Raw genomic sequence first — 56,438 nt, forward strand, 5'->3', positions numbered from 1 at the left:
AAGACGATCCGCGCAATCCGGCCACTATTGCCGACAATGTCGGGGATAATGTCGGCGACTGTGCCGGCATGGCGGCCGACCTATTCGAGACCTATGCGGTGACCACGGTCGCCACCATGGTGCTGGCGGCCATCTTCTTCGGAGAAACCCCCTATGTCGGCATGATGATGCTGTTGCCGCTGGTCATCTGCGGCGTGTGTATCCTCACCTCGATCATCGGCACCTACTTTGTCCGCCTGGGCAAGGATAACCACATCATGAACGCCCTCTACAAGGGGCTGATCGCTACCGGTCTGCTGTCCATTGTGGCGCTGGCCGCCGTGATCAAGTATCTGCCCGGCCTCGGCTTCGACACCGCCTTTGAATATGTCTCGGCCGGCACCACCTTCCACTTTACCGGCATGACGCTCTTTTACTGCGGCCTGGTCGGTCTGGCGGTGACAGCGGGCTTTATCGTGGTGACGGAATACTATACCGGCACAGGTAAGCGGCCGGTCGTTTCCATCGCCCAGGCCTCGGTCACCGGACACGGCACCAATGTCATCCAGGGGCTGGCGGTCTCGATGGAATCCACCGCCGTACCGGCCCTGATCATCGTGGCCGGAATCATCGGCTGTTACCTGCTGGCGGGCCTGTTCGGCATCGCCATCGCCACCACCACCATGCTGGCCCTGGCGGGTATGATCGTGGCGCTCGATGCCTTCGGTCCGGTGACGGATAACGCGGGTGGTATCGCTGAAATGGCCGGTCTGCCGCCGGAAGTGCGTCACACCACCGATGCGCTCGATGCCGTGGGGAATACCACCAAGGCCGTCACCAAGGGCTATGCCATCGGCTCGGCCGGTCTGGGGGCGCTGGTCCTGTTTGCCGCCTATACCTCGGACCTGAAATACTTCGCCGGACTTCAAGATGCACCGGCACTTTTCAAGGGACTGGGTAACCTGACCTTCTCGCTGTCGTCGCCCTGGGTGGTGATCGGCCTGCTGATCGGCGGGCTGTTGCCCTACCTGTTCGGCGGTATGGGCATGACGGCGGTTGGCCGTGCGGCACAGGCCGTGGTCGAAGAGGTGCGCAAGCAGTTCCGCGAGGATTCGGGCATCATGGCCGGCACATCGCGTCCCAACTATGGCCGCGCGGTCGACATGCTGACCAAGGCGGCCATCCGGGAAATGGTGATTCCCTCCCTGCTGCCGGTGCTGTCGCCGATCGTGCTGTTCGGTATCGTCTATGCCATCGGTGGGGCGGTGCCGGCCTTCGAGGCCCTGGGCGCCATGCTGCTCGGCGTTATCGTCACCGGCATCTTTGTCGCCATTTCGATGACCTCTGGCGGTGGCGCCTGGGACAATGCCAAGAAATCCTTTGAGGACGGTTTTGTTGACAAGGACGGTGTGAAGCATCTTAAGGGCTCAGAAGCCCATAAGGCTTCGGTGACTGGCGATACGGTCGGTGATCCCTACAAGGATACGGCCGGTCCGGCGGTCAACCCGATGATCAAGATCACCAATATCGTGGCCTTGATCATGCTGGCGGTACTGGCCCACGGCGCCTGAGTGAAATAGCCCCCGCCAACTCAGGCGGGGGTAATTCCCAAAACAAAAGCCCGCCGGAGAATACCGGCGGGCTTTTTAAATGGCTTTTCGAAGCGATCAGTCGCGGCGGCGGTTGTTGCCAGGGTTGGTGTCCTGGCTGGTGTCGAGGCGCTGGTGGCCAACGGTTCCGAGAACCTGCTCAAGCGCGGTGAGCGAACGGCCGCGGGTCGGGGTCTTGTTCGGGTTCGGTGTCAGCACGCGGCCATCGGCCAGGGAAAGGGTCTTCACGGCGGCGACGGTCTGGGTGGTAGTGTCGAAATTGACGACTGTGACCGAGCGCGCGGTGACGCGCGGCTGCTTGTAGGTCATCTTCATCGAGGTCTGGTCGATGTAATACCATTCCGACGGATTGTAGATCGAGGTCTGAGACGGAGCGCCGATCTTGTCGAGCACGGTGGCCTCGGTATCGCCGACCTTGATGTCGACGGACGGCTTGGCTTCATGCGCCAGGTAGCCATGGTGCGTCATGGTGGGGGCGCACGCCGAGGCCATCACGGCCAGGGCAGAGGCGGCGACCAGGGCAAGGCTTGTCTTTAAGGCTGGCAGACGCATGAATATCCTGTTTGAAAAGCGAAACGCATTTGACCTATAGGGAAATTAGGCTTACGGCAAGCTTAAGGCCTAAACATGGCTAAGAACAGTAAAATTTTCCGCCGGCCGGTCATCGAAACGACACAGGACCGGAGGATTTTGGGGCCTCGCGAAAACAGCCATGCCGCCTTTCCTGAACAGTCTGAAATCCCTGCTGAAGCCCCGCACGGCAAAGCGTACGGGCGACAGCCTTTACCTGGCTTGCGTCATGCAAGCGCGCCTGCCGGTCTTCTATCTCGATTATGGCGTGGAAGACGCAATAGGCGCGCGCTTCGAGCTCCTGACCTTCCATGTCGGGCTCGTTGTGACGCGACTGAAATCTTTGCCGGCGGAGGACCCGCGCCATGATCAGGCGCAGGAAACCGCCCAGGCCCTGTTCGATTCCTTCCTGCTGGCGCTTGATTCGACGTTGCGTGAACAGGGAGTCGGCGATCTCAGCGTGCCGAAGAAGATGAAAAAGCTCGGCCAGGTCATCTATACGCGCATGAAACGCTGGGATGATATCTGGCGCGCTGACAGCGATCTGTCCGAAGCCGCCGACTATACCGCCCGCACGATCATGGCCGGCGCCGGTTATGACAACGAAGACGATGAGGCGGATGCCGGCGCGCCGGTGACGGCCGCGGTTCTTGAACGCGCTCAGGCTTTCGCTATCTATGCGTTGCAAGCGTATGATGGCTTTACAATGGATTCGGCCCTGGACGGGCGGCTGGCGTTTCCACAGCCGGCAGATTTGACTACGGAGAGTAAGGTATGAGCGATCAGTCGCAGGATGAAGGCCTCTGGACGCATGAGGTCCGTTTTGATCAGGCCCTGAAAGGCCTGACGCTCGACCTGACCGCCGACGAGGCGCAGCGCGCGTCTATTGCGCAGGCCTTCGGTATGATCGAACTGAAGGCACTGACGGCCCACATCGTTACCGGCGCCGCCACCGGCGTCAAACCGATCGTGAGGGTCCGCCTGAAGCTGGATGGTGAAGTCACTCAGGAATGCGGCGTGACGCTTGAGCCTTTCACGCACACGATTTCGGCCGATCTCGAGATCGAGTGCATCGAAAAGGCGCGCATCACCGACGAAGTCTCCGAGGTCGGGGCGCGTGAGTTCTCGCTCGATGATCTGGACGAACCGGACGTGATCACCAATGGCCAGATCGATCTGGGCCAGTATGTGATCGAGGCGCTGGGTGAGGCCTATGATCCATTTGCTCGCAAGCCGGGCGCGGTTTTCGAGGCGCCGGAGTCCGAAAAAGAGCCGTCGCCCTTCGCGGTGCTGGCCAAGCTGAAAAAGGATGAGTAAGGCATTGCCTCACAGGCATCTGGACGATAGGGCTTGCATAGTTGCAAAGTCCCGCTATCGTCCGCGACTTGTTTCCGCCGTGCAATTGCGCGGCCCACATGTGTATATATTCCTGAGTGAGAGAAGTAGATAGGTCCGTGTCGGAAACAACAGAACCTCTGTCAAAAGCGGCTGCGCCGCAAGGCTCTATTGTCCTGGCCATCGATGCGATGGGCGGCGATCATGGGCCTGCCGTCACGGTACCCGGTGCTGCCCTTCTGCTCGATGAACAGCCGGATGCCTTCTTCCAGCTACACGGCGATGAGGCGCGAATCAATGCCGAGCTGGCGAAGCTGCCGAAGCTGAAAAGCCGCTCGATCGTCGTGCATACCGACCAGTGCGTGGCCATGGATGAAAAGCCGGCCCAGGCAATCCGCCGCCGCAATACCAGCCTGGCCAATGCCATCCATGCGGTGAAATCGGGTGAAGCGCGGGCGGTGATTTCCGCCGGCAATACCGGTGCCTTGATGGCGCTCTCCAAGATGATCCTCAAGATGATGACAGATGATCTGGAACGTCCGGCCATTGGCTGCTCGTGGCCCAATAAAAAAGGCTATGGCACAGTGCTGGATGTCGGTGCCAATGTCACTTCCGATGCTCACCAACTGATCGAATTCGCTCTTATGGGCGCGGCCTTCCATCGCGCCGTGCGCGGGGTCGAGCGCCCATCCATCGGCCTGCTGAACGTCGGTTCGGAGGATGTGAAGGGCCATGAGGAGGTGCGCGAGGCGCACAAGCTGCTCAAGGAAAACACCCTGGGCCTGAACTATTACGGCTTTGTCGAGGGCACGGACCTGTGCGCCGGCACGGTCGATGTCACCGTCACGGACGGCTTTACCGGCAATGTGGCGCTGAAAACCGCCGAAGGTACCGCGCGTTTCATCAAGGATCTGATGAAAGATGCCTTCAAATCCGGACCGCTGGCCATGCTGGGCGCGCTCCTGGCCGCGCCGGCGCTGAAGGCCATGGCCAAGCGGGTCGATCCGGGCGCCAGCAATGGCGGTCCGCTGCTCGGCCTCAAGGGCATTGTCATCAAGAGCCATGGCGGCGCCGATGCGCAATCCTTCGCCAATGCCATCCGCGTCGGCCTTTCGCTCGCGGCCAGCAATTATGAGCGCGATATCACGGCGTCTCTGGCCGAACTGTCGCAGAGCATGGCAGGGCTTGCCGAAAGCGATTCAAAAGCCGATATTCAGAACAAGCCAGCCGAAGAGAGTCTGGCCGTAAAGGGCGATAAGGTTAGTTAGGACATGAGTGTGTTAAGGTCGGCGGTTACGGGGGTTGGCGGTTTTCTGCCCCAGCAGGTGATCACCAATGATGATCTCGCCCGGATAGTCGATACATCGGATGCCTGGATCGTGGAGCGGACCGGTATCCGTCAGCGCCACAAGATTTCAGATGGCATGAAGACCTCAGACCTGGCGGTCGAGGCCGCGAAGGTGGCTCTGGCGGCGGCCGGCAAGGCGCCCGAGGATGTCGATCTGATCATCGTGGCCACCACGACGCCCGACATGCCGTTTCCTTCCACCGCCTCAATCGTGCAGAACAAGCTCGGCGCGCCGACCTGTCCAGCCTTTGACGTCCAGGCGGTCTGTTCCGGCTTTGTCTACGCCCTGAGCGTAGCCGATGGCTTTGTAGCGCGCGGTCTTTCCAAGTGCGTGCTTGTTATCGGCGCCGAGGCCATGAGCCAGTTGCTCGATTACAGTGATCGTGGCACCTGCATCCTGTTCGGCGATGGCGCCGGTGCCGTCGTGGTCGAGCCGGCTGAAGGTGAGGGGACCAAGGCCGATCGCGGCATTCTGGGATTCGACCTGCGCTGCGACGGCTCCAAGGTCGATCTGCTCTATGTCGATGGCGGCACCTTCGAGACCGAAACCCGTATCGGCAAGATTCGCATGCAGGGAAATCAGGTCTTCAAGCATGCGGTTCACAAGATTTCGCAAGCGGTTGAGGCCGCCGTCGAAAAGGCTCAGCTCGAAATCGCCGATATCGACTGGTTTATTCCGCACCAGGCCAATCAGCGCATCCTCAATGGCGTGGCCGAACGGCTGGGCCTGGATGAGGACAAGGTCATCTCGACCGTGGCGCAGCACGCCAATACCTCGGCGGCCAGCATTCCGCTGGCCTGGTATGTCGGAGTTCAGGATGGCCGCGTGAAGCCCGGCGATCTCGTGCTGATCGAGGCGCTGGGCGGCGGTCTGACCTGGGGCGCGGCGGCTATCCGGCTTTAGGCCAGCTTTGCGACCGCAAGGTTATCCACAGATTACGCAAATTGCATGGATCAAGAGGGCATTCGTGCCTTCTGCCATCGGAGCTGCAACCCTGCCGTTAAGCGGCTGAAAAGTTTGTGCAATCTGCGTAATCTGCACTTCAGCTTTCTTTTTCGCCCCATTTCTCGCGGATTCACGCTTTTAATCACAAATTCGCTATAAGCCTTTGACGGATAGCGATAATTGCGGCATTGTAAGGCCTTGCCGTGGTTAAAACCATTCATGCAGGGGCGCTGAAGACCATGAAATCGCAAACCTTGACGCGAGCCGAACTTTTCGAAGACGTCCACAATGAGCTGGGCCTGCCGCGGCAGGAATGTGCCGCCATTGTAGAACGCACGCTTGACCTCGTGGTCGAGGCGCTGGAGCGTGGCGACACGGTGAAGCTGTCGGGTTTCGGCGTCTTCCAGGTGCGCGAAAAAAATGCTCGCGTTGGCCGCAATCCCAAGACCGGCAAGCCGGCCGCCATCGATCCGCGCAAGGTGATTTCCTTCCGCGCGTCGCAGATTGTCAAGGCGCGTGTCGACGCCGGCACGCACGAGTAACGAGGTAGTTCACCGGTGAACAAGGGGCCGCTCGCCTTACGGACCATTTCCGAGACCGCCGATGCTCTGGGCGTGCCGCAGCATGTGCTGCGTTTCTGGGAAACCAAGTTTACCTTTATCCGCCCGACCAAGCGCGCCGGTGGCCGCCGTTTCTACCGTCCGCAGGATATCGACCTGCTGTTGGGGGTGAAGACCCTGCTGTATGATCGCGGCTATACCATCCGGGGCGTGCAGAAGCTGTTCAAGGACGAGGGACAGAAGGCGATTCTCAATCCTTCCGGCGAGCGGTATACCGGTCCGGTCGATGAGACTGTGGCGACTGAGCAGGGGCTCGTGTCGCAGGACGAGATCGCGGCTGAGGATGCCGCGGGCGTGCGGCAGCCGGTCTTTGGGGGGGCGTCCGTTCCGCCGGCCGCGATGTCGGCCGAGATGCGTGACAGCTTTCTGAATATTGCCAAAGCTCTGGAAGAGGCGCAGGCCAGTCTGAGCCGTCATATAGGCAAGACGAAGCGCGAGACTTAAGCGACTTAAATTCCGGTGGAATTTGCCGGAAATCTGATTTTTGGGGATTGCCGGAGGCGATGTTCGTCTCTATAAGCCGCCTCTCTTAGGGGCGACAGAGCTTGTTTCCCTTATGTTTTGGCGGAGCGTGGCGCAGCCTGGTAGCGCACTTGACTGGGGGTCAAGGGGTCGCAGGTTCGAATCCTGTCGCTCCGACCATTTAAAAAATTAAAGGCGGCTCCTCGCGGGTCGCCTTTAATTTTTTAAACGCTCTGATCAACAGGATTTCGAACCGTAAGAGGTTCGGCGAGACCCGAAAGGGCGAGCGACGCCGAAGGCGCCCCGAAGGGTTAAGCATCGTTAAAACGATGCGCATCAATCCTGTCGCTCCAACGAATAAAGCGTCGCGTAGCGACACCACCTTGTCTTTGTCACCCGTCATCAAAATCGCCTGACCGCTGGATCAGACGGTCCCAGCAACGCCTCGATCTCCGCATCACTCAGCTGCCCACCACGCAACGCCTTATCAGTTTCCATAAGCGCCCTGGCCTGGCGCTCGATTTCCAGATAAGGCGAGGGCCCTGACGCCTTTCGCGGCTGTGGTTCCGATTTCACCACAGGCACTTCCTCTCCTGCCAAGGCAATCGCTTTCCCGATGGAGATCAGCGCCTTTGCGGCGCGATCGGCCTCGGCAAAGGTCGTGGGCAATTCAATCGCTTCATAGGCATCGAGAAGGCGGGCGGAGAGGGCGCGCAGGCGCCGGTTCAGGTCTGTGTTTTCCATGACACAAGCATAGGCCGACCGGGCCGCGCGGGGATAAGTGTCACCGAAGTGTCATGGACAATTGATACTATTTCCTTGCCGGAAACCGGCATATGACAACAGAAACAGGAGAGTAAATGGTAACTGACACGGCCCTTTGGCAGGCCATAAACGCCTACGAACTGGACAATGCCGATGCGGCGTTTCCTTTCGGCCGCCGCCTGGCGCGGGACAACGGATGGTCCCACGGCCGCGCGCTTTCGGCTATTGCCGAATACAAGCGGTTTATCTACCTGATCATGACGCAAGCCGGCACGGTGCTTACGCCCTCGGAAGACGTCGATGAGGTCTGGCACCTCCATCTCATCTATACGCAGGATTACTGGCATCGCTTCTGCGGGCAGACTCTCGGCCGCTCTATACATCATGGACCGACGCAGGGCGGACTGGCGGAAGATAGCCGCTATATGGACTGTTACCGCCGCACGCTGGAGATCTATGAGCGGGAATTCGGCCCGCCACCTCCCGATGTCTGGCCCGATCCGGTCAGCCGGTTCAAGCCAAACGCCATGCGGCGCATCGATCTGTCAGAGACCTTTCTCCTGCCAAAACGGCAGGTTTTTTTATGCCTGACCGCTGCCGCGCCGCTCGCCCTGGCTGGATGCGGACTGACCACGGGGCTTGTTACCGAGGCGGTGAAGATAAGGAGCCTGATCTGGGGCGGTTTCGCCTTGATTGGCCTGGTATGCCTGCTGGTCAATCTGGCGAAAATTCGCAAGCGCGGCCTGATAGGCTTTTTAATAGTCGGGTCGTTTTTCACCCTTATGTCCGCCCTGTGGCTGGGCATGATTCTCAACGATATACTGCGAGACCTGATCCATAGCCCCGTGAATGAGGCGATTGGGCAGGGAGCGGCCGGTCTGGTCGGTTATCTGTTTGCCATGACCCTCTGCCTGGCTGAAAAGCGGGGTAAGGGGGGAGGCAGCGGGTGCGGCAGCGGCTGCTCAAGCTGGAGCGGCTGCAGCAGTGACAGCGGCGGGCACTCCGGGGGTAGCGGGTCCGGATGCGGCGGGTCTGGCTGTGGCGGTGGGTGTGGAGGCGGCGGGGATTAGTGCTCGATCCGCCGGTCGGGCACCAGCCAGATCAGAGCTACGATCACATAACAGGCGATGCCGGCGAAGCTGTTCCAGAAGGTCAGGGCAATCCCGGCGATATAGATGGCCGTGGAGATGTGCCCTTTCAGATCGCTGCCGATGGCGCGGCCCACCGCGCTGTCCTTGCCGTTCACCGTGACCAGTACGCGCACCAATATGGCATAGGCGATGGAGGGCATGAGCAGCGAAAGCCCGTAGGCGGCAGTGGGGATGGTGGCGAATTCGCTTTCGCCCATCCAGCGCGTGGTGAAGGGGACCAGCGACAGCCAGAACAGCAGGTGCAGGTTGGCCCACAGGGCGCCGCCGTTTACTTTATGAACGGCGTGCAGCAGGTGGTGATGATTGTTCCAGTAGATGCCGACATAGATGAAGCTCAGGGCATAGAGCAGGAAGGTGTGGCCGACCGCGAGCAGGGCATGCAGATCCACGCCTTCGGGCGTATGCAGTTCCAGCACCATGATGGTGATGATGATGGCGATGACGCCGTCGCTGAAGGCTTCCAGACGGCCCTTGCCGATAACGGGCAGAACCGATTTGTTCGTCTCTTCGCTCATTTTGCCTTCTTCTTGCCTTTGTAGTTTTCTGACCAGGAGATCAGGGGAATGATCGGAACGCCCCACAGGGTGCCGGCCAGGGCGTAGAAGATCAGGGCCGTGATCTGGCCGCCATGCAGAAAGCCCGCCAGCGCCGCCACCACGCAGACATAGAAACCGAGCCAGACCAGGATACCGAGGCAGGTGATGGCGCGGCGTTGCGGCAAGGACAGGTTCAGGTTCAGGTTCAGGCGGTCGAGCGGGTTTGGCATCAACGGCGCTCGATCATGCGGGTGAGGTGGAACAGGCCAAGCAATACCGAACTGCCGGCAAACGATACCAGCAGGATCGAGAAAAAGTGATCGCCGAGCATCTCACTGCTCTGGATGAAAAAGTTGAGCAGGATGGCGCCGAAAATGGCGACAAAGACATTGATGGGAAAGCTGAAACGGCTTTTGCTCATGGCATTGGCGATCCAGCCGACGACGAAACCGGCCAGGGTGGCGAGGATGTAGTTCTCTGCCGTCATGGCTGAGGGCTCCTTGTCTTGGCCATTCTTCGGCCTTTTTCGTGCGCGAAGCGCTTGAATTGAGATGCCCTCTATGGGCAAAATCAAAGCATCGCCATAGCTTTGTTACAATCTCTTCAGCCAGACGGCAAGGATTTGAAACAGGGGTGGCGGGTGAAAAATGACCAGTACGGAAACCGGTACGAAAAGTTGGATATCTGAATGAAGCGTATGGTGCGACTTCCCCTCAAGTCACCCCTTGTGGCGGCCTGGCTGTTCCTGGCAGCCTTCGCGGTCCTGGCCCTGGTCTGCGTCGGCGGGGCCACCCGCCTGACCGAATCCGGGCTTTCGATCACCGAATGGAAGCCGGTAACCGGCGTGTTGCCGCCGATGAGCGAGACCGACTGGCAGGCGGCCTTCGAGGGCTACCAGAAGATACCGCAATACCGCATCATGAACGCCCATATGAACCTGGAACAGTTCAAGGGCATCTACTGGTGGGAATGGGCGCACCGCCTGCTGGCGCGCCTGCTGGGGATGATCTACCTGCTGGGCTTTATCGGTCTGCTGCTGGCGAAGGCAATACCGGGACGGCTGATCTGGCGCTGTGGTGTGCTCGTCGGGCTGATCGCGGTGCAAGGCTTTGTCGGCTGGTGGATGGTCTATTCCGGTTTGCAATACCGCACCGAGGTGGCGCCCGAGCGCCTGATGACGCATCTGTCGCTGGCGCTCATTCTGATGTGCGGCTCGATCTGGACCGGGTTCGAGGCGCTGGAGGGCCAGACGCGCGGCCGCGGCGCGCCCGATGGCTGGAAGCTGGCGACCTGGCTTCTGTTGCTGGTCGTGTTCCTGCAATGCATGCTGGGCGCTCTGGTGGCGGGCAATCGTGCCGGTATGGTCTATAATGACTGGCCGCTGATGAACGGGCACATCTTCCCGCCGGTCGATTGGAGCAAGGGGATAGGCTATAGCTTCCTGCACGACCTGGGCCTGGTGCAGTTCATGCACCGCATGAATGCCTACCTGCTGCTGATCTTCGCCACAGCCTACGCTCTGGTGATGGCACGCCGAATCAATGACGACGGCCTGAAGACCTTATCGGCCGGACTGGCGACCCTGACCTGGCTTCAGGCGGCGCTGGGCGTCACCACCCTGATCACCGTGGTCACTCTTGGGTTTGCGCTGGCGCACCAGATCGTGGCAGTCTGCCTGCTGGCGCTGGCGGTCTGGCTGACCTGGAGCGTGGCCCGGGCCGACCGGGTGTTCAGGTAACTTGCGGCGCAGATGGCTGAATGGCAGGAAAATGATACGGTAATTTAATACCTATATCAATTTTTCCTTTAAAATCAGCTTGATATGAGTGATTTTGCGCACAAATAGGCGTTGACAGGCCGGGTGTGCTCCTGTACATGACGCGCCTCTTCGTCCGGCAGAGCCCGTTTTGCCGGAAGCTAAAGGATTTTATCATGTTGACCTCCACGACCGCGGCGCTCAAGCCCGCAGATGTCGAGAAGAAGTGGATCGTGATCGACGCCGAGGACGCCGTGCTCGGCCGTCTGGCCTCGTACATCGCCATGCGTCTTCGCGGCAAGCACCTGCCTACCTACACGCCGCACACTGATTCCGGCGACTATATCATCGTGATCAATGCCGAGAAGGTCCACCTGACCGGCAAGAAGCAAAACGAAATCTTCTACTGGCACACCGGCCATCCCGGCGGCGTCAAGCAGCGCACGCTTGGCCAACTGCTGACCGGCAAGTATCCCGAGCGCGTCCTCACCAAGGCCGTCGAGCGCATGATGCCGAAGGAAAGCCCGCTGGCCCGCGGTCAAATGACCAACCTGCGTATCTACGCCGGTGCCGCCCATCCCCATGAAGCCCAGCAGCCGGAAGTCATCGACTTCAAGTCGCTGAACCGCAAGAACATCCGGAGCGTCTAATGTCTGAAGTTCAAGGTTTGGAAGCTCTCGCTTCGCTGTCGTCCAACCCCGTCGAGGCGCCCGCCGCCCGCGTTCAGGTTCTGGACAAGTACGGCCGCGCCTATGCCACCGGCAAGCGCAAGAACGCCATCGCCCGCGTCTGGATCAAGCCGGGTTCCGGCAAGTGGATCATCAATGGTCGCGAACAGGAAGTCTATTTCGCCCGTCCGGTGCTGCGCATGATGATCGCCCAGCCGCTCAACCTGACCGAACGCGCCTCGCAGTTCGACGTCATCGTTTCGGTCCAGGGCTCGGGCCTCTCCGGCCAGGCCGGCGCCATCCGCCACGGCCTGTCGAAGGCGCTGACCTATTATGAACCCGCGCTGCGCGGCGTTCTGAAGGCTGCCGGCTTCCTGACCCGTGACTCGCGCGTCGTCGAGCGTAAGAAGTACGGCCGCGCGAAAGCCCGTCGTTCCTTCCAGTTCTCGAAGCGTTAATCGCACGAGTCACGCACTCATGCGGAAAAGCGCTTCGGGCAACCGGAGCGCTTTTTCTTTGCCTGCCTATTTCCTTTTCAGGAGCGTCCTATGTCTCATAAGGTGTTTATCGATGGCGAAGCCGGAACCACCGGCCTGCAGATCCGCGAGCGGCTGGAAAAGCGCCCGGATATCGAACTGATCCGCCTTGGCGACGACAAGCGCAAGGACGCCGCCGCGCGCCGGGACGCGCTTAATTCGGCCGATGCCGTCATCCTCTGCCTGCCCGACGAGGCAGCGATCGAGGCCGTGTCAATGATTGAAAACCCGGACGTGTGCGTGATCGACGCCTCGACGGCCTTCCGCACGGACGAGGCCTGGACCTACGGCTTCCCGGAAATGAGCGATGAGCAGCGCGCCGCCATCAAGGCCTCCAAGCGCATCACCAATCCCGGCTGTCACGCCACGGGCTTTATTGCCCTGACGCGCCCGCTGGTAGAGGCCGGCGTCATCCCGTCCTTCTTCCCGATCACCGCCACCTCCCTGACCGGCTACAGCGGCGGCGGCAAGTCAATGATTGCGGAATTCGAGGGCGACCCTGATCACGGTAAAGGACACGAGCGGCTTTACGCCACTGGCCTGTCACACAAGCACCTGCCGGAAATGACGCTCTATTCCGGCCTGGAAACGCCGCCGGTCTTCACGCCGGTCGTCGCCAACTTCCCGCAAGGCCTGATCGTTCAGGTGCCGCTGCATCTGTGGGCGCTGCCGGACGAGCCGGATATCGATGCGGTACGCAATCTGTTGACCGCCCACTATCTTGGCGAACAGTTCGTGCGCGTGGCCACGGCCGAGGAAAGCGCCGCGGCCGGTGCGGTGCATGGCGCCCTGCTGGCCAACACCAATCAGCTGCTGATCCATGTCTTCGGCAATGAGGACATGCAGACGGCCAACCTGGTGGCGGTGTTCGACAACCTCGGCAAGGGCGCATCGGGCGCCGCTGTACAAAACCTCAATCTGGTATTAGGTGTGGAGGAAGGCCTGGGACTTATCTAGGCTCCAATACAGGAAACGCTTATGAATCCGGTCAGCTGGGCCGCCATCTATCTGATGATCTGGTGGGTCACCTTCTTCGCCATTCTGCCTTTGTGGAACCGCACGCCGGTGGAAGAGGGCAAGGAGGTCATCAAGGGCAATGATCCGGGCGCCCCGATCACGCATAATCTGTGGAAGAAGGTCAGGATCAACAGCGTAGTAGCGTTGGTTGTCTGGCTGATCGTGATTGTCTTCGTATTCTTCATCCATATTCCACTGCCGACAATTCCCGGCGCGTAACGCGAATCCGCCATAATTACGCGCAAAATCGCTTCACTCTGTCAGGTGAACTGACTAGGGTGCGCGCAACTTAAGTTACACACGGATTCTCCATCATGCGCCTATCGCGCTTTTTCCTGCCCCTTCTCAAAGAAAATCCCGCCGAGGCCCAGATCGTCTCGCACCGCCTGATGCTGCGCACCGGCATGATCCGCCAGGAAGCCGCCGGCATCTATGCCTGGCTGCCGCTGGGCTTCAAGGTGTTGAAGAAGATCGAAAAGATCGTCGAGGAGGAGATGGCGCGCGCCGGTTCGGTTCAACTGTTGATGCCGACCCTGCAACTGGCCGACCTGTGGCGTGAATCCGGCCGTTACGAGGACTACGGTCAGGAGATGCTGCGTATCAAGGACCGCCACGAGCGCGAGATGCTCTATGGTCCGACCAACGAGGAAATGATCACCGAGATCTTCCGCGGCACGGTACGTTCCTACAAGGATCTGCCGCTGAACCTCTTCCATATCCAGTGGAAGTTCCGCGATGAGCAGCGCCCGCGTTTCGGCGTGATGCGCGGCCGTGAATTCCTGATGAAGGACGCCTATTCCTTCGACGTCGACGAGGCGGCGGCCCGCAAGGCCTACAACCGCATGTTCACGGCCTATCTGAACATCTTCTCGCGCCTGGGCCTGAAGGCCGTGCCGATGCGCGCCGATACCGGTCCGATCGGCGGCGACCTGTCGCACGAATTCATCATCCTGGCCGATACCGGCGAAAGCGCCGTCTTCTGCCACCAGGACCTGATCGACATGCCGGCGCCCGGCAATGATGTCGATTGGGACAATCTGGAGCACGTCTTCGAAGGTCGCACCGCGCTCTACGCCGCCACCGAGGAAATGCACGACGACGCCCGCTTCAAGGCCGAGGTGCCGGAAGACAAGCAGGTTTCGGCGCGGGGTATCGAAGTGGGCCATATCTTCTATTTCGGTGAGAAGTATTCCAAGCCCATGAAGGCCGTGGTCAATGGCCCCGAAGGCGAGATCACCGTCCATATGGGCTCTTATGGCGTGGGCGTGTCGCGTTTGCTCGGTGCCATTATCGAAGCCTCGCATGATGAGGCCGGCATTATCTGGCCGGAAAGCGTCGCGCCGTTTGACGTGGCGATCATCAACCTGCGCCAGGGCGACGAAGCCTGCGACGCCGCTTGCGAAAAGGCTTACAAGGCCCTGCAATCGGCTGGCCGCGACGTGCTCTATCACGATACCGACGAGCGCGCCGGCGCCAAGTTCGCCGCCATGGACCTGATCGGCGTGCCGTGGCAGCTGATCATCGGGCCCAAGGGGCTGGCGGACGGCCAGGTCGAACTGAAGAACCGCGCCACCGGTGAGCGCCTGACCGTGCCGTTCGAAGACGGTCTCGCGCAGCTCTCGAAAGCCTGAGCCGGATGGGATCGCTGCTGTCGTTGTTCAGTTTCAAAGGCTGGGAGTTCGACCTCGCCCTGAAATATCTCCGCACCAAGCGCAAGGATGGCGGCATCGCGGTGATCGCCATCATCAGCTTTACCGGCATTATGCTGGCGGTGACGGCGCTGATCAGCGTGCTGTCGATCATGAATGGATTCCGCGATGAGCTGATGGCGCGGGTGCTGGCCTTCAGCGGCCATGCCTATGTCTCCGGCGCGCCGCTCAACGACTTTGCCCACCGCGATGAAATGCTAAATCGGGTCAAGGCAATACCGGGTGTTGTGAGTGTATCGCCTTATCTCGATTCACCGGGCCTGATCCAGAATTCGCACGGACAGACCGGCCTGGCCTATATGCGCGGTGTCGTGCCCGAGGCGCTGAAACAGACGCCGCTGATCTATGACAGCATCACGCCGAAAAGCGCCATGTCGCAGTTCGGCACGGGCGATTACGGCGGCGATATCATCCTGGTCGGCAGCGGGGTGGCCAGTGATCTCGGTCTCTCCGCCGGGGATGAAGTAACGCTGGTATCGCCGGGCGGCTCGACCGCCTTTGGCGCCACCCCGCGCCGCAAGGAATATACGGTTGGGGGCGTCTTCAAGAGCGGGGTCAGCGATATCGACAAGGCCTTCATCTATATGCCGATCACCCAGGCGCAGCTGTTTTTCGACCGCGAGGACGAGTGGGATACGGTCGAGATCAAGGTGAAAGACCCCTACAATATCGACACCTACCGGCCGTCCATCTTCAAGGCGGCGGGTGAGGGCGCCTATGTGCTGGACTGGAAGGAACAGAATGCCTCGCTGTGGGGCGCGCTGAAGGTCGAACGCACGGCCATGCGCTTCATCCTGTTCTTCATCGTTATCATCGCCACGCTCAACATCATTTCCGGCATCGTCATGCTTGTGAAGAACAAGGCGCGCGACGTCGCCATCCTGCGCACCATGGGGGCGGACCGCGCCGCCATTTCGCGGATATTCTTCATGGCGGGTTCGATGATCGGTGCGGCGGGCACGGCGGCGGGCCTGCTGCTCGGCGTGCTGTTCTGCACCTTTATCAAGCAGATCCAGCACTTCCTAGAATGGGTCTTCCATATGAAGCTGTTCGATCCGAGCGTCTATTATCTCGATGCTGTGCCGGCCAAGATGGAGCCGTCCGAAGTGGCGTTCGTGGTGATTGCCTCGCTACTGGCGGCCTGTCTCTCGACCCTGTTCCCGGCCCTGTGGGCCTCCAAGCTCGAACCGGTGGAGGCTTTACGGTATGAGTAGTCCCATCCTGTCAATCAAAGGTTTGAGCCGCGATTACGATATCGGTGACGGCCGTACGCTTTCGGTGCTGAAAGGCGCCGAACTTGAGGTGATGCCCGGTGAACTGGTCGGGCTGGTCGGCCCATCAGGCTCCGGCAAGTCGTCACTGCTGCATGCGGCGGGTCTGCTGGAGGCTGTGACGGCATCGCAACTCACCATAGCCGGTGAGGATTTCACTAAAGCTGACGAGCGCAGGCGCACGGCGGCGCGGTTGGAAATGATCGGCTTCGTCTATCAGTTCCATCATCTTCTGCCGGAATACACGGCGCTGGGAAATGTCGCTGTACCGCAGCGTATACTGGGGCGGCCGGTGCGCGAAGCCGAGGCGCGGGCGAGGGAGCTCCTGACCTTGTTGGGTCTGGCTGAACGGCTGGATCACCTGCCGGCGCAGCTTTCCGGCGGCGAACAGCAGCGGGTGGCTATTGCGCGCGCCCTGGCCAATAAGCCCCGTCTGTTGCTGGCCGATGAGCCGACGGGAAATCTTGATCCGGCGACGTCCGGGCAGGTGTTCGAGGCCATGAAGTCCATCGTCAAGTCTCAAGGTGTGGCGGCGGTGATCGCGACCCATAACCTGGAACTGGCACGGCACATGGACCGCGTGGTCAGCCTGTCGGATGGCCTGCTGGTGCCATTCGAGCCCTGATTTTCACCAGACATATCAACAGTTTGTAATTTTGTTCTCCTTGGGGAACAAAAACCTATTGCGCATGGAACAAAACGGGAATAAAGAACAAAGCAAGAATTGAGAACATATTGCGAACTAAAGGAATGTGGAAAAATGGTCAGCGCCCTGCATAATGTATTGTCATTCGTGGCCGTTACGGGCTTTGTTTTCCTGATGTGCCATGTGATGTCGCTGGCGGCCTGACGAGTCGCCCCACATCCGCGGCCCTGAACTTTCGGGAGCGCGTTATGAGCGAAGACTTCATCCATCTGCGCGTCAAGTCGGCCTATTCGCTGCTGGAAGGCGCGATCAAGGCCTATGACATGGGCAAGCTGGCGCACAAGCAGAATATGCCGGCGGTGGGGATCGCGGATCGCTGCAATCTGTTTGGCGCTCTGGAGTTTTCGCAATCCTGCAAGGATTCGGGTGTGCAGCCGATCATCGCCTGCGCCCTGCCGGTCGGGGGCATTGGTGGCGCCGGACCGGAAAAATGGAGCAAGATCCCAACGATTGTTCTGTTCGTACAGAATGAGCAGGGCTATCTAAACCTCACCAAGCTTTCTTCCATTGCCTATGTCGATGCCGACGCCTCCGAAGAACCGCATGTCCGCTGGGATCAGGTCGCGGCGCATAGCGAGGGGCTCATCCTTTTGTCCGGTGGTTTTGATGGCCCGGTGGATGGTCTGTTCCGCCAGAACAAGCCCGACGAGGCAAGGGCGGCCCTGCGCGCCATGTACGAGGCCTTTGGCGATCGCTTCTATGTCGAGCTCCAGCGTCATGACGGCAGCCCGAATGGCGGGGTAAAGGGCAGCGCCGCCGAGGCCGGCCTGGTTGAATTCGCCTATGCGCATGATGTACCGCTGGTGGCCACCAATGACGTGCAGTTCGCCTCGCAGGATCTCGCCTCCGCGCACGAAGCCCTGCTGTGTATTTCCGATGGCGCCTATATGGGCCAGGAAGATCGTCGTAAGGTGACAAAGGACCATTGGTTCAAACCGGCTGCGGCCATGCGCGCTTTATTCGATGATTTGCCGGAAGCCTGCGACAATACGTTGGAAATCGCCAGGCGCTGCGCCTTCCTGGTCAGCAAGCGCGATCCCATCCTGCCGCGCTTCGACACCGGCGCCGGCCGGAACGAGGATGAGGAACTGGCGTGGCAAGCCCGTGAAGGCCTGAAAGAACGCTTCAAACAGGTCAAACTGGCCATGCCCGAGGAGGATTATTGGGCGCGTCTGGACCGGGAAATCGGCATCATCCAGAAGATGGGCTTTCCCGGCTACTTCCTGATCGTTTCCGACTTTATCAAGTGGGGTAAGTCACACGATATTCCCGTTGGACCGGGACGGGGGTCGGGCGCCGGCTCACTCGTTGCCTGGGCGCTGGCCATTACCGATCTGGACCCCTTGCGCTTTGGTCTGCTGTTCGAACGTTTTCTCAATCCCGAACGCGTCTCCATGCCTGACTTCGACGTCGACTTCTGCCAGGAACGCCGCGAAGAGGTTATCTCCTACGTTCAGGAGAAGTATGGCCGTGACCGGGTGGCGCAGATCATCACCTTCGGTACGCTCCAGGCGCGCGCCGTGTTGCGCGATACCGGTCGGGTCATGCAGTTGCCGCTGGGGCAGGTTGATCGCCTGTGCAAGATGGTGCCGAACAACCCGGCCAATCCCACGACCCTGGCTCAGGCCATCGAGATCGAGCCGCGCCTAAAGGAGGCCCGCAATGACGATGACGCGGTCCGGCGGTTGCTCGATACGGCGCTGAAGCTGGAAGGGCTTTACCGGAACGCCTCGACCCACGCGGCGGGTATCGTCATCGGCGATCGCCCGCTGACCGAGCTGGTGCCGCTCTATCGCGATCCCCGTTCGGATATTCCGGCGACGCAGTTCAACATGAAATGGGTGGAGAGCGCCGGTCTGGTCAAGTTCGACTTCCTCGGCCTGAAGACCCTGACCACGCTCAAGCGCGCGCAGAACTATCTGCGTAAGCGCGGTATCGATATCAACTATTCGACCCTGCCGCTCGATGACGCGGCGACTTACGAATTACTGGCTTCGGGACAGTCGATCGGCGTGTTCCAGCTGGAAAGCCAGGGCATGCGTGACACCCTGCGCAAGATGCAGTGTGGTTCGCTGGAAGAGATCACCGCGCTGATCTCGCTCTACCGGCCAGGCCCAATGGATAATATCGACACCTATGTCGACCGCAAGTTTGGCCGCGCGGATATCGACATGCTGCATCCGAGCCTGGAGCCGGTGCTTAAGGAAACCTATGGCGTCATCATCTACCAGGAACAGGTGATGCAGATCGCGCAGGTTCTTTCTGGGTACAGCCTGGGTGAAGCCGACCTTCTGCGCCGCGCCATGGGCAAGAAGAAGAAAGAAGAAATGGACTTGCAAAAGGCAAGGTTCATTTCCGGCGCCAGCGAAAAGGGCGTTCCAGAAAAGCAATCCGACAGCATTTTCGAACTCGTCAACAAGTTCGCCGGTTACGGCTTCAACAAGTCGCACGCCGCCGCCTACGCCTTTATTTCTTATCAGACCGGGTATTTGAAAGCCAATTACCCGGTGGAATTCTTCGCGGCTTCATTCAGCCTCGATATCACCAATACCGACAAGCTGGCGGTATTCTATCAGGATGCGCGGCGCTTCAACATCACGGTGCGTCCACCGGATATCAATCGCTCCATGGCTGATTTCGACGTCGAGGACGGGGAAGTGCTTTACGCCTTGGGGGCCATCCGAAATGTTGGCTTCGAAGCCATGCAAAGCGTGGTGCAGGCACGCGAGGAAGGCGGCAAGTTCACCGATATATTCGATTTCCTTGAGCGGATCGATCCCAAGGCGGTCAATAAGCGGGCAATAGAAAACCTGGCCAAGGCTGGCGCCTTCGACTCTATCCATCCCAATCGCGCACAGATCGTGGCGGCTGCCGATATTCTGATCGCCTATGCCCAGAGCATGGCGGCGGATCGTGCCGCCTCGCAGGTCAGCCTGTTCGGTTCCAACGAATCGTCACGGCCGCGCCTGCCTACCGTTGCTATGGTCTCCGGCCCGGCGCGGCTGGATGAAGAACTGGCCGCCATCGGCTTTTATCTGTCCGGCCACCCCTTGCAGGACATGCTCGATGTCTTCAAGCGCCGCCGCGTCACCCTTTACGCTGAGGCCCTGGCTCTGGCCGGCGAGGGGCAGGAAGCGTTCCGTATGGCGGGGGTGGTTCGGCGCAAGCAGGAGCGTGCGGCGCAAGGGTCCGGTGAGAAGTTCGCTTTCGTTACCCTGTCAGATCCCAGCGGTGAATATGAAGTGCTGTTCCCTCCGGAATCCCTGCGCAAGAACCGGGACCACCTGGAAGTGGGCGCTTCGATTGTCCTGAAAGTCCGCAGCAAGGGACGCGACGGCGAGGTCCGCTTCTTTGGCGATGATGCCGGGCCGATGTCGGATGTGATCAAGACCGATGACATGGGTCTAAAAGTGCATGTCTCGGCGCAGGTGATCAACCTGACGGCGTTCCGCAAGCAGCTTGAAGCGTCGCAATCGCCAAAAGGCGGCGTCATCAGCCTTTTGAGTGATCTGGGCGGGGAAGGGGAGATCGAGTTCAAGCTGCCGCAACGCTATAATCTCGATGCGCATCTGCGCGGAATGCTGAAACACACCCCCGGTGTTCTGTATTTTGAGGATGTGTAGTTCGATCTTTTAGTTACAGGCGTGCGCTTTTTTGCACGGCATGGGTTGATTTTTTTCGAGATTGTGAATAGGTGCACGCCATCTCACACGCAGATACGCGCCTTTGGGTCTCCAGGGGCGTTCCGAGGCTGAAGCGGCTGTTCGCCAGGCTTTCTTTTCTGCGGAGGATTATCGGAAGAAAGGTACTACTCATATGGCCATGCCAGAAATCTCCATGCGTCTCCTGCTCGAAGCCGGTGCGCACTTCGGTCACCAGACCCACCGCTGGAACCCGAAGATGGAACGCTACCTGTTTGGTTCGCGCTCCAACATCCATATCATCGACCTGTCGCAAAGCCTGCCGCTGTTCCACCAGGCGCTCCTGAAGGTGCGCGAAGTCGCTGCCTCCGGTGGCCGCGTCCTGTTCGTCGGCACCAAGCGCCAGGCCCAGGGCCCGGTTTCGGCGGCCGCCAAGCGTTCGGCCCAGTATTATGTCAACCACCGCTGGCTCGGCGGCACCCTGACCAACTGGCGCACCATTTCCGGCTCGATCGCCCGTCTGCGCGAACTGGAAAACGTTCTGGACAACAATCCGGCCGGCCGTTCGAAGAAGGAACTGCTGACCCTGACCCGCGAGCGTGAGAAGCTCGAACTGTCGCTGGGCGGCATCAAGGACATGGGCGGCATCCCCGACCTGATGTTCGTGATCGACACCAACAAGGAAGGCATCGCCATCCAGGAAGCCCGCAAGCTGAACATCCCGGTAATCGCGATCCTCGACTCGAACTCCGATCCGGACGGCATCACCTATCCGGTTCCGGGCAACGACGACGCCGCCCGCGCCCTGCAACTCTACTGCGATCTGGTCGCCGACGCCGTTCTGGACGGCCTTGCCGCTGGTCAGGTGGCTTCGGGTCGCGATCTGGGCGCTTCGGTCGATCCGATCGAGCCGGCCCTGGTTGCCGAGGACGCTCCGGAAGCTTCCACTGAGGCCTAAGGCTTCCTATATAGGGGCCAACTCATTGGCCTTTTGAGACTTGTGACAGCTTAAAGCTCGCCATTTTCCTTATGGTCGGCTTTAGGCTGTTGCTGAATTGACATGTATCGCGGCTATGACGCTGCGTGATTAACATCTAATTTTGGAGGATTTCATGGCTGAAATCACTGCTGCCCTGGTTAAGGAACTGCGCGAAAAGTCGGGCGTGGGCATGATGGATTGCAAGAAGGCGCTGGCTGAAAACAACGGCGACATCGAAGCATCTATGGACTGGCTGCGCGCCAAGGGTCTTTCGAAGGCCGCCAAGAAGGCCGACCGTGTTGCCGCCGAAGGCCTGGTCGCTGTCGCCACCAAGATCGAAGGCAAGGGCATGACCGCCGCTGCCGTCGAAGTGAACGCCGAAACCGACTTCGTGTCGCGTAACGAACTGTTCCAGACCCTGGCCCGCCATGCCGGCGCCGCCGGCGTGGACGCCAACACGGTCGAAGACGTCGCGGCCGCCGTCAATGACGAGATCACCAACCTGATCGCCACGATCGGCGAAAACATGGTTGTGCGCCGTTTCGCCAAGCACACCGTTTCGGAAGGCGTTGTCGCGACCTATATCCACAACGCGATCGCGCCGGATCTCGGCCGTATCGCCGTGCTCGTTGCCGTGGAATCGGCCGGCGATCAGGAAGCCCTGAAGGAAATGGGCCGCAAGGTCGCCATGCATGTCGCCGCCACCCAGCCCCTGTCGCTGAACGTCGAAGACCTGAACCAGGAACACGTCGAACGCGAAAAGGCCGTCCTGACGGAACAGGCCAAGGAATCGGGCAAGCCGCTGCAGGTCATCGAAAAGATGATCGAAGGCCGCATCCGTAAGTTCTACGAAGAAGTCGTGCTGCACAAGCAGGCCTTCGTCATGAACCCGGACCAGACGGTTGAGGAACTGGTGGCTGAAACCGCCAAGACCCTCGGCACACCGGTCAAGATCACGGCCTTCACGCGTCTCGCCCTCGGCGAAGGCGTCGAGAAGAAGACCGAAGACTTCGCCGCTGAAGTCGCGTCCATGATGGGCGGCAACTAAGTCGGACTATCGACTATGAAGCTTTGGGAGGCGTCGGCATTTGACAGGCCGGCGCCTCTTTTTTATGACGAGGGTGCAACTGGAAAACCTGCCACCCGCCTGTTCAAAGCGTCTTTAAAGCGCTAAGCCGTCACATATCTGACGCCCACTGATTCACCGGAGCCGACCCATGACGACCGCAATGCCCGACTCCCCGATACCGCTGACCTACAAACGCATCCTGCTGAAGGTTTCCGGCGAGGTGCTGATGGGCGACCAGGGCTTCGGCATCGATATGGCGACCGTCAAGGCGGTGGCGGCAGAAGTCGCCGAGGTGGCGCGCCAGGGCGTCGAACTGTGTCTGGTGATCGGTGGCGGCAATATTTTTCGCGGCCTCTCCAAGGCGGCGGGCGACATGGAGCGTTCCAGCGCCGACTATATGGGCATGCTGGCCACAGTGATGAACGCCCTGGCCATGCAGAATGCCCTTGAAAAGCAAGGCATCGACACCCGCGTACAATCAGCCATTCAGATGAACGCCGTGTGCGAGCCTTTCGTACGTCGCCGGGCGATCCGCCATCTGGAAAAGGGTCGGGTGGTCATTTTTGCTGCCGGCACCGGCGCGCCCTATTTCACCACGGATACCGCCGCGGCCCTGCGCGCCGCCGAAATGAATTGCGACGCGCTCTTCAAGGGCACCTCGGTCGATGGCGTCTATACCGCCGATCCGAAGAAGGACAAGACCGCCGAGCGTTACAAAAACCTGAACTATCTTGAGGTCTTGTCAAAGGATCTTAAGGTCATGGACGCATCGGCCGTCAGCCTGATGCGCGAGAATAATATCCCGATCGTCGTGTTTTCGATCCGCACGCCCGGCGCCCTGAATGAGGTCATTCACGGTAAGGGTACCTATACTGTCATTACGCAATAGAAAAGAGAGACCGTCATGGCAAAGCCAGAACTCAATCGTTACAAGGACCGTATGGAAAAGGCGGTCGATGCGCTGAAGGACGACTTCTCGGGCCTGCGTACCGGGCGCGCCTCGGCTTCGCTGCTCGATCAGGTCATGGTCGATGCCTACGGCTCTTCCATGCCGCTCAATGCCTGTGCCTCGGTCTCGGTGCCTGAGCCGCGCATGATCAGCGTCAATGTCTTTGACCGTGGCACGGTCACGGCGGTGGAGAAGGCGATCCGTAATGCCGGCCTCGGCCTGAACCCGATCACCGATGGCAACACCCTGCGTATTCCCATCCCGCCACTGACCGAGGAACGCCGCAAGGAACTGGTTAAGATCGCCGGCAAGTATGCCGAAACCCAGAAGGTCGCCGTGCGCAATGTGCGCCGCGAAGCGATGGACGATCTTAAGAAGGCTGAAAAGGCGTCGGAGATCAGCGAGGACGAAGAGAAGAAGGGCGGCACAGAGGTGCAGGGCTTTACCGATGCGGCGATCAAGCGTATCGATGAGCTGCTGAAGGCCAAGGAAGTCGAGATCATGCAGGTCTGACCGATCTGTCCCGACGTATCAAGTACCGGCCCCGCTAATCGAGAGTTGCTTTCATGCCTTCTGGCCCCACGGATGCTCTGACCGCTGCCCAAAGCCAGGGTGTGACGGCGGCTGCCGTAAAGCCTCTGCATGTCGCCGTGATCATGGATGGCAATGGTCGCTGGGCCAAGTCACGCAACCAGATCCGCACCCTGGGTCACAAGGCCGGGGTCGACGCCCTGAAGCGGACGATCACCGCCGCCGTCGATCTGGGCGTGACCCACATGACCGTCTTCGCCTTTTCGACCGAGAACTGGCGCCGGCCGGAATCGGAGGTCAATGACCTGATGGGGCTGTTGCGGGCCTTCATCAAGTCGGACCTGGAGCGCCTGCGCCGGGAAGGGGTCTGCGTGCGCATCGTTGGTCAGCGCGATGGGCTGCCGGCGGATATCGTCGGCATGGTTGATGACGCCCACGAGAAGACGAAAGATAATTCACGTTTCTATCTGCAGGTGGCGCTGAACTATGGCGCCCAGGCAGATATCGTCGCAGCGGTCAGAACCATCGCCGGCGAGGTCAGGGCCGGCACGCTCGCCCCCGAGGCCATCACGCCGGAGCGTTTCGGCGGCTATCTTTCCACCAGCGGCCTGCCGCCACTCGACCTGCTGATCCGCACCAGTGGCGAGCACCGCCTGTCGAATTTCCTGCTGTGGGAAGCCGCCTATGCCGAGTTCGTCTTCCAGGATATTCTCTGGCCGGATTATGGCTATGAGCCGCTGAAGGCCGCTCTTGATGTCTTTGCCCGCCGCGATCGCCGGTTCGGCGCTGTGGAGGCGGGGCATGTCAAGCCAGCCACCTGAAGCCGAAACAGCTGTTCCCCTCGCAAAACCGAAAAGCAAGCGCAGCGAACTGGCCGTTCGCATCATCTCCGCTCTGGTTCTGATCGGCGGGGTTCTGGGCATCACCATGCTGCCGGATCACCGGCCGTTTCTGGTCATGATCAGTGTCGGCGTGGCCTTACTGTGCATCGAATGGGGGCTGATGATGGCGCCCAATGTCTCCGGGCGCATCGCCGTGGCAGTGGCGACGGCGGGGATCGCGGCACTCTTCGTAGGCTATCTTGGTCATCCGTTGTTGTCGATTCTGATCCTGTGCTTTGGCTCCCTGTGCGCTGGGCTCTATGCCTATCGGCTGCATGTCGGCTGGGTTGATGGAGCCTATGGTGTGCTTTATATCGGCTGGCCGGCCATCGTGATCATGTGGCTGCACCAGAGTAATCGCGGCGTGGAATGGGTCCTGTTCGCCTTTCTGATCGCCTGGGCGGCGGACAGCGCCGCCTTCGCGGCCGGGCGGCTGATCGGCGGACCCAAGCTGTGGCCACGCTATTCGCCGAACAAGACCTGGGCGGGCTTTGCCGGCGGGCTTATCGCCGGCATGCTGACGGCGGGCGCGCTTTCGGATATCACCGGCCTGTTCAAGCATGACACCTCAGCCTCGGTGGTCGGCCTGCTGGTGGCCCTGGCCACCATGGCGGGTGACCTGTGGGAATCGGCACTCAAACGACGTTTCGGAGTGAAAGATGCCGGCACACTGATACCAGGCCACGGTGGATTGCTCGACCGCGTCGACGGTCTGATGTTTGCCATTGTCGCAATCGGCGGTATACGTCTGCTGGTTATGCTAGGCACCGAAATATGAACGCACCCCGCCGCATCTCGATTCTGGGCTCTACCGGCTCGATCGGTGTCTCCACCCTGAAGCTGCTGGATGAAACCGGCGTGCCGGGGCGCGACTATGTCATCGAGACCCTGGTGGGCGGCCGCAATGCCGCGCTTCTGGCCGAGCAGGCGCTGAAATACCGTCCAGCCATGACCGTCATTGCCGATGAAGGGCAGTGGCCGGCATTCAAGGCGCTGATGGACGGTTCCGGCCTGGATATCGCCTGCGGAGAACCGGCGGTCTGCGCGGCAGCGGCGCGGCCGGCCGACTGGATCATGGCGGCCATTGTCGGCATTGCCGGCCTGAAGCCGACCTGGGCGGCGGCGGCCACCGGCGCGATCCTGGCCCTGGCCAACAAGGAAAGCCTGGTGTGTTGCGGACATGCCCTGATCGAGCGCGTGGAGGCGCACGGCGGCAAGGTGTTGCCGGTCGATTCGGAGCACAATGCCATCTTCCAGGTGCTCGACCAGCCGGAACGCGTCAGCCGGCTGATCCTGACGGCCTCGGGCGGGCCTTTCCGCGGACGGTCACGCGAGGACCTGAAAGCGGTAACGGTGGAGCAGGCCCTCAAGCATCCAAACTGGAGCATGGGCGCCAAGATCACCATCGATTCCGCCACCCTGGCCAACAAGGGGCTGGAATTCATCGAGGCGGCCTATCTCTTCGATATGCCGGCAAGCAAAATCGACGTACTGGTGCATCCGCAATCGGTCATCCATTCGATGGTCGAGTACAAGGACGGCTCCTCCCTGGCGCAACTGGGTTCGCCGGATATGCGCGTGCCGATTTCCTACTGCCTGGGCTGGCCGAAGCGCATCGACTGGCAGGCGCCCCGGCTCGACCTCGCCGAGCGCGGCGCCCTGACCTTCGCGCATCCGGACCTCGAGACCTTCCCGATGCTGCGTCTGGCGCGGGAAGCCCTGGAAGCCGGGGAGGGGATGCCGACCGTTTTCAACGCCGCCAACGAGGTATGCGTACAGGCATTTCTGGAGCGTCGCATAGGTTTCCTGCAGATCGCCGAATTTGTGGAATCTGCCATGATGCGGGCTCAATTGCCATCTATCCCTTCCAATGATCACGCAAGCCGTGATACGAACGACCGGACCATGACACGCGCGCTGGAGATCGATAGCGAGATCCGCCGCCTGGTGGGCGAGCTTTTCGCCTCTGCCAGACTGTCGGCGTAGGGTCGGGGTTGCAGCGCGTTAGGGGAAACCGTCTTGCTGAATTTTATCGCAGGTATAGTGCCTTTCCTGATCATGATTTCCCTCATCGTGAGCTTTCACGAACTGGGGCATTTCAGCGTGGCGCGCCTGTTCAAGACCCGTGTGGAACGTTTCTCCGTCGGCTTCGGCAAGATCCTGTTGCGCAAGCGTGACAAAAACGGTGTTGAATGGTGTCTGAGCGCCCTGCCTCTGGGCGGTTATGTCAAATTTGCCGGCGATGAAAACATCACCTCGATGATGCCGTCGCCCGAGGAAATGGAAGCCTCGCGCATCGCCATTACCGAGCGCGAGGGCGCGGCGGCGGTAAAAGACTATTATCACTTCAAGCCGCTGTGGCAGAAGTTTCTGATCATCCTGGCCGGTCCGGCGTTCAATTTCATTCTGGCCATCGGCATATTGACGATTGTTTTCTGGGTAATGGGCGATTCCTACGTGCCCGCCAGGATCATGCGGGTGGTGCCGGACAGCCCCGCCGCTGCCGCCGGATTCCTGCCGGGCGATATGATTTTATCCGTCGATGGCCGTGATGTCAGGAGCCGGGAGGATGCGCGGCTGATGATCGTCCTGCGCGCCGACACGGCGACCCGATTCGATATCGACCGTAGCGGCAAACACCTGACACTCACGGCCACGCCGCGTCGTGTGGCCCTTGAGCCAGGCGGTCCAAATCCGAACGCTACCGGTGGCCAGCTGGGCATCGACATGAACGGGCCGGAGGTCGAGGTGCCTCTGAATCCCTTGCAGGCATTGGTCGCTGGTAATGCGCAGACGTGGAAGGCGCTTGATACAAACCTGACCTATATAAGCCGTATTTTCACCGGAAAAGAAAACGGTAACCAGATCGGCGGCATCGTCGGGATGACCAAGGCCGCTGGCGATGTCACTGTGGCCTATTCCCAGGTGAAGGCCCCGCTCTGGCAAATCGCTTACAATCTGTTCTTCACCTACCTGCAGTACATGGCCTATATCTCCATCGGCGTCGGCTTCCTCAACCTGTTGCCCATACCAGCGCTCGATGGCGGGCACCTGGCCTTTATCCTGTGGCAGGGTGTGACGAAAAAGACGATTTCGGCCGGATTCCAGAATGCGGCCTTCAGGATTGCCATAGTGCTGGTATTAGGCTTAATGCTATTCGCGTTCTGGAACGACATCAATAATATCGGACTGACCAAATTCATCGGCGGGCTGTTCTCGTGATACGACAGACCAACCCCTTCGCTTTCACGGCGCGCGCCGCCAAGACCACGCTTACAAGAGGCCATATGACCTTTACACGCTCCCTCACTCTCGGCGTCAGCGTACTGGCCCTGAGCCATCTGGGCCTTCTCGCCACGGGCGCCCATGCCCAGGATGCGCAGACTCCGCCGGCTCCGGACGCCCCGCCGCCTGCCGCTGCCGCGCCGGCAGCCGGGGAAGCGGCACCGGATGCGCCCCAGGCCGAGCAGCAGGCAGCCCCCGAACAGACGGCCTATGTCGATCACATCGTCATTTCGGGCAATGAGCGGATCGATTCGCAGACCATCATCTCCTATCTTCCGTTCCAGCCGGGCGTGACGGTCGATTCGCAGCTCATCGACCTCGCGGTCAAGACTCTGTACCGCACCGACCTGTTCTCCGACGTCCAGATCGCCATGAATGGCAATGAAATGGTCGTAACGGTCGTGGAAAGCCCGATCATCAACCAGGTGGTCTTCGAAGGCAACCACGCCATGACCAAGGACAAGCTGCGCGACGAAGTGCAGATCCGTCCGCGCGGCGTGTTCACCAAGGCCAAGGTGCAGGAAGACGTCCAGCGCATCATTGAACTGTACCGCAAGGGCGGTCGCATCGCCGCAACGGTCACGCCGAAGATCGTTGAACTGCCGCAAAAGCGCGTCGACCTGATCTTCGAAATCAACGAAGGCCCCAAGACCGGCGTTTCGACCGTCAACTTCATCGGCAACCATGCCATCCCGGACAGCGAGCTTCAGGGCGTGGTGGTCACCAAGAAATCGCTGTGGTGGAAGTTCTTCTCATCGAACGACAACTACGACCCGGACCGCATGGATTATGACCGGGAACAGCTGCGCAAGTATTACACCAATCGCGGCTACTACGATTTCCGCGTCATCTCGGCAGTGGCCGAGCTGACTCCGGACCGCAAGGATTTCGCCATCTCCTACACGCTGGATGAAGGCGAGAAGTACAATTTTGGCCGTATCACTATCAAGACCGACAATGACAAGCTGAAGGCCGAGAACCTGCAGCGCGCCATTTCGATTCGTCCAGGTCAGCTTTATGAAAGCGACCGTGTCCAGAAGGCGGTCGATGACCTGACCTTCGCCGCGGGCGCCGCCGGTTACGCCTTTGTCGATATTCGCCCCTCGGAAGAGCCCGATCCGAACACGCACAATGTCAACCTGGTCTTCAATGTCCATGAAGGCGCGCGCGTCTATATCGACAAGATCAACATTGTCGGCAACACCCAGACGCTCGATAAGGTCATTCGCCGCCAGATGCTGGTGTCGGAAGGCGACGCCTATAACAAGGCGCTGATCGAACGCTCCAAGATGTATGTCCGCGGCATGGGCTATTTCAAGCAGGATGACACCGGCGTTGCGATCACCGAAAAGCCGTCGAATGTGCCGGGCAAGACCAATATCGAGGTCGCTGTCCAGGAGCAGCCGACCGGCGAACTGTCATTCGGCGCCGGCTTCTCGTCGGTCCAGAAGTTTATTCTCGATATCTCGATCGCCCAGCAGAACTTCCGCGGCACCGGCCAGCAGGTGCGGGCTCGCGTGCAGACCGGCTCGATCCAGAAGACGATCGATTTCTCCTTCACCGAGCCGCATTTCATGGACCGCGATGTCTCGGCCGGCTTCAGCCTGTTCAAGAGCTCCTACGAATATAGCGGTGTCGACTATTCTACCGACTCCTGGGGCGGCGGCCTGAACCTGGGTTACAGCCTGAACGGTTTCTCCAGCCTGCGTCTGCGCTACAACTTCCGCAGCGACGATATCACCTATTCGTCCTCGAGCGACTGTAACGGCCTGCTTTACAGCTGCGGCACCGGTATCACCTCCAGCGTCGGTTACTCGCTCGCCTTCGATCGCCGTAACGATTATGTCCAGGCGACACGCGGCTGGAGTTTCACACTTCGTCAGGACTTCGCCGGTCTCGGCGGCGATGTCAAATACGTCAGCACCGAACTTGAAGGTCACTGGTATCACGGGTTCAAGAAGGATATGATCCTGCACCTGGCCGGTACGGCGGGCTCGATCACGCCGCTGGCGGGCGATGCAGTCCGCATTAACGACCGCTTCTTCAAGGGCGGCGATTCGATGCGCGGTTTCGAATATGCCGGTATGGGGCCGCGTGACACCTCCAGCGGTTATGCGCTCGGTGGCCAGAACTACGCCATCCTGTCGACCGAACTGGGCATCCCCAACGGCCTGCCGGATCAATACGGCCTTAAAACCGCTCTATTTCTCGATTTAGGTACACTGGGCGGTGTCGACGATCGCCTGAAGGTTGACTCCAGTGGCCAGCCTGACACGAGTATCGTCGATGATATGTCCCTGCGGGCCTCCGCCGGCATCACCATTCGCTGGAAGTCTCCCATGGGACCAGTTCAGTTCGATCTGAGCCAGGTTCTGTCGAAAGAGTCCTACGACAAGGTTGAAAACTTCCGCTTCTCGCAATCCACGCAATTCTAATCCATACCCTGAGATGAATAACACTATGAAAAAAGCATCGCTCCTCCTCATCGCTTCCGCCGCCGTCCTGATGGGCGCCGCCGGCACCCAGGTCATGGCCCAGGCCGCCGCCCCGGCTGCGGCCCCAACGGCACCTGCTCCCCCCACGCCGCCGACCTTCGGCGCGCCGCTCGCCGGCCAGTGCGTGCTGGACGAACAGACCGCCATGGCGACCTCCAACATGGGCAAGGCCGCTTCGGACCGCCTTGGTCAGCTGAAGGGCCAGGTTGACGCTGAACTCAGCGCCGAAGGCAAGGGCATTGAAGACGAATACAAGGCCCTGTCCGCTTCGCAAAAGACCAGCGCCGCTACCCCGGCCGGCAAGACCGCCTGGGAAGGTAAGGCGCAAGCCTGGGAACAAAAGCGCCAGACGTTCCAGAACAAGGTGCAGCAGCGTAACCAGGAAATGCAGTACACCCAGCAGGAAGTCATGCAGGCCATTTTCCAGAAGATGATCCCGCAGATCAACGCCGTGGTCACCGCCAAGAGCTGCGCCACTGTTATCTCGGCCGACTCCCTGTTGCATTATGACATGACAGCGAATACCAATGGTGCTCCGACTCAGACCAGCTTCCTCTACGCCAATCCTGCGATGAACATCACTTCGGCGGTCGTGGACAAGATGAATGCGTCGGGCGAAACCCTGCCGGCCTTTGACCGCGTGAAGCTGGATCAGCCGGCCGCAGGAGCCGCAGCCCCAGCGAAGTAAGACAGAGATAACGCCGTATATGCCTGATCCCCGTTTTTATGATGTCGATTCCCAAATCGACCTGGATCAGGTGGCGGCGATAACCTCCAGCCGGCTCATTGCGCCGGAAATGAAGGGGAGTGGGCTGATTACGGCCTGCGCCCCTTTGTCGTCTGGGGGGCAGGGCAGCGCCGCCTTCTTCGCCGACCGCCGCTATCTCAGCCAGCTGCATCAATCGAAGGCCGAGTTCATCTTTGTATCCGCCCCCCATGCCGACCAGGTGCCGGCCGGCAGTATCGCCCTGGTCGCCGCCAGTCCACAGGCGGCCTGGTCGCGGCTGGCGGCCCGGCTTTACCGGACAAAACGACATGAAGGCACGGAGGCGGTGCATCCGACCGCCCGACTCGAAGAAGGCGTGACCCTCGGCGTCGGCGTGGTTATTGGTCAAGGCGCCGAAATCGGTGCGGGCACCCGTATCGAGGCCTATGCCGTGATCGGTCCCGGCTGCCGGATCGGGCGAAATTGCCGTATCGGTGCTCACAGTACCGTCTACTGCGCCCTGATCGGCGATCGCGTACAAATCCTTTCCGGCGCCCATATCGGTGAGGCTGGTTTCGGAGTCAGCGGTGACGCCAAAGGGCTGGTCGATGTACCTCAGCTGGGCCGAGTTATCCTGCAGGACGATGTCAGCGTCGGTTCGGGCACCTGTATCGACCGTGGCGCCTATGATGATACGGTGATCGGGGACTCGACCAAGATCGACAACATGGTTCAGATTGGCCATAATTGCCAGGTTGGACGTAACTGCATCCTGGCAGCCCATACGGGCATTTCGGGTTCGGTCACCATCGGCGACGGCGCCATGTTCGGGGGGCGGGCGGGTGTTATCGACCACATCGACGTGGGCGCCGGCGCGAAAGTGGCCGCTGGTGCCTGTGTTTTCAAGGATGTGCCGGCCGGCGCCACGGTGTCCGGCTTCCCGGCGCGTCCGTCACGCCAGTTCCTGCGCGAAATGGTCTGGCTGGAAAAGAACGCAATGACTAAAGACACAAAAGACAGTGACAAGAATAAGGGGCAAGAACCTAGATGAGCACGACCGCTGATAACACGCCGGAGACGGTTGAGTCTCAGGCCAGCGTGGATTATGCCGAAATCCTCAAGCGCATTCCGCACCGTTATCCCTTCCTGCTGATCGATCGCGGCGAGGACTGGGTGAAGAACAAGTCGATGGTTGGCATCAAGAACGTCACCTTCAATGAACCGTTCTTCAATGGCCACTTTCCGGAGAACCCGGTCATGCCCGGTGTCCTGCTGATCGAGGCTATGGGCCAGACCGGCGCCGTGCTGATGTCGAAATCTTTGGACGCAGATGTTGAAGGCAAGACCATCTTCTTTATGTCGGTGGATGGTGTAAAGTTCCGCAGTCCGGTGCGTCCGGGCGACGTGGTGCGCATGCCGGTCGAGGTCGTGCGTCATCGCGGCGATATCTTCAAATTCCGCGGTGAGGCCTATGTGAACGACAAGATCGTCTGCGAGGCCGAATTCGCCGCCATGGTGGTCGAGAGCCCGAAATGACAGTAACCATTCACCCGACGGCGATTGTCCATGATGGCGCGCAATTGGGCGCGGACGTTTCCATCGGTCCTTACTGCATTGTCGGACCTAAGGTCACGCTCAATGATCGGGTTAGTCTTAAATCGCATGCCGTCATCGATGGTCTGACTGAAATCGGTGCGGACAGCGTTATTCATCCCTTTGCCTGCCTGGGCGGTCCGCCGCAGCACCTGGCGCACAAGGGCGAACCGACGAAGCTGACTGTCGGCGAGCGGACGCTGGTGCGTGAACACGTCATCATGCATACCGGTACGGAAAAGGGCGGCGGTGTCACTGTGGTCGGCAACGACTGCATGTTTATGGCGGGCTCCGGCGTGGCACACGACTGCATCCTGGGTAACAACGTCATCATGGCGAACCAGGCGTCGATTGGCGGCCACGTACAGGTCGGTGATTTTGTTTTCCTGGGCGGGTCGTGCGCCGTGCATCAGTTTGCGCGGCTGGGCCGGTATTGCTTTATTGGCGGCGGCGCCATCGTCACCAAGGACGTCATTCCCTATGGGTCGGTCTGGGGCAATCACGCGCGTCTGGAGGGGCTGAACCTGGTCGGCCTGAAACGCCGCGGGTTCTCGCGCGAACTGATCCTGGCGCTACGCACGGCCTATCGCATGATGTTTGCGGAGGAAGGCACCTTTCAGGAGCGTCTGGACGATGTGCTGGAGAACTTTTCGGACATCGACCAGGTGGTTGAAATCGTGCGCTTTATCCGTGAGGATTCGAGCCGTCCCATTTGCCTGCCGTCGGATAACTGACGTGGCGCCTCTGACAGAGGATACGTATGCCTGATAGCAAGATCGCCTTGATTTCCGGTGGCGGTGCGCTGCCGGTCGAGATCGCCCGTTATCTGCGGCGCACCGGACGCCCGTACATCGTTATCCGCATCGAAAGCCTGTCCGATGAGGCGCTGAATGAACATCCCGGCCATACGCTTGGCTTGGGCGATTTCATGAAGCTGTTTGAAATCCTCTCGACCGAGCAGTGCAAGGCTGTCACCATGTGCGGTTATGTTCAGCGGCCAGATTTCGACACGATGAAGCGTGACGATGTCGGCGCCAGGGTGCTCCCGACCATCCAGATGGCCGGCCGTGGCGGGGACGACTCCCTGCTGCGGCAACTGGCCAGCGTCATTACCGCCCAGGGCTATCATATCGAAGGCGCGCACGAGGCCAATCCAGAACTGCTGATCGGCAAGGGCCTGCAGATCGGTCCCGATCCCTCGCCGGAGGCCATGGAAGACGCGCTGGAAGCCCTGCGCGTGGCGGCGGCCATCGGCACGCTTGATATCGGCCAGGCCGTGGTAGTGGCCGGTCGCATCACCCTGGCGGTGGAGGCACAGGAAGGCACTCAGGCGCTGCTGGCGCGCATCGGCACGCTCAATCCCGCGCTCACAGGCACGCTTGCGAAACGCAAGGGAGTTCTGGCCAAGCTCGCCAAACCCATACAAGACCTGCGTCTGGACATGCCGACCATTGGCCTGCAGACCGTCGAAGATGCCTCTGGAGCTGGCCTATGCGGCATCGTGGCAAAGAGCCATGCTCTGCTGATCGTCGACAAGCCGGCGGTCTTCGCCCGCGCCGCCGAACTGGGCCTTTTCATCTATGGCCACGATGAGCATTAAACGCATCATGGTGGTGGCCGCCGAAGCCTCTGGCGACGCCCTCGGGGCCGGCCTGATTGTCGAACTGCGCCGCCAGGCGCCCGAGGGCAGTCTGAGCTTTTGCGGCGTCGGCGGGGCGCGCATGGCGGAGCAGGGGGTGGTCAGTCCCTTCAATATTTCCGAACTGTCGATCCTGGGGCTGCTGGAAGGCGTAAAGGCCTACGGCCGAGTCATGAAACGCGTGCGAGAAACCGCCGCCTATGCGCAGGCTGAGCAGCCGGACGTGGTCATCCTTGTCGATTCCTGGGGCTTTACCCTGCGTGTCGCCCATGCCATCCGCAAGCTGATGCCGGGGGTCAAGTTGATCAAATATGTCGGGCCGCAAGTCTGGGCCGCGCGGCCAGGCCGGGCGAAGACCCTGGCGCAATCGGTCGATCTGCTTCTGGCCCTGCATCCAATGGATCCGCCGTTCTTCGAGGCGGCGGGCTTGAAAACGGTCGTGGTCGGCAATCCGGCCCTGAGCATCGATTTCTCTGATGCCACCCCGGCGGCCTTCCGCCAGCGCATCGGATTGGGAGACGCGCCTTCATTGCTGGTGCTGTTGGGCAGCCGGCCGGCGGAGATCAAGCGGCTGTCTCCCATATTCGCCGAGGTGGTAGCGCGCCTTCAAGCGGCCCGACCCGATCTGCGACTGGTCATGCCGGTGGCCGATACAGTGCGCGATCTGGTCGAGCGCCGCATTGCCGAATGGCCGGTGAAGCCGCTTCTGGTCTATGGCGAGGCCGACAAGCATTCCGCCATGCAGACGGCCACCCTGGCCCTGGCCTGTTCGGGCACAGTCTCGACCGAGCTGGCCCTGGCGGGGTGCCCCATGGTTATCGCCTACAAGGTCGAACCACTGACCTACTGGGTTTACAAGCGCATCTCGACCCTGAAGCATGTCACCATGTTCAGCATCATGGCCGACAAGCGCATCGCACCGGAATTCATCCAGGACGACTGCACGCCCGATAACCTGATCAAGGCCGTGGAAGACCGGCTGGACGACACCGCCTTGCGTGACCGGCAGGTTCAGGAGCAGTTCGAGGCGCTGGATGTCATGGGGCGCGGGCAGAGACCGCCGGCGGAAAAGGCGGCGGCGGCGGTGCTGGAGTTTCTTGCTGTCGTGTAATGAGGTTTGGGGTCCGTGCCCCTATATCTTCATCTATCCAATAAAAAAGCCCTGTCCTCTGGACAGGGCTTTTTTATTGCAAGGAAAGGCTTGGGGACCCAGGAAACGTTCTTTGGCGCCAAACCCCATTCCCGAAACCGATTAACCGCGTTGCGAGATCGGCGTATAATCACGCTGCGCCGCACCGGTATAGAGCTGACGCGGGCGACCGATCTTCTGCGAAGGATCCTCGATCATTTCCTTCCACTGGGCGATCCAGCCGACGGTGCGCGCCAGGGCGAACAGCACGGTGAACATGGTGGTCGGGAAGCCCATGGCCGACAGGGTGATGCCGGAATAGAAGTCCACGTTCGGATAGAGCTTGCGCTCGATGAAGTATTCGTCGCTCAGGGCGATCTTTTCCAGTTCCTTGGCGACCTGGAACAGCGGATCGTTCTTGTCGCCCACGGCTTCCAGAACCTCGTCGGCCGACTGCTTCATAACGGTCGCGCGCGGGTCGTAGTTCTTGTAGACGCGGTGACCGAAACCCATCAGCTTGTACTTGCGGTCCTTGACGCCGGCGATGAATTCCGGAATGCGCTCCGGCGTGCCGATTTCCTTCAGCATGTTCAGCGCTTCTTCGTTGGCGCCGCCATGCGACGGGCCCCACAGGCAGGCGATGCCGGCGGCGATACAGGCGAACGGATTGGCGCCCGACGAACCGGCCAGACGGACGGTCGAGGTCGATGCGTTCTGCTCGTGATCGGCGTGCAGGATGAAGATGCGGTCCATGGCCTTGGTCAGGACCGGGTTCGGCACATATTCTTCAGCCGGCACGGCAAAGCACATGCGCAGGAAGTTTTCGGCATAGGACAGCTTGTTCTGCGGATGCACGAAGGGCTGACCGACGCTGTACTTGTAGGCGCGGGCAGCGATGGTCGGCATCTTGGCGATCAGGCGGTGGGCCGAAATCTCACGCTGCTTCAGGTCATGGATATCCAGGCTGTCATGATAGAAGGCAGACAGGGCACCGACGGCACCGGTCATGATGGCCATCGGGTGGGCATCGCGGCGGAAACCGGAGAAGAAGCGGTCAAACTGCTCATGCAGCATGGTGTGACGGGTGATCGAGGTCTCGAAAGGCTCGAATTCGGCTGCGGTCGGCAGCTCACCGTGCAGCAGCAGGTAGCAGGTTTCCAGGAAGCTGGACTTTTCCGCCAGCTGGCCGATCGGGTAGCCGCGGTGCAGCAGAACGCCCTGGTCGCCATCGATGAAGGTGATCTTGCTTTCGCAGGAGGCGGTAGAGGTAAAGCCCGGATCATAGGTGAAGGTATCGGTGCCGGCATAAAGCTTGCGGATGTCGACAACGTCCGGTCCGAGCGTGCCCTTCATGACGGGCATCTCGACGGTTTTTCCTTCGATATTGATTTGGGCAGAATTGGTTTGGCTCATATTACGCTACCTCAAAAAAGGTTAGGCCGCTTTTGCGGACCTGTGTGCGGCGCACCTAAATCGGCGTCGCGCCTGCTTTACAAACTGTAATCCTAAATGAAAAGACCCCCTGTTAGCCGAACGAGGCTCTCTTCGCGGCCCAATGACGCCAAAAGCCTGGAAATATCGGGCGCGGGGTGGCCGGCCGACATGACCCCACGCAGTACCGGGCCGATTTTACCAAAGCCAATGCCTTCATTTTCAACGAATTTTTTCAATTGTCCGTCAATATAATCGGCGTTCCAGTCACTCCACTGCAACACATTTTCGTGAAAACGATTGAGGCGAGAAATTGTTTCCTCGGTCAGAAGATTTTTTGTCTTTTCGTCCAGCGGCACCGGGCCTTTCGCTATGGCGAAGTGGGTCGCCTCGGCCAATTGCACGATGGTCTGGGCGCGTTCTTTCACCAGGGGAATCGTGCGCGCGAGGGTAGCGCGAACCTCCGGCGAATCAAGATGGCCGGTGGCGACCAGTTCGGCAGCCACCAGATCGACCAAACGGTCATTATCGGCCGCGCGTATCCAGTGGGCATTGACCGAGCCAAGCTTGGCGAAATCGAGGCGGGCCGGGGCCTTGTTGATATCGACGATATCGAACCACGAAATGGCCTGGGCATCGTCGAAGATTTCATCGTCGCCGTGCGACCAGCCAAGACGGGCCAGATAGTTGCGCATGGCTTCGGGCAGGTAGCCCAGCCCCTGATAATCACCAATAGCCTGGGCGCCATGGCGCTTGGAGAGCTTGGCGCCATCCGGACCGTGAATCAGTGGAATATGGGCGAAGGTCGGTACCGGCCAGTCCAGCGCCATATAGATCAGGCTCTGGCGGGCGGCATTATTGAGATGGTCGTCGCCACGGATGATGTGGGTGATGCCCATGTCATGGTCATCTACAACCACAGCCAGGTTGTAGGTCGGGGTGCCGTCGCTGCGTAGCAGGATCAGGTCGTCCATGTCCTTGGTATTGAAGGTGACCTCACCCTGGACGGCATCCGGCACCACCAGCGTATCGGCCAGCGGTCCCTTGAAACGGATGACGTGCGGTTGTGCAAGGTCCTCGGCCGTGGGAGTGCGGTCGCGCCACGGCGAACGCAGAGCATGGCCGGCTTCGCGCGCGGCCTCGCGGGCGGCATCGGTTTCCGACGGTGTCATGAAACAGGCATAGGCCCGGCCTTTCGTCACCAGTTCGGCGACGGCGGCCTTGTGGCGGTCTTCGCGCGCGTGCTGGAAGATGATCTCTTCATCAGCTTGCAGGCCCAGCCAGTCCAGCCCCTCGAAAATGGCGTCGACGGCCGCCTTGGTCGAACGCTCGCGGTCGGTGTCCTCGATGCGGATCAGGAATTTGCCGCCGGTATGTTTGGCATAGAGCCAGTTGAACAGGGCCGTGCGCGCGCCGCCGATATGCAGGTAACCTGTCGGAGAAGGCGCAAAACGTGTCACGACAGCTTGCGGTTTCGGTGTAGTCATGGTCAGTTGATCCGCTGGATAGGGGGCAGTTTGGGGGTCTTATAGCTCTCTTTGGCGGCAACCCAAGTCCTTTGTCACATCTAAAGGCGCGCTTCGCTTGGATTCCGCATTTCTTTTCCTCAAAAGCCGGATCGGCGAGGTGGCGGCGCTGCAGACGGGGCGCCTGTTCCTGTGGCTGCCGGTGGCGCTGGGGGCAGGGGCGGCTGCCTATCTCTTCCTGCCGTTCGAGCCGGCCGTCGGGTGGGTGATGATCCCCGCGGCAGCAGGTGTGGGCCTTTGGATGGCAGCTCGGCAATACGGATTGCCGGGTGTCTGGCTGAACCTGCTCACGCTGGTGGCGGTGTTTTTGATAGGCGTGGCGGTCTGCAAGCTGAGAACCGAGCATGTCCGGGCGCCTGTGCTCAGCGCCGAGATCAGCACCTATACGCTGGATGCTTTTGTCATCGATGTAGTATCGCCCAGCGAAGACCAGCCGCGCCTGTTGCTGGCGCCGATAGTCATGCGAGGCGTGCGGCCGGAGGACACGCCTTTGCGATTGCGGGTCTCGTTGCGGCCGGGGATGATAGAGGCCGCCGGGTTGAAGCCGGGCGATGCCATCTCGATGTTCGCCCTGCTCAATCCACCGCCTCCACCCAATATGCCGGGCGGCTATGACTTCGCCCGGACTGCCTGGTATCAGGGTATCGGTGGCGTCGGACTTGTGCCCGGCACGCCGCGCGTCATCCAAGCACCGCCGCATAACTGGCGGCTGGACCTGGTTATGAAACTGAACCGTCTGCGCTGGTCGATCACCGAGAAGCTGGTGCGCACGACCGCGCCGAACTGGCAAAATGGCCGGGCGATTGGCGGCTTCGCGGCAGCGCTGGTGACGGGGCATGAGCAGTTCATCCCGCAAAGTCTGATCGGCAACATGCGCGATTCTGGACTGGCGCATATATTGTCGATCTCCGGCGTCCATATGGCGATAGTCGGCGGCTTTGTCTTCTTTGCCCTGCGCGGACTGATGGCCTGCGTACCGTGGCTCGCCCTGCATGTGCCTATCAAGAAATGGGCAGCGGGCTTAAGCATCCTCTGTATACTACTCTATCTCGCCCTGTCGGGATCGCCGGCGCCGGCGGTACGCTCAGCCGTAGTCGCCTGTGTGGCCTTTGGCGCCATATTACTCGACCGACGGGCCTTAAGCCTGCGCGCTCTGGCCATTGCTGCCATTGTGGTGATCTGCCTGACGCCGGAAGCGGTCATCCAGCCCGGATTTCAGATGTCGTTCAGCGCCACCGCTGCCTTGCTGGCACTGGCGGAAAGCCTGCAGAGACCTGTTGGCGAGATCAGCGTGCCGATGTGGGTCAAAGCCATCCAGTCGGCTGTGCATGGCTTGTGGCTGTCATTGTTGGCCTCTATCGTCGCTACTGCCGCCACAACGCCTTTCGCCATCGCCTATTTCAACCGCTTTTCGGTCTATGGTCTGCTATCCAACCTGTTCGAGGCACCGGTCACGGCCTTTGTGGTCATGCCGGCCCTGGCGGTGGGCACGGTCTTTTCGGCTACGCCTTTCGGGGGGATATGCCTGCGGATAGCCGGTGTCGGACTATGGCTAATTGAGCGGATTGCCGCGCTGACCGCAGGCCTGCCGCACGCTGTCATTAACTGGCCGAGCGCACCGGGCTATGTGCTGCCCATATCCTTCCTGGGGCTGATATGGACATGCCTCGTGCGCGGACGCATCCGCTGGATCGGGTTGATTGCGGCCTCGGCCATATTGTGGTGGCCACGCGTGACACCGCCGGATATCTGGATCGATGCCGAGGGCGGCAATGCAGCCATCCGAAAGGGTGATGCCGCCTATGTTTTAAGGCCGAAGGTCCGGCAGTATGGCTTTACGCAGTGGAGCCAGCATTATGGCCTTAAGGTGCGCGATGAAGGGCTACGAGACATGGACTTTGCCTGCAAGGGTTATGGCTGTACGCCCTTGCCGCAGGGGGCATTCCGTGTCGGTTTCTGGTTCAGCAACAAGCCGCCCAAAGCTGACCGCCTCACTGACTTGTGTCACGCAAGTGATTTGATTGTTCTGCGTAACCCAGTCGGGGACTGGCCGGTGGACTGCACTGGCGTAAATCATATCAGCGCTGGCGATTTCCGCGACATGGGCGCAATGGAACTGACGCGCACAGAAAAGGGCTGGACGATCAAGGCCGCCCAGCCCTTAAGAGGTCACCGTTACTGGTCCCATCCTTCGGAGGCCGAAGGGGAGGCCACTTATTAATGGTACTTGCGCATCAGGCCGACCAGACGCCCCTGAACCCTGACCTGACCGTCATTATAGATCTGCGTCTTGTAATTCGGATTAGCGGCTTCCAGGGCAATGGAGGCGCCCTTCTTGCGCAGGCGCTTGAGTGTGGCGGTTTCGTCATCGACCAGGGCAACGACGATTTCGCCGGATTGCGCGCTGTCGGTCTTCTTAATGACGACAAGATCGCCATTGAGGATGCCGGCATTGATCATCGAGTCGCCCTCGATTTCGAGAACATAGTGCTCACCGGCCCCCAACATCGATTCCGGCACGCGCAGGCGGTCGCGCTCATGGCCCATGGCTTCGATCGGCACGCCAGCGGCAATCTTGCCCAGCAGGGGGAGTTCGCGGGTATCGTCATTGACTGCTTTCGGCGTTTCAGCGGCCGGTTTGCTGCCCTCAACGACCTGCGGCACAAAGGCCTGACGGCCGCGCGGCGGGGCGGAGGCGGTGGCCTGGTCCGGCAGCTTGATGACTTCGAGCGCGCGGGCCCTATGCGCCAGGCGACGGATAAAGCCGCGTTCCTCCAGGGCGGTGATCAGCCGGTGAATGCCGGACTTGGAAGCGAGATCCAGTGCCTCCTTCATCTCGTCGAAGGAGGGCGAAACGCCGGCCTCCTTAATCCGTTCATGAATGAACATCAGGAGTTCGCGTTGTTTGGTCGTCAGCATGGCAAAACCTCAAGCATCGCTCGGCCCGCCAAAAATGCGGGAACAAGTCATGAACCTATGCTCGATGTTCTATATGTGTTCTTGTTAATGTCAAGCTAACGCTGAACAAATTTCGCCAGATTATCGATCTGATCAGGTGACATCGATAATCTGGCATTTTGTTTCAACGCACTTTTTAATCCGAAAAGTGCTCTAAACGGCCAGTAGATTTTTCGTAGCTTCAGTCACATCGCCTTGCCGCATCAGGCTTTCACCGACCAGCATGGCCTTTGCGCCTGTACGAGCCAGACGCCTGACATCGAACGGTGTGAAGATGCCGCTTTCAGCCACCAGAATATGCTCCTTGGAAACCATCGGCGCCAGGGCTTCAGTGACGGCCAGATCGACATGAAAATCCCTGAGATTTCGGTTGTTTATACCGATCAGCTTGGATTTTAGCTTAAGGGCGCGTTCCATTTCACTGGCATCATGAACCTCGACCAGGGCGTCCATGCCGTAGTGGTGGGCGGTATCGATGAGGTCGGCGGCCAGGGCATCGTCGATCATCGCCATAATGACCAGGATGGCATCGGCGCCAATGGCCCTCGATTCGGTCACCTGCCAGGTATCGACGAGAAATTCCTTGCGGATACAGGGCAGGGAAACGGCGGCGCGGGCCGACTGGAAGTGCGATTCGTGGCCCATGAAGCTGGGGTTGTCCGTCAGGATCGACAGACAGGTGGCGCCGCCAGCCTCATAGCACTGCGCCAGATAGGTGGGGTCGAAATCCTCGCGAATCAGCCCCTTGGACGGGCTGGCCTTCTTGATCTCGGCGATCAGGGACAGGCTGCCGGCTTGCTGGTTGGCGACGAGGGCGCGAGCGAAGCCGCGCGCGGGACCGGCCGCCCCGATGTGGGCTTCCAGATCGCCCAGCGTGGTATTGGTGCGGCGCACGGCGACGTCTTCGCGCTTGTATGTAGCGATCTTGTCGAGGATATCCAGCATATCATTTTCCTGAGGCATGGTGTCTCCAACCTATCATGCCGCGTCATCACGCGGGATAAACACTTGCGTTATATGGGTTATGCGGCCGCCGTGACCCGGATCAGGGTATCGAGTGCCTGGCGGGCCCGGCCGTCATCGATGACCCGTGCGGCCAGCTCGACGCCTTCGCGCAGGGTTTCCACGGTGTCGGCCACCAGGAAGGCGGCAGCGGCATTGAGCAGAACGATATCGCGATAGGCGCCTTTTTTACCATCGAGCAGGGCCGCCAGTTCTTTGGCATTATGTTCAGGCGCACCGCCGGTGATATCGGCCAGGGCGGCGCGTGGCAACCCCACGGCTTCAGGCGTGATCTTGAACAGGCGGACAAAGCCATCGCGCCATTCGGCGACATCGGTTTCCCCCGTGGTGGTCAGTTCATCGAGCCCGGAACCATGCACCGACCACGCCTTGACCGCGCCTAACTGGCCGAGCGCCTGAGCGATGGGCTCGACAAAGCGCGGCGAGGGCACGCCGACCACCTGACGCTTCGCGCCGGCCGGATTGCTGAGCGGGCCCAGCAGGTTGAAAATGGTGCGGAAACCGAGCTGCTGACGGATCGGCGAGACATGACGCATGGCGCCATGGTGCGACTGGGCGAACATGAAGCAGATACCGGCCTGATCCAGTGCCGCACGCTGTTGTTCGAGCGTGGCTTCAATATTGACGCCGAGGGCTGCCAGCACATCGGCCGTGCCGGATTTCGAGGTGATGGCGCGATTGCCGTGCTTGGCCACCTTCAGCCCGCCGCCCGCCGCCACGAAACCCACGGCGGTCGAGATATTCAGCGTATGCAGCCCATCGCCGCCGGTGCCGCAAACATCGATGACCTCATACGGATGGTCAAGATGGATGGCGGCCTTGCGCATGGCGCGGGCGCAGGCGGCGATTTCGCCGACCGTCTCGCCGCGAATGCGGATGGCAGTGACGGCAGCGGCCACCTGGGCCGGAGTCGGTTCGCCGCGCAGGCAGGCGGAAAAGAACTGTTCGGCGTCATCTTCGTTGAGGGTCTGGCCTTCGGCGAGCTTGGCCAGCAGGGGCTTGAAGGCATCAGACATAGAGGTTGTGGCTTTCGATGCCGGCCAGTTCGAGGAAATTGGCCAGCAGCTGGTGGCCGCCTTCGGTAGCGATCGATTCCGGGTGGAATTGGACGCCGTGGATCGGGCGGGTCTTGTGCTGCACGCCCATGATCTCGCCATCGTCGGTCCAGGCGGTGACTTCCAGGTCAGCCGGCAGGGTTTCGCGCTTCACGGCCAGCGAATGGTAGCGCGTGGCGGTGAACGGATTGGGCAGCCCCTTGAAGATACCGGTGTTGCTGTGATGGATCAGGCTGGTCTTGCCGTGCATCAGGGTCTTGGCGCGAATGACGTCGCCGCCATAGGCCTGGCCGATCGACTGGTGGCCGAGGCAGACGCCGAGCACCGGCATATCCTCTGGCGCGGCGCGTAGCAGCGGCAGGCAGATTCCGGCCTGATCGGGCGCGCAGGGGCCTGGCGACAGCAGAATGGCCTTCGGTGCCAGGGCCAGGGCATCCTGCACGCTCAGGGCATCGTTACGCCAGACCTGTGTTTCCGCGCCCAGTTCCGCAAGGTAATGGACGAGATTATAGGTAAAGCTGTCGTAATTATCGATCACCAGGATCATGGCTGCCCTCCGCGACGAGCGTCAGGCATTACAAAACACATGACGCAACACGGCGTATGTAAGCAAAAGCGTTCCGCTTTCCAAGCCAAAACATCGCGAGACTTTTGCATACGGGCAAATCACCTTAATCTGTGCGGTCATGAAGACGATTCGAGACGAGGATACAGCCGGAGGCGACAGGCAGGATGAGCGCCTGGATGCCGCATTCGACCTGCTGCAGACGCCACCACGCGTGCGCCTACCCGGTGTTGTGCCCCTGCTGGCTGGATGCGCCTTTATTGGTGCGGCGACCCTGCTGGCCTATGTCTATACCAAGAACCCGATGATCAGCGCCACGCCTGGCAAGCCCGCCACCACGGCAAGGCATGCCGAACCGGCGAGCAAGGCGGATTTCGAGATTTCCAGCACTGCCGGCGAAACGGTGACCGAAGCCATTCCGCTGGGCAGCGAGTCGGCGCGCTAAGCCGTTAGTTCTGCTGGTAGGTGTAGCGCCAGGCGTCCTGGGCGGCCCGGATCAGGGCGCCGGCCTTGTGGCAGGTTTCCTCATATTCGGTCTGCGGCACGCTGTCGGCCACCACGCCGGCACCGGCCTGCACGTACATCATCTGGTCCTTGAACAGGGCCGTGCGCAGGACGATGCAGATATCGACACTGCCGCCGCTGGAGATATAGCCGACGCCGCCGCCATAGACGACACCACGCTTGACCGATTCCAGCTCGTCGATGATCTCCATGGCCCGTACCTTGGGCGCGCCGGAAAGCGTGCCGGCGGGCAGGGCGGCCAGCAGGGCATCCACAGCATCGACATCGTCCGGTGCATCGCCCTCGACATTGGAGACGATGTGCATGACATGGCTGTAGCGTTCGATGACGAACTTTTCGGTGACGCGCACGCTGGCCGGCTTGGCGATGCGGCCGACATCATTACGGCCGAGGTCGAGCAGCATCAGATGTTCCGACAGTTCCTTCGGATCGGCCAGCAGTTCCTTTTCCAGCGCCTTGTCCTGTTCCGGCGTCTTGCCGCGCGGGCGGGTACCGGCGATCGGACGGATGGTCAGCTTGCCATCGCGCACACGCACCAGGATTTCCGGCGACGAACCGGCCAACTGGAAGTCACCGAAATTCAGGTAATAGAGATAGGGCGACGGGTTGTGACGGCGCAAGCTACGGTAGAAGGACAGCGGATCGAGATGGAACGGCGCCTCGAAGCGATGGCTAGGCACCACCTGGAAGATATCGCCGGCAGCGATATACTCTTTCGAGGCTTCGACCATGCGGCCGTAATCGAGCGCCGAGGTCGGCGACATCAACGGTTCCTGATTATGATCCGTCGCTGTCGGCTGGGCGGCAAGGGGCACGCGCAAGTCGGACTCGACGGAATCGAGGCGGGCCAGCGCGGCGCTGTAGGCATCCTGGGCCGACTGAGCGTCCGGCCAGACCGGACTGGCCAGCAGGATTTCATGCGCCACATTATCGAAGACGCAAATCACTGACGGGCGCACCAGGCAGGCATCCGGCAGGTTCAGCGGGTCCGGATTGGCGGCGCCAAGCGGCTCCATCAGACGGATCATGTCATAGCCGAAGACGCCGAACAGGCCGGAAACCATCGGGGGCAGGCCTTCGGGGATCTCCATGCGGTTGGCGGCGACCAGAGCGCGCAGGGAGTCCAACGTTGGCAGGGCTTCCGGCGTATAGCAGGCCGTCGCGATGTCGGGGCCGCGCGCCAGTTCGGCCTTGTCGCCGAAGCAGCGCCATACCAGGTCGGGCGAAAGGGTAATGATCGAGTAACGGCCTGACAGCGAGCCGCCCTCGACCGATTCGAACAGGAAAGAATAGGGACGGCAGCGCGACAGCTTGAGATAAGCCGAAACCGGCGTTTCCAGGTCGTCGATCAGTTTGCGGCAAACGATATAGGGCTTGCCCGCCTCGTACACTTTCGTAAAGGCGCCTTCACTGGCGGCTAAGGTCACGGCCTCTCCGATCACTTCTTCTCTTCCGTCTTGATGGTGTCTTTTTGCGCTTTCGGATCGGCCGGGGTCACGCCCAGGGCCGAGGCCGCGGTGTTCGGATAGACCTCGGTCTTGACGGCCTTGCGGGCAGCGCTCTGGGTGGTCAGGGCGATGTCGCGCTGGATGCTCTGGGTCATCTGGCCCTCCATCATCGCGGCCATGGAATTGGCCTGCTGAGCGTCCGGCTGGCGGATGGCATCAATATGGCCAACGGCGATATTGACCTGGTTGAGCTGCGTGCTGAAACTGTCACCGGCCTGTCCGGCGAAGATACGGCTGGCCAGTTGATCCGGCAGGCCGGTCTGCTGGATGGTGGCGCGGTTCAGATTATTCAGCGGCTTGACCTGGGCATTGAGGCTGGCGGCAACGGCTGCGATGGATTCACCCTTCTTCAGGCGCTCCAGTGCCTTGTTGGCCAGATCCTGCACAGCGGAGCCGACCTTTTCGGCCATCCAGTATTGCGCCAGTTCGCCTTTGATCTGGGCCAGCGGCGGCGCACCGGCGGGCTTCACGGCATCGAGACGCACGGCGAAATACTGCCCTTCGCCGAGTTCCTCGACATCCGAGGCCGAACCGGCCGACGGCAGGTCATAGATGGCCTTCACCAGGGCGGTGAACTTCGAATAGTTGGCCTGCCGATTGTTGGTCTGGCCTTGGGCTGTCATCGGCTCAAGCTTGATGACGGTCAGGCCGAGTTCCTTGGCGGTGGTCTCGAAGTCCTTGCCGGCGCGGATAGCATCGGAGAAGGCGTTCGAGTCCTTGTTGACACGGTTGGCGGCCTGTTCCTTGACATAGCTCTGCGCCAGTTCGGCATGGAGGCTTTCATAGGACGGAGTCGAGCCGGTCTTGATCTCGCCCATCTTGATAACGGCGAAGCCGAGTTCGCCCTGGAGGGCAGGCGAAATGTCGCCAGTCTTCAGGCCACCAAAGGCGGCGGCGGCGATCTTGGCGTCCGGCACGTCCTTCTGGGCCTTACCGGTGTAGGGGATGACCTGGCCCTTGTGCGCCTTGGCGGCGTCTTCCGGCGACTGGCCGGATTTCAGGGCGGCGGAAATGGCGTCGGCGTCGGCCTGGGACTGGGCGGTCACCACCTGGAACGAACGGGTTTCCGGCGTCGCCAGCGTCTTCAGGCGATCGTCATACATCTTGCGGACGGCGGTCTCATCGACGGGGATCGACTTCAGATAGACGTCCGGATCGAAGCGCACGACCGAGGCCTGACGCAATTCGGGCATCTTCAGTTGTTCGAGGCGCGAATTATAGAAGGCGGTGAGGTCGGCATCAGTCGGGGCCGCCGGCATTGTGATGTTCTTCTCGTTGAGGATGAAGACGCTGGCGTCCCGCGCCTGCATGTTCATGGCCGCCTGGGTCGCCGCATAGATGCGTGGCGCCTTGAAGCCGGAAACCGCGGCAGTGATGTATTGCTGGCTGGCGATTTCATCCGAGAAACTGTCTTCGAGCTGCTTGGCCGTCATCTGTGCCTGAGCCAGGCGCTGACGGTAGATGTCGGCGTCGAAACGGCCAGTAACGCTGTTGAAGAAGGCCGGATACTTGGCGATCTGGGCCAGGATCATCTTTGCCGACGGCTTCACGCCGATCGAATCGAGCCAGGCATTGAAGGCGGTCTGGTCGGCCAGCTCATTGAGCAACTGGACGTGCTGGCCGCTCTGGACCAGTTCGTCATTGCTGATGCTTTGCCCCTGATTCTGCTCGGCATAGTTCTGCTTGTAGCGCTCGATGTCGCTCTTGAACTCGGCGGCGCTGACACTACGCTTGCCGGCGGTCAGCACATTGTCGCCGCCCACCTTGCTGAAGACATCGCGCAGGCCAAATACGGCGAACGACGCCACCAGCAGCACCATCAGGCCTTTGAATATCCAGGACTTGGTGAATTCACGGAAGAGGGTGATCATCGTTCGTTATCTATCCTGTGGGCGCGGCAAAAGGGTCCGTAATGTGTCACGGACCGGAAGCCGCCATTATGTGGCTGTGTCTTACGGCACGAATAAGGCTGTTACAAAGGGATTTTATCGCTTTCAAGACTTTTCTTGTCCACGCGCCGCACGCAGCAATCTTGCGGCAGTGCATCAAGTTTCGCTTGGCTTGCCGACAAGGGAGAGGCTATGTTTTACGCGGCCTTCGCATTTGCCTTCCGTACGACCGCTCGCCAGAAGCGGCGCCGGAGACCGACCGGGCAGGGCAAGCCGCAAAAACAAACCAACACAAGAGATATAATGCCACACCGACATCTTATCGCCGGCAACTGGAAAATGAACGGGGTCAAGGCCTCGCTCTCCGTTGCCGAAGCGATCGCCGCGCAAAGCCGAAGCCACACGGCGCGCGTGGCCCTTTTTCCGCCGGCGACCCTGTTGCCGCTCATGGCCGATGCTCTGAAGGGAACGGACATCATCCTGGGCGGGCAGGATTGCCACCACGCCGATTCCGGCGCCTATACCGGCGATATTTCGGCCGCCATGCTGAAGGACGCCGGAGCATCCATGGTCATTCTCGGCCATTCCGAACGCCGCCACGGCCATCTGGAGCCCTGCGCCCTGGTGGCGCGCAAGGCGAAGGCGGCTCTGCATGCCGGGCTGGAGCCGATCATCTGCATCGGCGAGACGCTGGATCAGCGCCAGGGCGGACTGACCATTCCGGTCCTGTTGCGGCAGCTGGCCGACAGCCTGCCCGATGAGCTGGCGGGGCATGATTTTCAGGTCTCCTATGAACCGGTCTGGGCCATAGGCACCGGGCTGATCGCCTCGGACGCGCAGATACTGGAAGCCTTCGCCCTGATCCGCCGCTATCTTGATCAGCGTTTCGGTCCGCATGTCGCGCCGCACCTGCTTTACGGTGGATCGGTCAAGGCCTCGAACGCAGGCCAGGTGCTGGCACTGGAAGGGGTCAGCGGGGCTCTGGTCGGCGGGGCTTCGCTTACCGCTGAGGACTTCCTGCCCATCATCGCGGCGGCGGATACGGCGCCCGTATAGGGCACCCCTTGTAATTATCCGCGTCCGCCATATTTCTGTTGGGCAATTACCGCTTGCCCTATGGCGTTTCCCGCAAAGGGATGCTAAGGGCGTGCAACTTCCTGCTGCGGGTGTCCTGCGAGCGGGCGCTTATACATGATTGAGAACCCAAGACCGACATGCTGTTTGCCATTCTTCTGACCATCCAAATCCTCGTCAGCGTCAGCATGGCGGGCCTGATTCTCATCCAGCGTTCCGAAGGTGGCGCGCTGGGCATGGGCGGTGGCCCTTCCGGTTTCATGTCGGCCCGTGGCGCCGGCAACCTCCTGACCAAGGCAACTGCGGTCCTGGCCTTCATCTTCTTCGCCAATTCGATCGGCCTGACCATCGTCGGCAATTTCTCGCAACGCGCCACCTCGGTAGTCGACAAGGTCGATACCAGCGGCCTGACGGTCGATACCTCCGGCCAATCGGCGGCATCGGCGGCAACCTCCTCATCCACTTCGGCCGCGCCGTCTCTGAGCGATCTGCCGCTGGCAGGCGCCGCCCCGGCCTCGTCTTCGACGGCTCCCGTGGCGCCGGCCCTGAACAGCAAGCCCGCCGCCCTGCCGGCGCCGCTCAAGCTGCCAGCCAGCAGCTCGGCCTCGTCCTCGGTTTCCGAAAAGCAGGTCGAAAAGGCCAAGGAAAGCATCTGGCAGACCTCGTCCGCTTCTGCGGCAAAGCCTGCGTCCGCCTCCGCGACACCCTCCAGCGCCGCGACGTCTTCGGCTTCGAAATAAGTCTTTCGGGCGTTTACAGGCCCGCGATTTAAAAACACCTGTTTCCGGCCCACGGGGATCGCTCTCCGTGGGTCAACCTGATTTTTATGGTACTGAACTGATATGGCCCGTTTCGTATTTATCACTGGCGGGGTGGTTTCCTCGCTTGGCAAGGGTTTGGCATCGGCGGCCCTGGGGGCCTTGCTCCAGGCGCGCGGCTTCAAGGTGCGCCTGCGCAAGCTGGACCCCTATCTGAACGTCGATCCGGGCACGATGAGCCCGTATCAGCATGGCGAGGTCTTCGTTACCGACGATGGCGCCGAAACCGACCTCGACCTCGGCCACTATGAGCGCTTCACCGGCGTAAACGCCCGCAAGAGCGACAACATCACGACCGGCCGCATCTATTCCAACATCATCGAAAAGGAACGCCGCGGCGACTATCTCGGCGCCACGGTCCAGGTCGTGCCGCACGTCACTGACCAGATCAAGCAGTTCGTGGTTTCCGATCAGGGCGATGCCGACTTCATCCTGGTGGAAATCGGCGGCACGGTGGGCGATATCGAAGGCCTGCCGTTCTTCGAAGCCATCCGTCAGCTCGGCCAGGAACTGCCGCGCCGCCAGTGCTGCTTCATCCACCTGACCCTGCTGCCTTTCGTCAAGACGGCCGGCGAGATGAAGACCAAGCCGACACAGCATTCGGTCAAGGAACTGCGCTCGATCGGCATTCAGCCCGATATCCTGCTGTGCCGCTGCGAGCAGGAGATCCCGGCCGAGGAACGCCGCAAGATCGGCCTGTTCTGTAATGTGCGCGAGACCGCCGTCATCCAGGCTATGGACTCTGAAAACATCTACGCCGTGCCGATCGACTACCATCGCCAGGGCCTGGACGTAGAAGTGCTCAACGTTTTCGGCATTGAGGACGCGCCGGCGCCGGATCTGTCCATGTGGAAGGACATCACCCAGCGCTATTCATATCCGGATGGCGAGGTCTCCATCGCCGTTGTCGGCAAGTACACCGTGCTGAAGGATGCCTACAAGTCGCTGATCGAGGCCCTCTATCACGGAGGCATGGCCAATAATGTCCGCGTCAAGATCGACTGGGTCGAATCGGAAACCTTCGAGGGCGCGCCGGACGCGGTGATTGAGCGGCTGGAAAACGTCCATGCCATTCTGGTGCCTGGCGGCTTCGGCGAGCGCGGCGCGCTCGGCAAGATCGAGGCGGCGCGTTTTGCCCGCGAGAACAGTGTGCCCTATTTCGGCATCTGCTTCGGCATGCAGATGGCGGTGCTGGAAACGGCGCGCCACCTGGCCGGCATCAAGGAGGCCTCCTCAACCGAGTTCGGCCACACAAATGAGCCGGTGGTCGGCCTGATGACCGAATGGCTGAACGGTAACGAACTGACCCAGCGCGCGGCTGGCGGCAATCTGGGCGGCACGATGCGCCTGGGCGCCTTCGACGCCAAGCTGAAGGAAGGCTCGCTGGTCTCGGAAATCTATGGTGGCACGGACGTCTCCGAGCGCCACCGTCACCGCTATGAAGTCAACCGCGACTATATCGAGCGCCTGGAAGCTTGCGGACTGCAATTCAGCGGCATGTCGCCCGATGGCCTGCTGCCGGAAATCGTCGAGCGCCCGGAGCATCCGTGGTTCGTCGGCGTGCAGTATCACCCGGAACTCAAGTCGCGCCCGTTTGCGCCGCACCCGCTGTTCCAGAGCTTCATCGCCGCCGCCAAGGTGCGCAGCCGACTGGTTTAGAATGAAAAATCCCGATCTGAGAACAGATCGGGATTTTTGTTTGAGGAAACGGAAAGGCTTTAATCCCCGCTCGGAATGTCTTTCAGCAAGGCTGAGAGTTTTTCTGGTGCTTCTCCGCTATCCAGAGCCTTGATGATTGCGCGTGCCCATTCCGGGAAGGACAGCGTCTTGGCGCTATCATTGTTGAAAGTGGCGGGGCCGTTGGCGACGGGTATCAGAAGTGTGCGTGCCTCGTCCCGACGCCCGGCAGCCAGAAGCAGGATGGCGGCATTGCCGGCATATTGGGGAACGGTCGGTTGCAGACGCGCCGCTTCAATCCCTGCCTGAATGGCGGGTTCCGGGGCATTTGCTGCGCCATAAGCCAGGGCACGCGACAGAGAATACAGCGCTTCCGCATTGGCGGGACTTAGCTTGTAGGATCGCATCAAAGCCGCACGCGCTGCATCCAGTTGTGCGCTTGCCGTTATTCCGTCTTCGGTCTTTCCATGCTCGGCCATGTCGAAAAGGGCCTGTCCCAGACGCAGATAGGCTTGCGCATCATCGGGACTGGCGGCGATGATTGTTCTCAGTGCCGGTATTGCCTGTTCGGCCTGACCGGAGGCGATTAGCGCGGAGGCCGCCAGGTTCTGGGCATAGCTGTCATTGGGATATTTGGCGGCTTCCCGCAGAATGGCTTTTACGACAGGTGCCTGTTCCGATGGTGCGGGGCAGGCATCCATGGCAGCGGCCAGATACATCAGTTTTTCGGCCGATTGCGGCATGGGCGACAGCGTGATTGGCGGCTCGGCCATATCCTTGAAAACCAGATTGTCACTTTGCGGTTTGTCGCTCGAATAGGTTCGTCCCATGGTCGTGACCTTGACGCCATAGGTTTGGCTAAAGGCATCCGGCGCCTGTGTCCCGCCATCCGTCAGGTCGAGATAGTTGAACAGTTGCTGCATACTGTCGGGTTTCGACAGGACGTAATATGTCAAGGCCCACGATTTGGCATAATAGATACGGTTGTTGACGATCTGGGTGGTGCCATCCGAGGAATTGACATCGACGAGGCCAACGCCACGGCTCTTTTGCTGCTGGTTGAAGATGTCCTTGCCGTCCTTGATGATATCGTCAAAGTCGGGCCAGCTGCCGTTTGTCAGGTAGTCGCCAAATTGCTTCAAGGCGCCCATGCCGTAGACATTGTCACGCGGGATGGTGCCTATGGAGACCTGCTGGCCATCCGTCAAAAGGGTGCTGTAATAGGTGCCGAAGCCAGAATCGAGCCAGCGGGGAAATACCCGGTCACTGCTGTTGGCCAGATACAGGCGGGCATAGCCGCTGTTGAGGGGCATAAGGTAGTGCGGCACATTGGTGGGATGCTCTATCGGGCCGTTGACCTTGACGATGTCACGGTTGAGGGTCGAGCGGACGCTGAGACCGGAGGCGCATTCAGTCAGGTTGAAAGCACCGACATATTGCGTGGCCCGTATGCGTTCGAGGAGTGCGGGATAGTTCAGAACGTCGATCAGATAGATGGTCAGCTTCTGTTCGGCATTGGCAGTGTCATGATCGCCGTAGAAGGCATCGAGCGTGTATCTCAGCTTTTCGAGTTGCGACACATAGCTTGTAGTGATGGCGTCATTATAGCTGCTGTAGACCACCAGGTGCGGCGATTCGGCGCGAAGCAGGGGCTGGGCGCTCACGGATGTGGCCGAAGCGATAAGAGATGCAGCCAGCAGAGAAATAGCAGATTTTTTCATGGATACCCCCAAAGTCCGGTCGATAGGCCAGCCGTCTCGTATGGGTAATACGAATGTGAAATTTTGGATATGATATTTCACGCATGTCGGTATGATATTAGTGATTATTTTTGTACGGCCGGTGTCCTTGTCACGTACCTCTGTGGCCCCGTGCAATAAAGTGACTTGACGAAATTCCCCATAGCCTGTTTGGAAGCGCATACTTTTCAATATCAGACTGAGTGTTTTCCATGACCCGCCAGCTTATTTCCTCCGGTTCGCCCTTCGAAGGCGAGATCGGCTTTTCCCGTGCCGTCCGTTCGGGCAACCGCATCGAAGTTTCCGGCACGGCGCCGATCCGCGATGGCAAGGTGGCCGGCACCGATGCCTATGAGCAGACCAAAGCAGCGCTGGAAATCATCATCAAGGCGGTGGAGCAGGCCGGTGGGAAGGCTTCGGATATCATCCGCACCCGCATCTTCCTGACCGACATGTCGCTGTGGAAGGACGCGGCGCGGGCCCATGGCGAGCTGTTCGGCGAGATTCGCCCGGCTTCCAGCTTTATCGGCACCAGCGCCCTGATCAATCCGGAATGGCTGGTCGAGATCGAGGCCTCGGCCCAGATAGAGGCGTGATCGAAGCGTAAATCCTGACAGGCCTCTCCCTTGATGTTATATATAGCGGTGAGGGGGAGGCGCTGATGATCCTGAAAGATGAGCTGGGGCTGTTGCCCCGCGGCCTGTATATCGTCATCGGCCTTGTGCTGGCGGCAGCCGCAATCACCAGCGACTATGCCGACTGGCCCCTGATCGCGGCGCACAAGCTGCCGCCCTTCGGCTTTATACTCATCAACCTGATCGCCCTGCCTCTGGCTCTGGCGCTGGTGCTCTGGGGCTGTATCGGCCGCCATCGAGAATGGCGCCTGAGCGACGAGGGCATTCATATCCGCCTGCTAAGCCTGACATCGTGGCGCAAGACCCGCTATATCGTCGCCGAGGATATCCGTACGCTCACCCAGGAAAGCTATGGCGACGAGCGGCCGGGACGCGCCATCATCCATGGCTGGATCGTCGTACTGGAAGATGGCCAGCGCCTGGTTTCGCCCCAATCCCTTGACGGCGCGGCGCTGGAAGTCATTCGATTGCAGATTGAAAGTCGAATGCGCCGCCGCAAGCCGGACTTCGATCCGTTGGCCGAAGCCAGTCAGGCCAACGGTCTTTCGGGATGAAAACGTGCCGAAAATCTGGCCAAGGCCAAGATTAGCGCTTGATCCTTCAGTGAACTTGTAGCATAAGGCGCGCCTTCTGACTCACCTGCGGGTGTGTCGCCACCTCATTTTGTGCCTGATTGCTTGCGCGGTCCAGGCCTTACCTTAAGAGAGATACGGAAATGGCCGTCCCCAAGCGTAAAGTTTCGCCCTCGCGCCGCAATATGCGTCGTTCGCATGATGCGCTGGGCGCCAATGCCTACACCGAAGACAAGGACACCGGTGAACTGCGCCGCCCGCACCACGTCGACCTGAAGACCGGCATGTACAAGGGCCGTCAGGTCATTACGCCGAAGAAGGACTAAGCCTGAGGGCTTAGTGGTACGCTCTTGTATAAAGGGCGACCCTTGAAATTTGAACGCGGTTCCGGAAACGGAGCCGCGTTTTTCGTTTATGTTCCAATCCCTGCGGCGATATATTCTCCAGGCGGTCATAAAATGAACACCGCCCGACGTCTTATTGCAGGAACGCAGCCAGACTGCGATTCTGATCATATCAAAATGAGGCGTATCCATGTTCCTGGCATTGCTGGCGGCGGCAGCTTTCCAATCCGCGGCTTATATCGGCCCCCTGGCGCCGGCAGGCAGTGGCATGGCGCAATGCTATGATCCTGACCAGATTCGAAAAGTCTGCGCCTCTATGGCCACCTATCACCAGAATGCGGATGGCAGCTTTACCAGCAAGAGTCTCATCCTGATCTCGAAAGCGCCTGTGGCGATCCTGGAAATGAACACGCGCGTGGCGATACGCAATGGCGCGGTGTGCGGCACCATTCAGGAGAGCGACATTACCGCTTCACGGCTGACCGTCAGCGATACGGCAGTGGCGCCTGAGCAGGCCGCACCGGTGCTGGCCCAGATATCCCAGGGCATGGCTGGGGTCGTTGGTCATGAAATCTGCACATCCTATATGAAATCTGGCCCTGACATGGTGGCCAAGGCAACCATAGACGGTGTGCCCAAACCCGACCAGGACCAGGTCGTCCTGTGGGTCTCGCCGTCGGAGGGCTATACGGTCGCGCCGTAAGCCGGATACGGCGCTTGTCATTACAGGCGCACCTTGCTAATGCAGCCCTGCTTTCAGCCGTTTCATATAGCAGGACTCCCCATGCCCGAAATTATCGACGTCGTCGCCCGCGAAATCCTCGACTCCCGTGGCAACCCCACGGTCGAAGTCGACGTCACCCTCGATGACGGCTCGTTCGGCCGCGCCGCCGTTCCCTCCGGCGCCTCGACCGGTGCCCACGAAGCGGTGGAAATGCGCGATGGCGATACCAAGCGTTACGGCGGCAAGGGCGTCCGCAAGGCCGTGGATGCGGTCAATGGTGAAATTTTCGAGGCCATCAACGGCTTTGAAGCCCTCGACCAGCGCCGCCTCGACCAGGCTCTGATCAACCTCGACGGCACGCCGAACAAGTCGCGCCTCGGCGCCAATGCCATCCTCGGCGTGTCGCTGGCCGTGGCGCGCGCCGCCGCGCAATCGTCCGGCCTGCCGCTTTACAAGTATGTCGGTGGCCTGGCCGCCCGCGTCCTGCCGGTGC

Annotated in this window: 56 protein-coding genes and 1 tRNA gene (2 of these 57 only partly in view); 43 read left to right on the plus strand and 14 right to left on the minus strand. The window is 60.4% G+C overall.

Going from position 1 to position 56,438, the window contains the following annotated elements; all coding sequences use genetic code 11:
- A protein-coding gene (locus tag QM647_RS16830) for a sodium-translocating pyrophosphatase (RefSeq protein ID WP_414996715.1) crosses the window boundary here: on the plus strand, positions 1–1,550 show its 3' portion. Its footprint begins 613 nt before the window's first position; only the last 1,550 of its 2,163 coding nucleotides appear in the window; the start codon falls outside the window, past its left edge; its stop codon occupies positions 1,548–1,550.
- Positions 1,551–1,646: 96 nt separating this feature from the next.
- Here QM647_RS16830 and bamE read toward each other — a convergent pair whose 3' ends face one another.
- A complete protein-coding gene (gene bamE, locus QM647_RS16835; protein WP_414996716.1) occupies positions 1,647–2,141 on the minus strand; it encodes an outer membrane protein assembly factor BamE in 495 nt (164 codons plus the stop codon).
- Between the two features lie 160 nt (positions 2,142–2,301).
- Here bamE and QM647_RS16840 point away from each other — a divergent pair, with 160 nt between their 5' ends.
- The 7 genes from QM647_RS16840 to QM647_RS16870 all read left to right on the plus strand — a co-directional run bounded on the left by QM647_RS16840 (position 2,302) and on the right by QM647_RS16870 (position 7,050).
- The gene (locus tag QM647_RS16840; protein WP_414996717.1) at positions 2,302–2,937 is read left to right on the plus strand and encodes a ubiquinol-cytochrome C chaperone family protein; all 636 of its coding nucleotides are present in this window, start codon (positions 2,302–2,304) and stop codon (positions 2,935–2,937) included.
- Entirely contained in the window at positions 2,934–3,476 is a 543-nt protein-coding gene (locus QM647_RS16845) for a YceD family protein (protein ID WP_414996718.1), read from the plus strand. The genes QM647_RS16840 and QM647_RS16845 overlap by 4 nt, the downstream gene beginning before the upstream one ends.
- A gap of 137 nt (positions 3,477–3,613) precedes the next feature.
- A complete protein-coding gene (plsX, locus tag QM647_RS16850) occupies positions 3,614–4,762 on the plus strand; it encodes a phosphate acyltransferase PlsX (protein WP_414996719.1) in 1,149 nt (382 codons plus the stop codon).
- Between the two features lie 3 nt (positions 4,763–4,765).
- Positions 4,766–5,746 carry a beta-ketoacyl-ACP synthase III gene (locus QM647_RS16855; RefSeq protein WP_414996720.1) on the plus strand — a complete coding sequence of 327 codons (981 nt, stop codon included), beginning with the start codon at positions 4,766–4,768 and terminating at the stop codon, positions 5,744–5,746.
- Between the two features lie 281 nt (positions 5,747–6,027).
- On the plus strand, positions 6,028–6,330 hold the full coding sequence (locus QM647_RS16860; RefSeq protein WP_018080247.1) for an integration host factor subunit alpha: 303 nt from the start codon (positions 6,028–6,030) through the stop codon (positions 6,328–6,330).
- A 15-nt stretch (positions 6,331–6,345) separates the two neighbouring features.
- Positions 6,346–6,852 (plus strand): MerR family transcriptional regulator, encoded by a 507-nt coding sequence (locus QM647_RS16865; protein ID WP_414996721.1) that lies wholly within the window; start codon positions 6,346–6,348, stop codon positions 6,850–6,852.
- Positions 6,853–6,973: 121 nt separating this feature from the next.
- Positions 6,974–7,050: transfer RNA gene (locus QM647_RS16870), tRNA-Pro, on the plus strand.
- A gap of 222 nt (positions 7,051–7,272) precedes the next feature.
- On the opposite strand, the gene QM647_RS16875 is transcribed toward QM647_RS16870, so the two are convergent.
- Complete coding sequence (locus QM647_RS16875; protein ID WP_414996722.1) at positions 7,273–7,614, minus strand: hypothetical protein; 342 nt, start codon at positions 7,612–7,614, stop codon at positions 7,273–7,275.
- A gap of 116 nt (positions 7,615–7,730) precedes the next feature.
- Between QM647_RS16875 and QM647_RS16880 the strand changes: the two genes are divergently transcribed.
- A complete protein-coding gene (locus QM647_RS16880; RefSeq protein WP_414996723.1) occupies positions 7,731–8,705 on the plus strand; it encodes a glycine-rich domain-containing protein in 975 nt (324 codons plus the stop codon).
- On the opposite strand, the gene QM647_RS16885 is transcribed toward QM647_RS16880, so the two are convergent.
- The 3 genes from QM647_RS16885 to QM647_RS16895 are packed head-to-tail and all read right to left on the minus strand — an operon-like array spanning position 8,702 to position 9,809.
- Positions 8,702–9,301 carry a TMEM175 family protein gene (locus QM647_RS16885; RefSeq protein ID WP_414996724.1) on the minus strand — a complete coding sequence of 200 codons (600 nt, stop codon included), beginning with the start codon at positions 9,299–9,301 and terminating at the stop codon, positions 8,702–8,704. The two genes, QM647_RS16880 and QM647_RS16885, sit on opposite strands and share 4 nt — an antisense overlap.
- Positions 9,298–9,552, minus strand: a complete 255-nt coding sequence (locus QM647_RS16890) for a DUF2842 domain-containing protein (protein ID WP_414996725.1) — start codon at positions 9,550–9,552, stop codon at positions 9,298–9,300. Before QM647_RS16890 ends, QM647_RS16885 begins: the two co-directional genes overlap by 4 nt.
- On the minus strand, positions 9,552–9,809 hold the full coding sequence (locus QM647_RS16895) for a transglycosylase (protein WP_414996726.1): 258 nt from the start codon (positions 9,807–9,809) through the stop codon (positions 9,552–9,554). The genes QM647_RS16890 and QM647_RS16895 overlap by 1 nt, the downstream gene beginning before the upstream one ends.
- 210 nt (positions 9,810–10,019) lie before the next feature.
- Here QM647_RS16895 and QM647_RS16900 point away from each other — a divergent pair, with 210 nt between their 5' ends.
- The 24 genes from QM647_RS16900 (at position 10,020) to lpxB (ending at position 35,864) form a co-directional block, all read left to right on the plus strand.
- The gene (locus QM647_RS16900; protein WP_414996784.1) at positions 10,020–11,060 is read left to right on the plus strand and encodes a COX15/CtaA family protein; all 1,041 of its coding nucleotides are present in this window, start codon (positions 10,020–10,022) and stop codon (positions 11,058–11,060) included.
- 194 nt (positions 11,061–11,254) lie between these two features.
- Entirely contained in the window at positions 11,255–11,728 is a 474-nt protein-coding gene (gene rplM, locus QM647_RS16905; protein WP_414996727.1) for a 50S ribosomal protein L13, read from the plus strand.
- Positions 11,728–12,204, plus strand: coding sequence for a 30S ribosomal protein S9 (gene rpsI, locus QM647_RS16910; RefSeq protein ID WP_414996728.1), 477 nt, complete (start codon positions 11,728–11,730; stop codon positions 12,202–12,204). Before rplM ends, rpsI begins: the two co-directional genes overlap by 1 nt.
- A 90-nt stretch (positions 12,205–12,294) precedes the next feature.
- Positions 12,295–13,239, plus strand: coding sequence for an N-acetyl-gamma-glutamyl-phosphate reductase (argC, locus tag QM647_RS16915; RefSeq protein ID WP_414996729.1), 945 nt, complete (start codon positions 12,295–12,297; stop codon positions 13,237–13,239).
- Positions 13,240–13,260: 21 nt separating this feature from the next.
- Positions 13,261–13,518 carry a DUF1467 family protein gene (locus tag QM647_RS16920; RefSeq protein WP_414996730.1) on the plus strand — a complete coding sequence of 86 codons (258 nt, stop codon included), beginning with the start codon at positions 13,261–13,263 and terminating at the stop codon, positions 13,516–13,518.
- Positions 13,519–13,613: 95 nt separating this feature from the next.
- Positions 13,614–14,930, plus strand: a complete 1,317-nt coding sequence (gene proS / locus QM647_RS16925; protein ID WP_414996731.1) for a proline--tRNA ligase — start codon at positions 13,614–13,616, stop codon at positions 14,928–14,930.
- 5 nt (positions 14,931–14,935) lie between these two features.
- Positions 14,936–16,222, plus strand: coding sequence for a lipoprotein-releasing ABC transporter permease subunit (locus QM647_RS16930; protein ID WP_414996732.1), 1,287 nt, complete (start codon positions 14,936–14,938; stop codon positions 16,220–16,222).
- Positions 16,215–16,904 (plus strand): ABC transporter ATP-binding protein, encoded by a 690-nt coding sequence (locus QM647_RS16935; protein ID WP_414996733.1) that lies wholly within the window; start codon positions 16,215–16,217, stop codon positions 16,902–16,904. Before QM647_RS16930 ends, QM647_RS16935 begins: the two co-directional genes overlap by 8 nt.
- A gap of 269 nt (positions 16,905–17,173) precedes the next feature.
- On the plus strand, positions 17,174–20,608 hold the full coding sequence (gene dnaE / locus QM647_RS16940; RefSeq protein ID WP_414996734.1) for a DNA polymerase III subunit alpha: 3,435 nt from the start codon (positions 17,174–17,176) through the stop codon (positions 20,606–20,608).
- A 193-nt stretch (positions 20,609–20,801) separates the two neighbouring features.
- The gene (gene rpsB / locus QM647_RS16945) at positions 20,802–21,584 is read left to right on the plus strand and encodes a 30S ribosomal protein S2 (protein ID WP_414996735.1); all 783 of its coding nucleotides are present in this window, start codon (positions 20,802–20,804) and stop codon (positions 21,582–21,584) included.
- A gap of 154 nt (positions 21,585–21,738) precedes the next feature.
- Positions 21,739–22,653 carry a translation elongation factor Ts gene (gene tsf / locus QM647_RS16950; RefSeq protein WP_414996736.1) on the plus strand — a complete coding sequence of 305 codons (915 nt, stop codon included), beginning with the start codon at positions 21,739–21,741 and terminating at the stop codon, positions 22,651–22,653.
- Between the two features lie 181 nt (positions 22,654–22,834).
- Positions 22,835–23,563 (plus strand): UMP kinase, encoded by a 729-nt coding sequence (pyrH, locus tag QM647_RS16955; protein WP_414996785.1) that lies wholly within the window; start codon positions 22,835–22,837, stop codon positions 23,561–23,563.
- Positions 23,564–23,578: 15 nt separating this feature from the next.
- Entirely contained in the window at positions 23,579–24,136 is a 558-nt protein-coding gene (frr, locus tag QM647_RS16960; RefSeq protein WP_414996737.1) for a ribosome recycling factor, read from the plus strand.
- 53 nt (positions 24,137–24,189) lie between these two features.
- Positions 24,190–24,975, plus strand: a complete 786-nt coding sequence (uppS, locus tag QM647_RS16965) for a polyprenyl diphosphate synthase (protein ID WP_414996738.1) — start codon at positions 24,190–24,192, stop codon at positions 24,973–24,975.
- A complete protein-coding gene (locus tag QM647_RS16970; protein ID WP_414996739.1) occupies positions 24,956–25,813 on the plus strand; it encodes a phosphatidate cytidylyltransferase in 858 nt (285 codons plus the stop codon). Before uppS ends, QM647_RS16970 begins: the two co-directional genes overlap by 20 nt.
- The gene (dxr, locus tag QM647_RS16975) at positions 25,810–27,021 is read left to right on the plus strand and encodes a 1-deoxy-D-xylulose-5-phosphate reductoisomerase (RefSeq protein ID WP_414996740.1); all 1,212 of its coding nucleotides are present in this window, start codon (positions 25,810–25,812) and stop codon (positions 27,019–27,021) included. Before QM647_RS16970 ends, dxr begins: the two co-directional genes overlap by 4 nt.
- Positions 27,022–27,093: 72 nt before the next feature.
- Entirely contained in the window at positions 27,094–28,257 is a 1,164-nt protein-coding gene (locus tag QM647_RS16980; RefSeq protein ID WP_414996741.1) for a M50 family metallopeptidase, read from the plus strand.
- Between the two features lie 65 nt (positions 28,258–28,322).
- Complete coding sequence (gene bamA, locus QM647_RS16985) at positions 28,323–30,755, plus strand: outer membrane protein assembly factor BamA (protein ID WP_414996742.1); 2,433 nt, start codon at positions 28,323–28,325, stop codon at positions 30,753–30,755.
- A 25-nt stretch (positions 30,756–30,780) separates the two neighbouring features.
- The gene (locus QM647_RS16990; RefSeq protein WP_414996743.1) at positions 30,781–31,503 is read left to right on the plus strand and encodes an OmpH family outer membrane protein; all 723 of its coding nucleotides are present in this window, start codon (positions 30,781–30,783) and stop codon (positions 31,501–31,503) included.
- Between the two features lie 19 nt (positions 31,504–31,522).
- Positions 31,523–32,572, plus strand: coding sequence for a UDP-3-O-(3-hydroxymyristoyl)glucosamine N-acyltransferase (gene lpxD, locus QM647_RS16995; protein ID WP_414996744.1), 1,050 nt, complete (start codon positions 31,523–31,525; stop codon positions 32,570–32,572).
- Positions 32,569–33,057 (plus strand): 3-hydroxyacyl-ACP dehydratase FabZ, encoded by a 489-nt coding sequence (fabZ, locus tag QM647_RS17000; protein WP_414996745.1) that lies wholly within the window; start codon positions 32,569–32,571, stop codon positions 33,055–33,057. The genes lpxD and fabZ overlap by 4 nt, the downstream gene beginning before the upstream one ends.
- Positions 33,054–33,848 carry an acyl-ACP--UDP-N-acetylglucosamine O-acyltransferase gene (lpxA, locus tag QM647_RS17005; RefSeq protein ID WP_414996746.1) on the plus strand — a complete coding sequence of 265 codons (795 nt, stop codon included), beginning with the start codon at positions 33,054–33,056 and terminating at the stop codon, positions 33,846–33,848. Before fabZ ends, lpxA begins: the two co-directional genes overlap by 4 nt.
- Positions 33,849–33,874: 26 nt before the next feature.
- Positions 33,875–34,714, plus strand: coding sequence for an LpxI family protein (locus QM647_RS17010; RefSeq protein ID WP_414996747.1), 840 nt, complete (start codon positions 33,875–33,877; stop codon positions 34,712–34,714).
- A complete protein-coding gene (gene lpxB, locus QM647_RS17015; RefSeq protein WP_414996748.1) occupies positions 34,695–35,864 on the plus strand; it encodes a lipid-A-disaccharide synthase in 1,170 nt (389 codons plus the stop codon). Before QM647_RS17010 ends, lpxB begins: the two co-directional genes overlap by 20 nt.
- 141 nt (positions 35,865–36,005) lie before the next feature.
- Here lpxB and gltA read toward each other — a convergent pair whose 3' ends face one another.
- Both gltA and gltX read right to left on the minus strand, forming a co-directional pair.
- Complete coding sequence (gltA, locus tag QM647_RS17020; protein WP_414996749.1) at positions 36,006–37,295, minus strand: citrate synthase; 1,290 nt, start codon at positions 37,293–37,295, stop codon at positions 36,006–36,008.
- A gap of 92 nt (positions 37,296–37,387) precedes the next feature.
- Positions 37,388–38,800, minus strand: coding sequence for a glutamate--tRNA ligase (gene gltX / locus QM647_RS17025; RefSeq protein ID WP_414996750.1), 1,413 nt, complete (start codon positions 38,798–38,800; stop codon positions 37,388–37,390).
- Between the two features lie 97 nt (positions 38,801–38,897).
- Between gltX and QM647_RS17030 the strand changes: the two genes are divergently transcribed.
- Positions 38,898–41,060: a ComEC/Rec2 family competence protein gene (locus tag QM647_RS17030; RefSeq protein WP_414996751.1), complete on the plus strand. Its 2,163-nt coding sequence runs from the start codon at positions 38,898–38,900 to the stop codon at positions 41,058–41,060.
- Here QM647_RS17030 and lexA read toward each other — a convergent pair.
- The 4 genes from lexA to QM647_RS17050 form a co-directional block, all read right to left on the minus strand.
- The gene (lexA, locus tag QM647_RS17035) at positions 41,057–41,758 is read right to left on the minus strand and encodes a transcriptional repressor LexA (RefSeq protein ID WP_414996752.1); all 702 of its coding nucleotides are present in this window, start codon (positions 41,756–41,758) and stop codon (positions 41,057–41,059) included. The two genes, QM647_RS17030 and lexA, sit on opposite strands and share 4 nt — an antisense overlap.
- A 192-nt stretch (positions 41,759–41,950) precedes the next feature.
- On the minus strand, positions 41,951–42,742 hold the full coding sequence (gene trpC / locus QM647_RS17040; protein ID WP_414996786.1) for an indole-3-glycerol phosphate synthase TrpC: 792 nt from the start codon (positions 42,740–42,742) through the stop codon (positions 41,951–41,953).
- 77 nt (positions 42,743–42,819) lie between these two features.
- A complete protein-coding gene (gene trpD, locus QM647_RS17045; RefSeq protein WP_414996753.1) occupies positions 42,820–43,836 on the minus strand; it encodes an anthranilate phosphoribosyltransferase in 1,017 nt (338 codons plus the stop codon).
- Entirely contained in the window at positions 43,829–44,422 is a 594-nt protein-coding gene (locus tag QM647_RS17050) for an anthranilate synthase component II (protein ID WP_414996754.1), read from the minus strand. Before QM647_RS17050 ends, trpD begins: the two co-directional genes overlap by 8 nt.
- 139 nt (positions 44,423–44,561) lie before the next feature.
- Here QM647_RS17050 and QM647_RS17055 point away from each other — a divergent pair, with 139 nt between their 5' ends.
- Positions 44,562–44,885, plus strand: coding sequence for a hypothetical protein (locus QM647_RS17055; protein ID WP_414996755.1), 324 nt, complete (start codon positions 44,562–44,564; stop codon positions 44,883–44,885).
- 4 nt (positions 44,886–44,889) lie between these two features.
- Here the strand turns inward: QM647_RS17055 and trpE are convergent, their stop codons facing one another.
- Complete coding sequence (gene trpE, locus QM647_RS17060; protein ID WP_414996756.1) at positions 44,890–46,392, minus strand: anthranilate synthase component I; 1,503 nt, start codon at positions 46,390–46,392, stop codon at positions 44,890–44,892.
- An 11-nt stretch (positions 46,393–46,403) separates the two neighbouring features.
- The gene (locus QM647_RS17065) at positions 46,404–48,344 is read right to left on the minus strand and encodes a SurA N-terminal domain-containing protein (protein WP_414996757.1); all 1,941 of its coding nucleotides are present in this window, start codon (positions 48,342–48,344) and stop codon (positions 46,404–46,406) included.
- Between the two features lie 321 nt (positions 48,345–48,665).
- Here QM647_RS17065 and tpiA point away from each other — a divergent pair, with 321 nt between their 5' ends.
- From tpiA to QM647_RS17080, 3 genes are all read left to right on the plus strand, one after another.
- Entirely contained in the window at positions 48,666–49,418 is a 753-nt protein-coding gene (tpiA, locus tag QM647_RS17070; protein WP_414996758.1) for a triose-phosphate isomerase, read from the plus strand.
- A 158-nt stretch (positions 49,419–49,576) separates the two neighbouring features.
- On the plus strand, positions 49,577–50,176 hold the full coding sequence (secG, locus tag QM647_RS17075; protein WP_414996759.1) for a preprotein translocase subunit SecG: 600 nt from the start codon (positions 49,577–49,579) through the stop codon (positions 50,174–50,176).
- Positions 50,177–50,278: 102 nt separating this feature from the next.
- Positions 50,279–51,913 (plus strand): CTP synthase, encoded by a 1,635-nt coding sequence (locus tag QM647_RS17080; RefSeq protein ID WP_414996760.1) that lies wholly within the window; start codon positions 50,279–50,281, stop codon positions 51,911–51,913.
- Between the two features lie 59 nt (positions 51,914–51,972).
- Here the strand turns inward: QM647_RS17080 and QM647_RS17085 are convergent, their stop codons facing one another.
- The gene (locus tag QM647_RS17085) at positions 51,973–53,652 is read right to left on the minus strand and encodes a tetratricopeptide repeat protein (RefSeq protein WP_414996761.1); all 1,680 of its coding nucleotides are present in this window, start codon (positions 53,650–53,652) and stop codon (positions 51,973–51,975) included.
- A gap of 230 nt (positions 53,653–53,882) precedes the next feature.
- Between QM647_RS17085 and QM647_RS17090 the strand changes: the two genes are divergently transcribed.
- The 5 genes from QM647_RS17090 to eno form a co-directional block, all read left to right on the plus strand.
- On the plus strand, positions 53,883–54,266 hold the full coding sequence (locus QM647_RS17090; protein WP_414996762.1) for a RidA family protein: 384 nt from the start codon (positions 53,883–53,885) through the stop codon (positions 54,264–54,266).
- 65 nt (positions 54,267–54,331) lie between these two features.
- Positions 54,332–54,859 (plus strand): hypothetical protein, encoded by a 528-nt coding sequence (locus QM647_RS17095; protein ID WP_414996763.1) that lies wholly within the window; start codon positions 54,332–54,334, stop codon positions 54,857–54,859.
- 161 nt (positions 54,860–55,020) lie between these two features.
- On the plus strand, positions 55,021–55,203 hold the full coding sequence (gene rpmF, locus QM647_RS17100) for a 50S ribosomal protein L32 (protein ID WP_090643214.1): 183 nt from the start codon (positions 55,021–55,023) through the stop codon (positions 55,201–55,203).
- 208 nt (positions 55,204–55,411) lie between these two features.
- Positions 55,412–55,924 carry a hypothetical protein gene (locus tag QM647_RS17105; RefSeq protein ID WP_414996764.1) on the plus strand — a complete coding sequence of 171 codons (513 nt, stop codon included), beginning with the start codon at positions 55,412–55,414 and terminating at the stop codon, positions 55,922–55,924.
- Positions 55,925–56,005: 81 nt separating this feature from the next.
- Positions 56,006–56,438: the beginning of a phosphopyruvate hydratase gene (gene eno, locus QM647_RS17110; protein WP_414996765.1), read on the plus strand. It continues 845 nt past the right edge of the window; only the first 433 of its 1,278 coding nucleotides appear in the window; the start codon lies at positions 56,006–56,008; the stop codon falls past the right edge of the window.

This window comes from Asticcacaulis sp. (assembly GCF_047605585.1).
Classification (GTDB): domain Bacteria; phylum Pseudomonadota; class Alphaproteobacteria; order Caulobacterales; family Caulobacteraceae; genus Asticcacaulis.

Excerpts from the sequence above, each read along its gene's own strand:
- bamE (WP_414996716.1), bottom strand. The coding sequence starts at position 2,141 with ATGCGTCTGCCAGCCTTAAAGACAAGCCTTGCCCTGGTCGCCGCCTCT.
- QM647_RS16840 (WP_414996717.1), top strand. The coding sequence starts at position 2,302 with ATGCCGCCTTTCCTGAACAGTCTGAAATCCCTGCTGAAGCCCCGCACG.
- QM647_RS16845 (WP_414996718.1), top strand. The coding sequence starts at position 2,934 with ATGAGCGATCAGTCGCAGGATGAAGGCCTCTGGACGCATGAGGTCCGT.
- QM647_RS16855 (WP_414996720.1), top strand. The coding sequence starts at position 4,766 with ATGAGTGTGTTAAGGTCGGCGGTTACGGGGGTTGGCGGTTTTCTGCCC.
- QM647_RS16860 (WP_018080247.1), top strand. The coding sequence starts at position 6,028 with ATGAAATCGCAAACCTTGACGCGAGCCGAACTTTTCGAAGACGTCCAC.
- QM647_RS16875 (WP_414996722.1), bottom strand. The coding sequence starts at position 7,614 with ATGGAAAACACAGACCTGAACCGGCGCCTGCGCGCCCTCTCCGCCCGC.
- QM647_RS16880 (WP_414996723.1), top strand. The coding sequence starts at position 7,731 with ATGGTAACTGACACGGCCCTTTGGCAGGCCATAAACGCCTACGAACTG.
- QM647_RS16885 (WP_414996724.1), bottom strand. The coding sequence starts at position 9,301 with ATGAGCGAAGAGACGAACAAATCGGTTCTGCCCGTTATCGGCAAGGGC.
- QM647_RS16890 (WP_414996725.1), bottom strand. The coding sequence starts at position 9,552 with ATGCCAAACCCGCTCGACCGCCTGAACCTGAACCTGAACCTGTCCTTG.
- QM647_RS16895 (WP_414996726.1), bottom strand. The coding sequence starts at position 9,809 with ATGACGGCAGAGAACTACATCCTCGCCACCCTGGCCGGTTTCGTCGTC.
- QM647_RS16900 (WP_414996784.1), top strand. The coding sequence starts at position 10,020 with ATGGTGCGACTTCCCCTCAAGTCACCCCTTGTGGCGGCCTGGCTGTTC.
- rplM (WP_414996727.1), top strand. The coding sequence starts at position 11,255 with ATGTTGACCTCCACGACCGCGGCGCTCAAGCCCGCAGATGTCGAGAAG.
- rpsI (WP_414996728.1), top strand. The coding sequence starts at position 11,728 with ATGTCTGAAGTTCAAGGTTTGGAAGCTCTCGCTTCGCTGTCGTCCAAC.
- argC (WP_414996729.1), top strand. The coding sequence starts at position 12,295 with ATGTCTCATAAGGTGTTTATCGATGGCGAAGCCGGAACCACCGGCCTG.
- QM647_RS16920 (WP_414996730.1), top strand. The coding sequence starts at position 13,261 with ATGAATCCGGTCAGCTGGGCCGCCATCTATCTGATGATCTGGTGGGTC.
- proS (WP_414996731.1), top strand. The coding sequence starts at position 13,614 with ATGCGCCTATCGCGCTTTTTCCTGCCCCTTCTCAAAGAAAATCCCGCC.
- QM647_RS16930 (WP_414996732.1), top strand. The coding sequence starts at position 14,936 with ATGGGATCGCTGCTGTCGTTGTTCAGTTTCAAAGGCTGGGAGTTCGAC.
- QM647_RS16935 (WP_414996733.1), top strand. The coding sequence starts at position 16,215 with ATGAGTAGTCCCATCCTGTCAATCAAAGGTTTGAGCCGCGATTACGAT.
- dnaE (WP_414996734.1), top strand. The coding sequence starts at position 17,174 with ATGAGCGAAGACTTCATCCATCTGCGCGTCAAGTCGGCCTATTCGCTG.
- rpsB (WP_414996735.1), top strand. The coding sequence starts at position 20,802 with ATGGCCATGCCAGAAATCTCCATGCGTCTCCTGCTCGAAGCCGGTGCG.
- tsf (WP_414996736.1), top strand. The coding sequence starts at position 21,739 with ATGGCTGAAATCACTGCTGCCCTGGTTAAGGAACTGCGCGAAAAGTCG.
- pyrH (WP_414996785.1), top strand. The coding sequence starts at position 22,835 with ATGCCCGACTCCCCGATACCGCTGACCTACAAACGCATCCTGCTGAAG.
- frr (WP_414996737.1), top strand. The coding sequence starts at position 23,579 with ATGGCAAAGCCAGAACTCAATCGTTACAAGGACCGTATGGAAAAGGCG.
- uppS (WP_414996738.1), top strand. The coding sequence starts at position 24,190 with ATGCCTTCTGGCCCCACGGATGCTCTGACCGCTGCCCAAAGCCAGGGT.
- QM647_RS16970 (WP_414996739.1), top strand. The coding sequence starts at position 24,956 with ATGTCAAGCCAGCCACCTGAAGCCGAAACAGCTGTTCCCCTCGCAAAA.
- dxr (WP_414996740.1), top strand. The coding sequence starts at position 25,810 with ATGAACGCACCCCGCCGCATCTCGATTCTGGGCTCTACCGGCTCGATC.
- QM647_RS16980 (WP_414996741.1), top strand. The coding sequence starts at position 27,094 with ATGATTTCCCTCATCGTGAGCTTTCACGAACTGGGGCATTTCAGCGTG.
- bamA (WP_414996742.1), top strand. The coding sequence starts at position 28,323 with ATGACCTTTACACGCTCCCTCACTCTCGGCGTCAGCGTACTGGCCCTG.
- QM647_RS16990 (WP_414996743.1), top strand. The coding sequence starts at position 30,781 with ATGAAAAAAGCATCGCTCCTCCTCATCGCTTCCGCCGCCGTCCTGATG.
- lpxD (WP_414996744.1), top strand. The coding sequence starts at position 31,523 with ATGCCTGATCCCCGTTTTTATGATGTCGATTCCCAAATCGACCTGGAT.
- fabZ (WP_414996745.1), top strand. The coding sequence starts at position 32,569 with ATGAGCACGACCGCTGATAACACGCCGGAGACGGTTGAGTCTCAGGCC.
- lpxA (WP_414996746.1), top strand. The coding sequence starts at position 33,054 with ATGACAGTAACCATTCACCCGACGGCGATTGTCCATGATGGCGCGCAA.
- QM647_RS17010 (WP_414996747.1), top strand. The coding sequence starts at position 33,875 with ATGCCTGATAGCAAGATCGCCTTGATTTCCGGTGGCGGTGCGCTGCCG.
- lpxB (WP_414996748.1), top strand. The coding sequence starts at position 34,695 with ATGGCCACGATGAGCATTAAACGCATCATGGTGGTGGCCGCCGAAGCC.
- gltA (WP_414996749.1), bottom strand. The coding sequence starts at position 37,295 with ATGAGCCAAACCAATTCTGCCCAAATCAATATCGAAGGAAAAACCGTC.
- gltX (WP_414996750.1), bottom strand. The coding sequence starts at position 38,800 with ATGACTACACCGAAACCGCAAGCTGTCGTGACACGTTTTGCGCCTTCT.
- lexA (WP_414996752.1), bottom strand. The coding sequence starts at position 41,758 with ATGCTGACGACCAAACAACGCGAACTCCTGATGTTCATTCATGAACGG.
- trpC (WP_414996786.1), bottom strand. The coding sequence starts at position 42,742 with ATGCTGGATATCCTCGACAAGATCGCTACATACAAGCGCGAAGACGTC.
- trpD (WP_414996753.1), bottom strand. The coding sequence starts at position 43,836 with ATGTCTGATGCCTTCAAGCCCCTGCTGGCCAAGCTCGCCGAAGGCCAG.
- QM647_RS17050 (WP_414996754.1), bottom strand. The coding sequence starts at position 44,422 with ATGATCCTGGTGATCGATAATTACGACAGCTTTACCTATAATCTCGTC.
- QM647_RS17055 (WP_414996755.1), top strand. The coding sequence starts at position 44,562 with ATGAAGACGATTCGAGACGAGGATACAGCCGGAGGCGACAGGCAGGAT.
- QM647_RS17065 (WP_414996757.1), bottom strand. The coding sequence starts at position 48,344 with ATGATCACCCTCTTCCGTGAATTCACCAAGTCCTGGATATTCAAAGGC.
- tpiA (WP_414996758.1), top strand. The coding sequence starts at position 48,666 with ATGCCACACCGACATCTTATCGCCGGCAACTGGAAAATGAACGGGGTC.
- secG (WP_414996759.1), top strand. The coding sequence starts at position 49,577 with ATGCTGTTTGCCATTCTTCTGACCATCCAAATCCTCGTCAGCGTCAGC.
- QM647_RS17080 (WP_414996760.1), top strand. The coding sequence starts at position 50,279 with ATGGCCCGTTTCGTATTTATCACTGGCGGGGTGGTTTCCTCGCTTGGC.
- QM647_RS17085 (WP_414996761.1), bottom strand. The coding sequence starts at position 53,652 with ATGAAAAAATCTGCTATTTCTCTGCTGGCTGCATCTCTTATCGCTTCG.
- QM647_RS17090 (WP_414996762.1), top strand. The coding sequence starts at position 53,883 with ATGACCCGCCAGCTTATTTCCTCCGGTTCGCCCTTCGAAGGCGAGATC.
- QM647_RS17095 (WP_414996763.1), top strand. The coding sequence starts at position 54,332 with ATGATCCTGAAAGATGAGCTGGGGCTGTTGCCCCGCGGCCTGTATATC.
- rpmF (WP_090643214.1), top strand. The coding sequence starts at position 55,021 with ATGGCCGTCCCCAAGCGTAAAGTTTCGCCCTCGCGCCGCAATATGCGT.
- QM647_RS17105 (WP_414996764.1), top strand. The coding sequence starts at position 55,412 with ATGTTCCTGGCATTGCTGGCGGCGGCAGCTTTCCAATCCGCGGCTTAT.